Source organism: Acrocarpospora phusangensis (assembly GCF_016862995.1).
Taxonomy (GTDB): Bacteria; Actinomycetota; Actinomycetes; order Streptosporangiales; family Streptosporangiaceae; genus Acrocarpospora; species Acrocarpospora phusangensis.
Genome location: NZ_BOOA01000028.1, coordinates 56,895 through 103,409 on the forward strand (window position 1 = coordinate 56,895; position 46,515 = coordinate 103,409).

The 46,515-nt window shown below is 70.3% G+C and carries 45 protein-coding genes and 1 tRNA gene (1 of these 46 cut by a window edge); 26 read left to right on the plus strand and 20 right to left on the minus strand.

Annotated elements, in window-relative coordinates; all coding sequences use genetic code 11:
- Positions 1–444: the 5' portion of a two-component system response regulator CseB gene (gene cseB / locus Aph01nite_RS18320; RefSeq protein WP_204042120.1), read on the minus strand. Its footprint begins 234 nt before the window's first position; 444 of the gene's 678 nt are visible here — the first part of the coding sequence; the start codon lies at positions 442–444; the stop codon falls past the left edge of the window.
- Between the two features lie 187 nt (positions 445–631).
- Here cseB and Aph01nite_RS18325 point away from each other — a divergent pair, with 187 nt between their 5' ends.
- The 3 genes from Aph01nite_RS18325 (at position 632) to Aph01nite_RS18335 (ending at position 3,869) form a co-directional block, all read left to right on the plus strand.
- Entirely contained in the window at positions 632–1,690 is a 1,059-nt protein-coding gene (locus Aph01nite_RS18325; RefSeq protein ID WP_204042121.1) for an acyltransferase family protein, read from the plus strand.
- A gap of 183 nt (positions 1,691–1,873) precedes the next feature.
- On the plus strand, positions 1,874–3,199 hold the full coding sequence (locus Aph01nite_RS18330; RefSeq protein WP_204042122.1) for an NAD(P)/FAD-dependent oxidoreductase: 1,326 nt from the start codon (positions 1,874–1,876) through the stop codon (positions 3,197–3,199).
- Positions 3,200–3,796: 597 nt separating this feature from the next.
- Positions 3,797–3,869: transfer RNA gene (locus Aph01nite_RS18335), tRNA-Leu, on the plus strand.
- A 327-nt stretch (positions 3,870–4,196) separates the two neighbouring features.
- Here Aph01nite_RS18335 and Aph01nite_RS18340 read toward each other — a convergent pair.
- Positions 4,197–4,526, minus strand: coding sequence for a hypothetical protein (locus tag Aph01nite_RS18340; RefSeq protein ID WP_204042123.1), 330 nt, complete (start codon positions 4,524–4,526; stop codon positions 4,197–4,199).
- Positions 4,527–4,823: 297 nt separating this feature from the next.
- A complete protein-coding gene (gene soxR, locus Aph01nite_RS18345; protein ID WP_373872306.1) occupies positions 4,824–5,276 on the minus strand; it encodes a redox-sensitive transcriptional activator SoxR in 453 nt (150 codons plus the stop codon).
- Between the two features lie 57 nt (positions 5,277–5,333).
- Here soxR and Aph01nite_RS18350 point away from each other — a divergent pair, with 57 nt between their 5' ends.
- The 4 genes from Aph01nite_RS18350 (at position 5,334) to Aph01nite_RS18365 (ending at position 8,122) form a co-directional block, all read left to right on the plus strand.
- Positions 5,334–6,179 (plus strand): SgcJ/EcaC family oxidoreductase, encoded by an 846-nt coding sequence (locus Aph01nite_RS18350; protein ID WP_204042125.1) that lies wholly within the window; start codon positions 5,334–5,336, stop codon positions 6,177–6,179.
- A gap of 227 nt (positions 6,180–6,406) precedes the next feature.
- Positions 6,407–7,198 carry a Bax inhibitor-1/YccA family protein gene (locus Aph01nite_RS18355; protein WP_239161792.1) on the plus strand — a complete coding sequence of 264 codons (792 nt, stop codon included), beginning with the start codon at positions 6,407–6,409 and terminating at the stop codon, positions 7,196–7,198.
- 192 nt (positions 7,199–7,390) lie between these two features.
- Complete coding sequence (locus tag Aph01nite_RS18360) at positions 7,391–7,618, plus strand: DUF4287 domain-containing protein (RefSeq protein WP_155342170.1); 228 nt, start codon at positions 7,391–7,393, stop codon at positions 7,616–7,618.
- Positions 7,619–7,708: 90 nt separating this feature from the next.
- Positions 7,709–8,122: a PPOX class F420-dependent oxidoreductase gene (locus Aph01nite_RS18365; protein WP_204042126.1), complete on the plus strand. Its 414-nt coding sequence runs from the start codon at positions 7,709–7,711 to the stop codon at positions 8,120–8,122.
- Between the two features lie 15 nt (positions 8,123–8,137).
- Here Aph01nite_RS18365 and Aph01nite_RS18370 read toward each other — a convergent pair whose 3' ends face one another.
- From Aph01nite_RS18370 to Aph01nite_RS18380, 3 genes are all read right to left on the minus strand, one after another.
- Positions 8,138–9,358: an acetyl-CoA C-acetyltransferase gene (locus Aph01nite_RS18370; protein WP_204042127.1), complete on the minus strand. Its 1,221-nt coding sequence runs from the start codon at positions 9,356–9,358 to the stop codon at positions 8,138–8,140.
- 120 nt (positions 9,359–9,478) lie between these two features.
- The gene (locus tag Aph01nite_RS18375) at positions 9,479–10,822 is read right to left on the minus strand and encodes an outer membrane protein assembly factor BamB family protein (RefSeq protein ID WP_204042128.1); all 1,344 of its coding nucleotides are present in this window, start codon (positions 10,820–10,822) and stop codon (positions 9,479–9,481) included.
- Positions 10,823–10,867: 45 nt separating this feature from the next.
- Positions 10,868–11,848, minus strand: coding sequence for an SGNH/GDSL hydrolase family protein (locus tag Aph01nite_RS18380; protein WP_204042129.1), 981 nt, complete (start codon positions 11,846–11,848; stop codon positions 10,868–10,870).
- 128 nt (positions 11,849–11,976) lie between these two features.
- Here Aph01nite_RS18380 and Aph01nite_RS18385 point away from each other — a divergent pair, with 128 nt between their 5' ends.
- On the plus strand, positions 11,977–13,347 hold the full coding sequence (locus tag Aph01nite_RS18385) for a cystathionine beta-synthase (protein ID WP_204042130.1): 1,371 nt from the start codon (positions 11,977–11,979) through the stop codon (positions 13,345–13,347).
- An 11-nt stretch (positions 13,348–13,358) separates the two neighbouring features.
- Here Aph01nite_RS18385 and Aph01nite_RS18390 read toward each other — a convergent pair whose 3' ends face one another.
- Positions 13,359–14,516, minus strand: a complete 1,158-nt coding sequence (locus Aph01nite_RS18390; protein WP_239161793.1) for a sensor histidine kinase — start codon at positions 14,514–14,516, stop codon at positions 13,359–13,361.
- Positions 14,517–14,772: 256 nt separating this feature from the next.
- Between Aph01nite_RS18390 and Aph01nite_RS18395 the strand changes: the two genes are divergently transcribed.
- Entirely contained in the window at positions 14,773–15,912 is a 1,140-nt protein-coding gene (locus Aph01nite_RS18395) for a cystathionine gamma-synthase (RefSeq protein WP_204042132.1), read from the plus strand.
- Here the strand turns inward: Aph01nite_RS18395 and Aph01nite_RS18400 are convergent.
- The 3 genes from Aph01nite_RS18400 to Aph01nite_RS18410 all read right to left on the minus strand — a co-directional run bounded on the left by Aph01nite_RS18400 (position 15,909) and on the right by Aph01nite_RS18410 (position 17,016).
- Positions 15,909–16,346: a hypothetical protein gene (locus tag Aph01nite_RS18400; protein ID WP_204042133.1), complete on the minus strand. Its 438-nt coding sequence runs from the start codon at positions 16,344–16,346 to the stop codon at positions 15,909–15,911. The two genes, Aph01nite_RS18395 and Aph01nite_RS18400, sit on opposite strands and share 4 nt — an antisense overlap.
- 90 nt (positions 16,347–16,436) lie before the next feature.
- On the minus strand, positions 16,437–16,685 hold the full coding sequence (locus Aph01nite_RS18405; RefSeq protein ID WP_204042134.1) for a hypothetical protein: 249 nt from the start codon (positions 16,683–16,685) through the stop codon (positions 16,437–16,439).
- A gap of 157 nt (positions 16,686–16,842) precedes the next feature.
- Positions 16,843–17,016 carry a hypothetical protein gene (locus Aph01nite_RS18410; protein ID WP_204042135.1) on the minus strand — a complete coding sequence of 58 codons (174 nt, stop codon included), beginning with the start codon at positions 17,014–17,016 and terminating at the stop codon, positions 16,843–16,845.
- A gap of 151 nt (positions 17,017–17,167) precedes the next feature.
- Between Aph01nite_RS18410 and Aph01nite_RS18415 the strand changes: the two genes are divergently transcribed.
- The 3 genes from Aph01nite_RS18415 (at position 17,168) to Aph01nite_RS18425 (ending at position 19,076) form a co-directional block, all read left to right on the plus strand.
- Entirely contained in the window at positions 17,168–17,944 is a 777-nt protein-coding gene (locus Aph01nite_RS18415; RefSeq protein WP_204042136.1) for a GntR family transcriptional regulator, read from the plus strand.
- 24 nt (positions 17,945–17,968) lie between these two features.
- A complete protein-coding gene (locus Aph01nite_RS18420) occupies positions 17,969–18,619 on the plus strand; it encodes a GNAT family N-acetyltransferase (protein WP_204042137.1) in 651 nt (216 codons plus the stop codon).
- Between the two features lie 61 nt (positions 18,620–18,680).
- Entirely contained in the window at positions 18,681–19,076 is a 396-nt protein-coding gene (locus tag Aph01nite_RS18425) for a DUF6292 family protein (RefSeq protein ID WP_204042138.1), read from the plus strand.
- Here Aph01nite_RS18425 and Aph01nite_RS18430 read toward each other — a convergent pair.
- Both Aph01nite_RS18430 and Aph01nite_RS18435 read right to left on the minus strand, forming a co-directional pair.
- Positions 19,042–20,991, minus strand: coding sequence for a vWA domain-containing protein (locus Aph01nite_RS18430; RefSeq protein ID WP_204042139.1), 1,950 nt, complete (start codon positions 20,989–20,991; stop codon positions 19,042–19,044). The two genes, Aph01nite_RS18425 and Aph01nite_RS18430, sit on opposite strands and share 35 nt — an antisense overlap.
- The gene (locus Aph01nite_RS18435) at positions 20,988–22,427 is read right to left on the minus strand and encodes a sigma 54-interacting transcriptional regulator (protein ID WP_204042140.1); all 1,440 of its coding nucleotides are present in this window, start codon (positions 22,425–22,427) and stop codon (positions 20,988–20,990) included. Before Aph01nite_RS18435 ends, Aph01nite_RS18430 begins: the two co-directional genes overlap by 4 nt.
- Positions 22,428–22,576: 149 nt before the next feature.
- Between Aph01nite_RS18435 and Aph01nite_RS18440 the strand changes: the two genes are divergently transcribed.
- Genes Aph01nite_RS18440 through ilvA form a run of 3 tightly spaced genes read left to right on the plus strand, consistent with a single transcriptional unit; the run spans position 22,577 to position 26,179 of the window.
- Positions 22,577–23,752 carry an FIST signal transduction protein gene (locus tag Aph01nite_RS18440; protein ID WP_204042141.1) on the plus strand — a complete coding sequence of 392 codons (1,176 nt, stop codon included), beginning with the start codon at positions 22,577–22,579 and terminating at the stop codon, positions 23,750–23,752.
- A gap of 10 nt (positions 23,753–23,762) precedes the next feature.
- Entirely contained in the window at positions 23,763–24,929 is a 1,167-nt protein-coding gene (locus tag Aph01nite_RS18445; protein WP_204042142.1) for an ROK family protein, read from the plus strand.
- A 35-nt stretch (positions 24,930–24,964) separates the two neighbouring features.
- Positions 24,965–26,179 (plus strand): threonine ammonia-lyase, encoded by a 1,215-nt coding sequence (ilvA, locus tag Aph01nite_RS18450; RefSeq protein WP_204042143.1) that lies wholly within the window; start codon positions 24,965–24,967, stop codon positions 26,177–26,179.
- A gap of 9 nt (positions 26,180–26,188) precedes the next feature.
- Here ilvA and Aph01nite_RS18455 read toward each other — a convergent pair whose 3' ends face one another.
- Both Aph01nite_RS18455 and hppD read right to left on the minus strand, forming a co-directional pair.
- On the minus strand, positions 26,189–27,637 hold the full coding sequence (locus tag Aph01nite_RS18455) for a M1 family metallopeptidase (protein WP_239161794.1): 1,449 nt from the start codon (positions 27,635–27,637) through the stop codon (positions 26,189–26,191).
- Positions 27,638–27,769: 132 nt separating this feature from the next.
- Positions 27,770–28,864 (minus strand): 4-hydroxyphenylpyruvate dioxygenase, encoded by a 1,095-nt coding sequence (gene hppD / locus Aph01nite_RS18460; RefSeq protein ID WP_239161795.1) that lies wholly within the window; start codon positions 28,862–28,864, stop codon positions 27,770–27,772.
- A 96-nt stretch (positions 28,865–28,960) separates the two neighbouring features.
- On the opposite strand from hppD, the gene Aph01nite_RS18465 reads away from it, so the two are divergent.
- Both Aph01nite_RS18465 and Aph01nite_RS18470 read left to right on the plus strand, forming a co-directional pair.
- Positions 28,961–29,428 (plus strand): Lrp/AsnC family transcriptional regulator, encoded by a 468-nt coding sequence (locus Aph01nite_RS18465; RefSeq protein ID WP_204042145.1) that lies wholly within the window; start codon positions 28,961–28,963, stop codon positions 29,426–29,428.
- 89 nt (positions 29,429–29,517) lie between these two features.
- On the plus strand, positions 29,518–31,722 hold the full coding sequence (locus Aph01nite_RS18470; RefSeq protein WP_239161796.1) for a transglycosylase domain-containing protein: 2,205 nt from the start codon (positions 29,518–29,520) through the stop codon (positions 31,720–31,722).
- Here Aph01nite_RS18470 and Aph01nite_RS18475 read toward each other — a convergent pair.
- Entirely contained in the window at positions 31,719–33,683 is a 1,965-nt protein-coding gene (locus Aph01nite_RS18475; protein WP_204042147.1) for a thioredoxin domain-containing protein, read from the minus strand. The two genes, Aph01nite_RS18470 and Aph01nite_RS18475, sit on opposite strands and share 4 nt — an antisense overlap.
- Before the next feature lie 176 nt (positions 33,684–33,859).
- Here Aph01nite_RS18475 and Aph01nite_RS18480 point away from each other — a divergent pair, with 176 nt between their 5' ends.
- Positions 33,860–35,008, plus strand: a complete 1,149-nt coding sequence (locus Aph01nite_RS18480) for a hypothetical protein (protein WP_239161797.1) — start codon at positions 33,860–33,862, stop codon at positions 35,006–35,008.
- A gap of 26 nt (positions 35,009–35,034) precedes the next feature.
- Here Aph01nite_RS18480 and Aph01nite_RS18485 read toward each other — a convergent pair whose 3' ends face one another.
- Genes Aph01nite_RS18485 through mca form a run of 3 tightly spaced genes read right to left on the minus strand, consistent with a single transcriptional unit; the run spans position 35,035 to position 36,365 of the window.
- Positions 35,035–35,340 carry a GNAT family N-acetyltransferase gene (locus Aph01nite_RS18485; RefSeq protein WP_204042148.1) on the minus strand — a complete coding sequence of 102 codons (306 nt, stop codon included), beginning with the start codon at positions 35,338–35,340 and terminating at the stop codon, positions 35,035–35,037.
- Complete coding sequence (locus tag Aph01nite_RS18490) at positions 35,337–35,495, minus strand: hypothetical protein (protein ID WP_204042149.1); 159 nt, start codon at positions 35,493–35,495, stop codon at positions 35,337–35,339. The genes Aph01nite_RS18485 and Aph01nite_RS18490 overlap by 4 nt, the downstream gene beginning before the upstream one ends.
- Positions 35,496–35,504: 9 nt before the next feature.
- Complete coding sequence (gene mca, locus Aph01nite_RS18495) at positions 35,505–36,365, minus strand: mycothiol conjugate amidase Mca (RefSeq protein ID WP_204042175.1); 861 nt, start codon at positions 36,363–36,365, stop codon at positions 35,505–35,507.
- Between the two features lie 159 nt (positions 36,366–36,524).
- Between mca and Aph01nite_RS18500 the strand changes: the two genes are divergently transcribed.
- The 3 genes from Aph01nite_RS18500 (at position 36,525) to Aph01nite_RS18510 (ending at position 38,879) form a co-directional block, all read left to right on the plus strand.
- The gene (locus Aph01nite_RS18500; protein ID WP_204042150.1) at positions 36,525–36,941 is read left to right on the plus strand and encodes a DUF4307 domain-containing protein; all 417 of its coding nucleotides are present in this window, start codon (positions 36,525–36,527) and stop codon (positions 36,939–36,941) included.
- A gap of 77 nt (positions 36,942–37,018) precedes the next feature.
- Positions 37,019–37,519: a transcription elongation factor GreA gene (greA, locus tag Aph01nite_RS18505; RefSeq protein ID WP_204042151.1), complete on the plus strand. Its 501-nt coding sequence runs from the start codon at positions 37,019–37,021 to the stop codon at positions 37,517–37,519.
- A gap of 112 nt (positions 37,520–37,631) precedes the next feature.
- Positions 37,632–38,879, plus strand: a complete 1,248-nt coding sequence (locus Aph01nite_RS18510) for a C40 family peptidase (protein WP_204042152.1) — start codon at positions 37,632–37,634, stop codon at positions 38,877–38,879.
- Here Aph01nite_RS18510 and Aph01nite_RS18515 read toward each other — a convergent pair.
- Together Aph01nite_RS18515 and Aph01nite_RS18520 are read right to left on the minus strand one after the other, a co-directional pair.
- A complete protein-coding gene (locus tag Aph01nite_RS18515) occupies positions 38,876–39,463 on the minus strand; it encodes an acyl-CoA-like ligand-binding transcription factor (protein WP_204042153.1) in 588 nt (195 codons plus the stop codon). The genes Aph01nite_RS18510 and Aph01nite_RS18515 overlap by 4 nt on opposite strands.
- Positions 39,441–40,916 (minus strand): DHA2 family efflux MFS transporter permease subunit, encoded by a 1,476-nt coding sequence (locus tag Aph01nite_RS18520; protein ID WP_204042154.1) that lies wholly within the window; start codon positions 40,914–40,916, stop codon positions 39,441–39,443. The genes Aph01nite_RS18515 and Aph01nite_RS18520 overlap by 23 nt, the downstream gene beginning before the upstream one ends.
- Before the next feature lie 76 nt (positions 40,917–40,992).
- On the opposite strand from Aph01nite_RS18520, the gene abmR reads away from it, so the two are divergent.
- The 5 genes from abmR (at position 40,993) to Aph01nite_RS18545 (ending at position 46,508) form a co-directional block, all read left to right on the plus strand.
- Entirely contained in the window at positions 40,993–41,511 is a 519-nt protein-coding gene (gene abmR, locus Aph01nite_RS18525; RefSeq protein ID WP_204042155.1) for an ATP-binding transcription factor AbmR, read from the plus strand.
- A gap of 266 nt (positions 41,512–41,777) precedes the next feature.
- Entirely contained in the window at positions 41,778–43,643 is a 1,866-nt protein-coding gene (locus tag Aph01nite_RS18530) for a phosphoenolpyruvate carboxykinase (GTP) (protein WP_204042156.1), read from the plus strand.
- Positions 43,644–43,835: 192 nt separating this feature from the next.
- Entirely contained in the window at positions 43,836–44,876 is a 1,041-nt protein-coding gene (locus tag Aph01nite_RS18535) for a TIGR04222 domain-containing membrane protein (RefSeq protein ID WP_204042157.1), read from the plus strand.
- A gap of 118 nt (positions 44,877–44,994) precedes the next feature.
- Positions 44,995–45,834, plus strand: coding sequence for an MbnB/TglH/ChrH family RiPP precursor modification enzyme (locus Aph01nite_RS18540; protein ID WP_204042158.1), 840 nt, complete (start codon positions 44,995–44,997; stop codon positions 45,832–45,834).
- A gap of 53 nt (positions 45,835–45,887) precedes the next feature.
- Positions 45,888–46,508 (plus strand): SCO6045 C-terminal-like domain-containing protein, encoded by a 621-nt coding sequence (locus tag Aph01nite_RS18545; RefSeq protein WP_204042159.1) that lies wholly within the window; start codon positions 45,888–45,890, stop codon positions 46,506–46,508.
- Positions 46,509–46,515 lie beyond the last annotated feature (7 nt).

Consider the following 46,515-nt stretch of genomic DNA (forward strand, 5'->3'; position numbering starts at 1 on the left):
TACCTCCAGGGCTTGGGGGTCGATGGACAGGTCACCGAAGATCAGCGCGCTGGGCTGAGGCGTCGGCGTGAAGGAGGCACGGCGCAGGAGGGAGCGCATTCTGGCCACGAGGATGGCGGTGTCGACCGGTTTGACGATGTAGTCGTCGGCGCCGGCCTCCAGACCGGAGACGACGTCCAGCGCGTCCCCCCGGGCGGACATCATCAGGATCGGCACCTGGCTGAACTCCCTGATCCTGCGGCACAGGCCGATGCCGTCGAGGAGGGGCAGCATCACGTCCAGCAGGAGCAGGCCGGGCGGGCGGGATCGGAAGAGCTCCAGGCCGGTGAGGCCGTCCGCGGCGGTGGAGATCGTGTAGCCGTAGCGCTCCAGCGCCATGGCGAGCGCCCTGCGGATCACCTCGTCGTCCTCGACGAGCAGCACCGACGCGTGGTTATCCGACATTCATCCTCAAACGGTGTATTTGGTCCACTGGCGAAGATATCCGGACTCCTCTGGTGGGCGGTCGCTGATACAGGGCTGATACAGGACCGAGCGGGCGTGGATACACGGTCACCGCGGAACGGACATCCGCGCGGCGCAGGGTGGCGGGGCGCGCCGACGTGGCGTGCCGAACCCTGGAGGTGCTGCCGTGAGTCCAGCCCGGCTTCCCTGGGCCGACACCGCCAAAGGCGGGTGCATCCTGCTCGTCGTGCTCTGGCATGTGGTCGTGAAGCACTATTTGCTGATCGACTGGCCGTCGCCGGTTCCCGGGGTCTGGGGAACGCTGACCGAGCAGCTGGTGCCTCTGCGCATGCCGCTGTTCTTCACCATCTCCGGCATGTTCGCGGCCGGTGCGGTGGGGCGTCCCTGGCGGGTGCTGACCCGCTCGAAAATCGCGAAATTCTTCTATCTGTACGCACTGTGGTTGCTGATCCACACGGCTCTGCTGGCGCTGGTTCCCGGGTTCGACACGGCTCGGGCGGATGATCTCGGGGAGCTCCTGGCGCAGCTGACGGTCACGCCGAGCAATCTCTGGTATCTGCAGGCGCTCGCCCTGTACTTCGCCGTCGCGAAGGCGGTCCGGCGGGTGCCGGTGGGGCTGGTCCTGGGGGTGGCCTTCGTGTTGTCGGCGATCGCGTCCGCGGGGTTGCTGGAGGTGCCGGGTAACCGGGGCGGTGTGTACCAGAATCTGTTCTTCTTCCTGGCCGGGCTGTACTTCCGGCCGTGGATCGAGCGGATGGCGGCGAGCGCGACCTGGGCGCGGCTGGGTGTCGTCGGTGCCGGGTACGCCGGGGTTCTCGCGGTGACGGCGGTCACGGGCGCGCGGGATCTGTTCGGGGTGTGGCCGGCGGTCTGCGTCGTCGCGACGGCTCTGGGGGTGACGGCAGCCGCGCTGATCAGCCGATGGGGTGCCGTGGGAGGTGCGCTGGCGAGGCTCGGGCGGGCCACGTTGCCGGTCTACATCATGCACATGCCGTTGCTGGCGTTGTCGCATCTGGCGTTGGTCGGGCCGCTCTCGGCCGACCTGGACGGCAGGCTGCGGGTGGTGCTCGCCGTCGCGGAACCGGTGGTGCTGAGCGCCCTTCTGGTGTGGGTCTGCCTGAGGTCGCACCGAGCGCTGCCGGCGGCCGGGGGAGGGTGGCTGTTCGATCTGCCCGCGTGGAGATCGGCCAGGCGGGCCCGGACGGGCGTGCCGGACCGCTTGTGAATCGTTTCACGAGTGTGAAGTCCGTCACGCCACGAAAAATCAGTCGATCTTCGCCCAAGAAACCGCAGGCTGGCGTGCTGCTTCCGGAAATGTCGCCTATGTTGCGAGGAGGGCGATTGGTGTGGATCGCCGGGATGACATAAGCTTGTGAATGCTTTCACAAGCAAGCGAAGGGCACCTGTGGTGAACCTCAAGTCGAAGCACATCCTCATCGTCGGCGGCGGATATGTCGGCATGTACACCGCCCTGCGCCTCCAGCGCACGCTCCGCCGCGAACTCCGTTCCGGCCAGGTCCGCATCACCGTCATCAACCCGCAGTCGTACATGACCTACCAGCCGTTCCTGCCGGAGGCCGCGGCCGGCAACATCTCCCCGCGTCACGTGGTCGTCCCGCTGCGCCGGGTGCTGCCGAAGGCCCGCATCCTCAACGGCCGGGTCTCCAAGGTGCACCACGGCCACAAGTCGGTCACCTTCGAACCGCTGGTGGGCAGCCCCCGCGAGATCGAGTACGACATCCTCGTGATGGCCGCGGGCTCGGTCTCCCGTACGCTCCCGATCCCCGGCCTGGCCGACGCCGCCATCGGCTTCAAGACCATCGCCGAGTCGATCACCCTGCGCAACCGCGTCCTGGGCCTGCTCGACCGCGCCGAGTCCAGCGACGACCCCGAGGTGCGGCGCCGCGCGCTCACCTTCGTGGTGGTCGGCGGCGGTTACGCCGGCATCGAGGCGCTCGCCGAGCTGGAGGACATGACCGAGGACTCGATCAAGTACTACCCGACGATCAAGCGTGAGGACCTGCGCTGGGTGCTGATCGAGGCCAGCGGCCGCATCCTGCCCGAGGTCGGGCCCGAGATGGGCGAGTGGACGGTGGAGGAACTCCGCCGGCGCGGCATCGAACTGAAGATGAACACCTTCCTGGAGTCCTGCGTCGGTGGCCTGGTCAAGACCTCCGACGGCGACGAGTTCGAGTCCGCCACCATCGTCTGGACGGCCGGCGTCAAGCCGTCCCAGATCGTCAACTCCGGCGACCTGCCGCTGGACGAGCGCGGCCGCATCAAGACCACCACCCGCCTGACCATCACGGGCGTCAAGGACGCCTTCGCCGCGGGCGACGTGGCCGGCGTCCCCGACGTCACCAAGGCCGGCGAATACTGCGCCCCCAACGCCCAGCACGCCGTACGGCAGGCCAAGGTCCTGGCCGACAACATCACCGCCCACCTCCACGGCCGTCCCCTGCGGGACTACCGCCACCGGTACGCGGGCTCGGTCGCCGGTCTCGGTCTCTACCAGGGCGTCGCCAACGTTTACGGGGTAAAGCTTCGCGGTTTCCCTGCGTGGTTCATGCACCGCACGTACCATCTGTCCAGGGTGCCGACGACGAACCGCAAGGTCCGCGTGGTCGCCGACTGGACACTGTCGCTGTTCTTCAAGCGGGAGACCATCTCCCTGGGTTCCATCGAGAACCCGCGCCAGGAGTTCAAGGCCGCGGCCGCCGGCCAGAAGCGCTGACCCGGCACCCTCAGGGCACGACCGACGGATCCCCCTCCTCGGGCGTCGTGCATGGATTCCGCATGCACGCACGCGAGGGGAAACAGCCATGGGTCACCACGAATCACCCACACCCCCCACCCTGCGACACCCGGCCTCCGCCGGGGCGAGGCGCCCAAGCGCCGTCCCCAGCCACCTGGGGAACAACCAACGAGTTTCCCGGGGGGCGGCTGCTCCGCGGCGCGCCAGTTTTCGATACGTTTTGACCGTGCATCGCCCTGGCCGACCTGAGATCGCCCCGTGAACCTGTCCCCCGCCCCTCAGCCCCCCGCTCCCTCGCCCGGCACCCCCCATCGAGCGAGCCCCCGTCCGCATGCCCACCCCTTCCCAGCGGCCACCCTGCCCCAGGGGCTTTCATCCCTTTCATGGCGGTTACGCACAGTTCACGAAGACTAGTGAGAAATCACCTCACGCCGACCCCTTCCCATGCCCCTCCAAGACGGCATATTTCTCGACAGGGCAGCCGATTCGCGTGCCCGAGATGCTGTCTAGAGGGAGTACTTGCGGCGTAAAGTCTCACCAGTTACAGATGTGCGCTCCGTGACGTATGATCGCGGCGCCCCCGTAGCCCAATGGCAGAGGCAAGCCCCTTAAAAGGGCTGTGTTGCGGGTTCGACTCCCGCCGGGGGCACTCTCCGTGACCACCCAAAAACAGCCTGTGACCTGGCATTGTTCCGGTCACAGGCTTCTTGCTGTCGCATCCGGTTGTGTACGGCGAAGAGCGCCGTTCTGCGGCTGCGAGGCACTTCGCGTAGAGCTTGTCGACGACTGGCAGTCTGCGATCCCTGAAAGGGCTGTGCGTGCGGGTTCGACTGCCTTGGGCGCTGTCCGTGACCACATAAACAGCCTGTGACCCGGTGTTTCCTGGTCACAGGCTGCTCGGTCTCATCCGGTTGGGTGCGGTGCCAGGCGACCCTCTACGGCCGGACGGGCCCGATAGGGGCCGAGTTCGCGGTGGCTAGCACTTGGCCTTGCCCGCTTCGTACCCGGCGTCGTAGCCGTGGACGTAGGCCGCATCCTCAATCGTGGGGGCCATCATGCTCACGCCGGGTTTACACGAGGCTTTCCCTGCCGCGTATCCTTCGTTGAAGCCGCTCGCGCACGTCTTCTTGTTTTTGCCCTTGAAGTTCTTCTTGCACGTGGGCGGTACCCTCTTCGAGGTTTTCGTGAAGTGATTTTCGCCGGTGCTCGCGGAGGTCGGAGCGGCCGAGGCTGATGCGATGTCGATCGTCCCGAACGCTAGGGCGGCGATCAGGGGACTAGCGAAGAGTAGACGTTTTCCGCGCAACTGCGTCTCCTTCCGGCGCCGTTTCGGCCAAGCTGATCCAGCCGAGGACACAGCGCCTGGGAATGGCTCGAAAGAGCCGATCTCATGAAGGCAAGGTAAGCGGCTGAGGTCGCTACTCACTCCTTTCTGGTCTTTCGTTCTCTCCTATCGTGCGAGTCGATTTCTGCGCCTGTCTAGACACATGACCTCGATCTAGTCCCGATTTTCACTGTTGGCTGCGAATTTTCGACTCCATGGCTGAACACAAGGGGGCCATTCGCGTTTAGCCGGGCAGATCTTCGCGGTGCGTCGGGTGGGTCACTCGTTTGGCGTCGTCAGCCGCCGGGCGCCCGGACCCTCGCGGCCGAGCCGGTCGGCGGGGTTCGTGTACGGGCACGCCGTCAGCGAGAGGCAGCCGCAGCCGATGCAGTTCGCGAGGTTGTCGCGCAGCGCGGTGAGCCGTTCGATGCGCGCCGAGAGGTCCTCCCGCCACTCACGTGCGAGTCGGGCCCAGTCGCGTTTGGTGGGCGGGGTGTCCCTGGGCAGCTGGTCGAGCGCGTCCTTGATCTGTTTGAGCGAGATTCCCAGGGTCTGTGACGCGCGGATGAACGCCACGAGGCGCAGGGTGTCGCGGCGGTACTCGCGTCGTCCGCCCGCGGTGCGCCGGCTGCGGATGAGTCCGAGGCTCTCGTAGTAGTGCAGGGTCGACACGGCCACGCCTGCCCGTTCGGCGACCTGACCGGGTTTGAGCCAGACGGCTTCCGGGCTCAACGCGTCCACACCATCACCTGTTGACGTCAAGTGCACTTGATGAAGTTGACTCTAGCCATGCACACCATCGCACCTGAAGGGGCGTCGTCTCACGACGTCGAGCGGCTCGTCGAACTCGTCGCCGTGATCGAGCGCACGCAACGGGAGGAGGACGTCGAAGGCTTCCTCGCGCTCTTCGACGCGGACGCGGTCTGGGTCACGGGCGGCGGTCGCCGCCTCGTCGGTCTGGACACCATCGCCGCGTTCACCCGATCGGTGCTCCCCGGGGCGATGGCCGACGCGAGCGTACGGTACGACGTCGAGCACATCCGGTTCGTCACCCCCGAGGTCGCGCTGACGGCCGTACGGCAGGAGTACCTCGACGCCGAGGGGAAGCCCCTCACCCCGCGATCGCTTGGCCTGCCGAGTTATCTGTGGCAGCGCGGCGCCGAGGGCGACTGGTCCATCGTCGCGGGGCAGAACACGGGGGTGCCCGCGGAGGCGACATCCTTCGGCCCCGAGGACGCCGCGGCCCTGCGCTCGATCGTCCGTGACGTACAGGACGGATTCAATGCCAACGACGCCGAACTCATGACCGCGCATTTCGCCTCGGACGCGATCGTGGTGAACGCCCTCGGCACGGTGCTCCGTGGCCGCGACGCGATCGTCGAGGCGAGCCGTGCCGGGCTGGCCTCGGGATTCCTCCGTGACTCAACCGCGTACTACCGGCTCGCCGACGTCTCGCCTCTCACGGACGACGTGGTCACCGCGACGAAGGACGCGTGGTCGGACGAAACGGCGGCCCGTGCGGGAGAGAGGCCGGAGATGACGGCGCTGTACGTGTTCGAACGCCGTGACGGCCGCTGGCTCATCGCGCGCCGGTCGAGCACGCTCCTGGCCGGCGGCCGGGGGGACCAGCCCTGATCGACGGTCTGGAAGGGGGCGCGCGCCAGGCTTTCGGCCGGGGGCTAGGGGTGCGGCGAGCTTGATGGAGCGGCCGGTGAGCAGTGGATATGAGAAATTCGCGGGCGCGGGAACTACGGCGGGGGTTGGCTCGTTGGGTCGGATGGTGTAGTGGCTGCTCTTGCGGGAGTCCCACGCACAAGGGAGCATGGCCTAAGCGCTGATCATGTAGTCCGCATCGTGGAGGAATGGTGGAGAGCAGGAACCCGATATTCAGTCGGCGGGGAAGCGTCGGCCAGCAGGGCTGGTCGGGGGCCGCGCCGAGCCCGCAGCAGTTGAACGAGATGTACAACGCGCCGTCCTACGCGCCGCCGACGACCACGCGCACCATGACGATGGACGACGTCGTCATGAAGGGCTTCATCGTTCTGGCGGTGATCCTCGCCTCCGCCGGCACCGCGTGGTACCTGGGCTGGGGGATCGGGATCGGCATCGGGGCCGCGCTGGTGGCGCTGGTGCTCGGTCTGATCGTGTCGTTCACCCAGCGGCCGAACCCGGCGCTGGTGCTGGGCTACGCGCTCTTCGAGGGTGTCTTCCTCGGCGTGATCAGCAGCTACTTCAACGCGCGCTTCCCCGGGATCGTGCTGCAGGCCGTGCTCGGCACGATGATGGCCTTCCTGGGCACCCTCGCGGTGTACTCGCTGAAGATCTTCCGTCCGACGCCGAAGTTCACCAAGTTCGTCATCGGCGCGGCGTTCGCGGCGCTCGGTCTCATCCTGGTCAACTTCATCGCGAGCTTCTTCGTGGACGGCGGGCTCGGCCTGCGTTCCGGCGGCCCGCTGGCGATCGCCTTCAGCGTGGGCATGATCCTGCTCGGCTGCTTCTTCCTGCTGCTCGACTTCGACCAGATCAACGAGGGCGTGCGGGCCGGGGTGCCGGAGAAGTTCTCCTGGCTGATGGCCTTCGGCCTCGCGCTCAGCCTGGTCTGGATCTACCTTGAGGTCCTGCGCCTGCTGAGCTACTTCAGCGGCGACGACTGATCGTCACGGCTTGGCCGTACCAGGACAGGACGCCTTCCGGGAGACCGGGGGGCGTCTTGTTTTTTGGTCAAGAGACACCCAGGGCAACGAATGATCAACATCTCGTAACGAATGGATGCCTAATGGGGTCTTGTCAAGCCCCGGTGAGTGAGGCAGTGTCAACCAAAAGGAGCCTTACCCGTGGAGGTGCCCATGTCGTTGAACCACTCACCGGAGACACAGACAAAGCTGATCGCGCGCGTCCCGTCCATTACCGGTCGCGAACTCCCAGAGTGGTTCCAAGCCATCGACAACGGCCCGGCTTTCCTGCGCTGCGACGAACGCGCCAACTGGCTCGCGGACGAGCACGGGCTGACCCACGGCTACGCTGCCGCCATCGTGCTGGAGCACGAGCGCCGGCGCCGCGGCCACTTCTTCTAGACCCGAGAATCAAGGAAAGATCGCGCCCGTGCCGCCTGTCGGTGCGGGCGCGTGATCGTTCCCACGTGATGGGGCGGGCATGATGGGGGCATGGATCCAGCCAAAGCCATCGAATTCATCCGCGCCCGCAACCACCGTGCCGTCCTGATGACCTGGCACACCGCCGGCCGTCCCCAGATGTCCCCGATCACGGTGGGCGTCGACGCCGAGGGATATGTCGTGATCAGCAGCCGCGAGACCGCCGTCAAAACACGAAATATCCGGAAGAATCCGCAGGTGTTTCTGACGGTGTTGAACGACGGCTTCTACGGGGACTGGGTGCAGATCGAGGGCACCGCCGACGTCCTCGCCCTGCCCGACGCGATGGAGCCCCTGGTCGAGTACTACCGGGGCATCAGCGGCGAACACCCCGACTGGGACGACTACCGTGCCGCCATGGAGCGGGACCGGCGCGTCCTCATCCGCGTACGGATCGAGAAGGCCGGCCCCGACTTCCAGGGCTGACAGAAACTCAGCAGCTCAGCTGAGGCGCTCCAGGATCATCGCCATGCCCTGGCCGCCGCCCACGCACATGGTCTCCAGGCCGATCGCCTTGTCGTGGAACTGCAGGCTGTTGATCAGCGTCGAGGTGATCCGCGCCCCGGTCATGCCGAACGGGTGCCCCACCGCGATGGCCCCGCCGTTCACGTTCAGCCGGTCCAGGTCGATCCCGAGCTCCTGGTAGGAGGGGATCACCTGGGCCGCGAACGCCTCGTTGATCTCCACAAGGTCGACGTCGCCGATCGCCATCCCGGCCCGCGCCAGCGCCTGCCGGGACGCCTCGACCGGCCCGAGGCCCATGATCTCGGGCGACAGACCGGTCACGCCGGTGGAGACCACCCGGGCCAGCGGCGTGATGCCCAGCTCGGCGGCCTTGGTGTCGCTCATCACGACCACCGCCGCCGCGCCGTCGTTGAGCGGGCAGCAGTTGCCCGCGGTGACCGTCCCGTCGGGGCGGAAGACCGGCTTCAGCTGGGAGACCGCCTCGTACGTGGTGCCGGCCCTGGGCCCGTCGTCCTTGCTGACCACGGTTCCGTCGGGCAGCGTCGCCGGGGTGATGTCGCGCTCCCAGAACCCGTTGGCCAGCGCCTTCTCGGCCAGGTTCTGGGACCGTACGCCGAACTCGTCCTGCTCCTGGCGCGAGACCGAGCGGAGCGAGGCCACGTTCTCGGCGGTCTGGCCCATGGCGATGTAGACATCGGGCAGGTGGCCGTCCTCGCGCGGGTCGTGCCAGACCCCGGCCCCGCCCGCGGCGGCCGCGTCGGTACGGCTCTTCGCGTCCAGGAACACGTCGTTGGTGGTCCCGGGCAGCGAGTCCGCCGCGCCCTTCGCGAACCGGGAGACGCACTCGACGCCCGCCGACACGAAGATGTCGCCTTCCCCGGCCTTGATCGCGTGGAACGCCATCCGGGTGGTCTGGAGCGAGGAGGAGCAGTACCGGTTGACCGTGGTGCCCGGCACCCCGTCCAGCCCGAGCAGCACCGACACCACCCGGGCCATGTTGAAGCCCTGCTCACCGCCCGGCTGGCCGCACCCGAGCATGATGTCGTCGATCGTGGCGGGGTCGAGCTGCGGGACCTTGTCCAGCGCGGCCTTGATCATCTGTACGGTCAGGTCGTCCGGACGGATGTCCTTGAGCGACCCCTTGAAGGCGCGGCCGATCGGCGAGCGCGCGGTGGCGACGATGACTGCCTCGGGCATTCTGGCTCTCCTGGGGTTGGTACGGCTGGCTCCTCTCGGAGGTTACCGCCTGGTACAGAAGAAGCCAGCACCGGCCTAGAACTTTGTACGGTTTCCCAAGTCAGGCCCATCCCGCGCTGGTCATCCGTACATGCCGGGGCTGGTCGCGGCCGCGTCCTTGATCGCGTGGAGGGCGCCCTTCTCGTCCCGCCACAGCCGCCAGCCGCCCTGGCTGCCGGTGAACCAGGAGGGCGGCGCCTCGGTGGTCTGCACCCGTTTGCCGGTCGCGAGGGAGTACTCGCAGAGCGCCGCGATCGAGTAGAAGCCGGGCGTGACGTCCCCGGCCAGTTTCAGGGGCTGCGGGTCGGTGACGCAGAACGACCAGCCCTTGAGGTCCTTGACGTCGGTCTTCTGGCCGTTGGCCAGGTCGTACGCGGCGCCCGGGCTGTTGTGCTTGAGGAAGCCCAGCTTGTCCATCTTGCGGGGGAACGCCAGCCACCAGCCGGAGCCGGGCACCTGGGTGGCGGTGATCTGCCCGAGCACCCGCCCGGTGTCGCCGTCCAGCCGGGCGAACCCGCCGTACTGGCCCTGCTGGTCGACCGGGCGCACGACCGGCGCGTACGCGGGGTTGCCGCTGGGGTAGACGCGCACCACCGACGGCCGCATCCAGTCGACCATGCCGTCCGACAGCCGCACCGAGAACAGCCCGAACGTGGAGGTCTTCTTACTCCGCTGGTTGGTGTAGGGCGCGACGTAACCGACCAGCTTCTCCCCAACGGTCCCGAACGCCCAGCCGCCGGACAGGTCGATGCCCTCGCCCAGGGCCTGCTCGATCGGCAGCTGCCACACCGCCTTGCCGGTCTTCAACTCGTACGCCTCCAGCACCGGGTTGGCCGCCAGGCGCAGCACCACGACCCGCTCGGCGTCGGACCACTCGACCTCGGCGATCCCGGGCAGCCGCCACAGCTGCTTGCCGGTCAGCGGGTCCAGCACCACCATGCGCGCGTTGGCCAGCGCCGTGTGCTCCGACAGGCACAGGTAGGCCCCGCACCGCTGCGGCCCGAACGTGGAGTGCACCGGCCTGGTCCACTTCTGCCGGCCGGTCCTGGCGTCCCGGACGGCCAGGGTGGCGTTCCACTTGCCCTTCCTGGCCGGATCGACGGCCGCCACCACCGCGCCCCCGCCGCCGGTCTCCACCATGGCGGGCGTCTGCACGCCCATCCCGGGCAGCCGCCCGGCCATCGTGGCCGGGAAGGCCCACAGTTTCCGGCCGCTGGCCAGGTCCAGCGCCACGGTCTCCAGGGCGCCGTCGGGGCGTATCGAGGTGGTCGCCGCCACCCCGGCCCCGGTCGTCACCCGGCTGACCGCGTTCACCTGCGTGTTCTGCCAGGACGGGAAGTTGGATGTGGCCGCGTCGCTGCCGGAGCACGCGACCAGCGCACCGTTGGCCAGCAGGGCGAGCGCGAGGGTATGGGGCCGGATCATCTCACTCCTCAGGGGGTGACGGTCCGGTCGCGGAGAGTGGTCGCCCTAGGCGCTGCGGGGCATCGGCCCATGTCTCCGGCGGAGCAGCATCGCCCACCGTCCGTGCGGGCCGACCGCTCGGCCGGCGACGCGGGTCGCCGTGACCTCGGTGCCGGGCTCCTCCACGGCCATCGCCGCCAGAAGGTATTGCGAGCCTTCGACGCGCTCGGGTTCCGGTTCTGGCCACAACCCCAACGCGGCGCATACAGACGGTAGCACCGTGTAAGCGGCCTGTAGGTAGCCTCGGTCAGATGGATGGAATCGATCGGGTCCGAACATCTCTGCGGGGTATGTCATGAATTCCGGCCCGAGCAGGTCGGCGAAGGCCACCGTACGGCCGCCCGCCTCGACCACGGCGACGGTCTGCGCGGCGGCGAGCTGCCGGCTCCACCGCCGGGTAACCCAGCGCAACGGCTGGGCGATCGGCCGGACCGTCCCCAGATCCGGACATGTCCCGACCACGACCTCGCAGCCCGCCTCCCGCAGCCGCCGCACCGCCTTCTGCAGATGCCGTACGGCCTGGGCCGGCGGCGTCTGCGTGGTCACGTCGTTGGCCCCGATGAAGATGACCGCGACCTCCGGATGGGTCGGCAGCACCCGGTCCACCTGACCGGCCAGATCGGCGGAGGCGGCGCCCGACTGCCCGGCCACCGTCAGCCGGACCGGGCGTTCGGCCACCGAGGCCAGGCCGTTGGCGATGTTCACGCCGGGCGTGTGGGCGATGGTCGTGGTGCCGAGACCCACCGAAGTGGAGTCACCCAGCATGGCCATCCGGATAGGCTGGCCAGGGAAGTCGACGCCGTACAGACCGTCGGCGGGTGGGACTTCGAGGCCGTGTGGCGTGCCGACGATCCGGCGGGCCAGCAGGGCCTCGGCGAACAGCAGGCCGTAGGCGGCCGCGCCCAGCGCGGTCAGGCCGCCGCCGCCGACCACCGCCGCGGTCGCGATACGGCGAGCGGCTCTGGCCGCCCCCGGAGTCCAGATCACACCAGCCTCCCCCAGATACGGTGTGAGACTGAAACTAGCCGAGTCCCGGCCACCCCCTCGGGACCAAGGCTCCAGGCAGGCTGACAAAGCTTAGGCAAAGACGCTTCGGCACAAAGGTGGTTCACGCGGTGCGCGTACACGATTCGCTGATCGAGCTGATGGGCAACACCCCGCTCGTACGGCTGCGCAAGGTCACGGCGGGCGCGCCCGCCCAGGTCCTGGCCAAGGTGGAGTATTTCAACCCCGGCGGCTCGGTGAAGGACCGCATCGCGCTGCGGATGATCGAGGCGGCCGAGAAGAGCGGCGCGCTCGTCCCGGGGGGCACGATCGTCGAGCCGACCTCCGGGAACACCGGCGTCGGCCTGGCCATCGTGGCGCAGGAGCGCGGCTACAAGTGCCTGTTCGTCTGCCCGGACAAGGTCGCCCAGGACAAGATCGCGGTGCTCCGCGCGTACGGGGCGGAGGTCGTGGTCTGCCCGACGGCGGTGTCGCCCGACCATCCGGACTCGTACTACTCGGTGTCGGACCGGCTGGCCCGGGACGTGCCGAACGCGTGGAAGCCCGACCAGTACTCCAACCCGGAGAACCCGGCCAGCCACTACCACTCCACCGGCCCCGAGATCTGGGACCAGACCGAGGGCCGCATCACGCACTTCGTGGCGGGCGTCGGGACCGGCGGCACGATCAGCGGCACCGGGCGCTTCCTGAAGGAGGTCTCCGGCGGGCGGGTGAAGGTGATCGGGGCCGACCCGGAGGGCTCGGTGTACTCCGGCGGGTCCGGCCGGCCGTACCTGGTGGAGGGGGTCGGGGAGGACATCTGGCCGGCCACCTACGACACCACGATCTGCGACGAGATCATCGCGGTCTCGGACAAGGACTCCTTCGGCATGACCCGGCGGCTGGCCCGCGAGGAGGCGCTGCTGGTGGGCGGCTCCTGCGGGATGGCCGTGGTGGCGGCGCTGCGGGTGGCCGAGCGGGCCGGGCCCGACGACGTGGTGGTGGTGCTGCTGCCGGACAGCGGGCGCGGCTACCTGTCCAAGATCTTCAACGACGAGTGGATGGCCGACTACGGCTTCCTGTCCACCGCCGACGACGAGGGCAGGGTCGGCGACGTGCTCGGCCGCAAGCCCGGCGGCCTGCCCGAGTTCGTCCACGTGCACCCGCACGAGTCGGTCGGCACGGCCATCGCCATCATGCGCGAGTACAGCGTCTCCCAGCTGCCGGTCATGAAGGAGGAGCCGCCGGTGATGGCGGCCGAGGTGGTCGGCTCGATCGTGGAGCGCGACCTGCTGGACGGCCTCTACCGCGGCCGGGTGCGCGCCGAGGACCCGCTGGGCGACCACATGTCGGCGCCGCTGCCCATGATCGGCTCCGGTGAGCCGGTGGCGCGGGCGGTGGACGCCCTGGAGAAGGCCGACGCGGCCGTGGTCCTGGACGACGGCAAGCCCGTCGGCCTGCTCACCCGCCAGGACCTGCTCGCCTTCCTGGCCAGCCACTAGCGCGCCGGCCCTCACTTTCCGCGGGCCGCGAGGGCGGCTGGGAACTCGGCCGTGACCTCCCAGCCGTTCTCCGGCGTGGGTCCGGCCGTCAGCCGCCCGCCCAGGGCCTCGACGCGCTCCACCATGCCGACCAGGCCGAAGCCGCCGCCCAGCCGGGTGATCCGGGGGTCGCCGGGGGAGCCGACGTTGCGCACGCGGAGCCGGACCAGGTTGGGGGGCGCGGTCAGGGCGGCCTCCACCCAGGCCGCGCCGGGCGCGTGCCTGCGCACGTTGGTGAGCGACTCCTGAAGGACGCGGTGGAGGGTCGTCAGCACCTCCGGGGGGAGCGCCAGGCTGGTGACGCCCTGGCCGATGTCGAAACTCGCCCGCGGGCCCTGCGCCGAGAAGCGCTCCACCATGACGCGCAGGTCGGCGAGGGCGACGCCGGGACTGCGGGAGGCCTGGTCGTCGGCGCGTAACACGCCGACCAGGCGGCGCATCGAGGTCAGCGCCTCGCTCCCGGCGGTGGCGATGGCGTCCAGCGCGGGCAGCACCGCCTCCGGGCGCTGCTCGCCCACGGCCTTGGCCGCCTGGGCCTGCACCACGATGCCGGTGATGTGGTGGGCCACCAGGTCGTGCAGTTCGCGGGCCAGGTCCAGCCGTTCCGACCGGCGCACCGCCTCCACGGCCGCCTCCCGCCGGTCCTGCTGGAGCCGCAGGTACGAGCCGATGACCGCGCCGACCGCCCAGCCGAAGAAGAAGAGGATCTCGAACGCGGTGGCGGCCATGTCGTCCGACCGCAGCCCGGCGGAGATCTGCAGGGCGATCAGGGCGGCGACGGCCAGCAGGATGCCCCGGCTCAGCGGGCGCACCCAGCGCAGCACGCTGATCGTGAGCACCATCAGCGCCCCGGCCTCGGCCAGGCCCGGCATCTGCACCGAGGCCAGCGGGACGGCGGCGAAGGAGAGGAGCAGCGAGATGCCGATCATCCACAGCATCGAGCCGGTCCGGAACCGGCTCCGCAGCAGCAGGGCGACCAGTCCGGCCGCGCCGCCCAGGGGGATCAGGACGCCGGACGTCGCCCCGCTCGACACCGAGAAGGCGAACTCGAGCAGCAGGATCAGCCCCAGCAGCCCCAGCAGGGCGAACTCGCTGAGCCGCTGCATCCAGTTGACGAAACCTTCACCCACGCTCGCCGAGCCTACGACCCCCGACTGACAAGTCGCATCGGCCATTCGGCCGACCCCCCACCGGTGAACCGTTCCTTCGGGCGAGATGGAACCAAGCTTCCGAGGTGTTCTATCTACTGAGGAGGTGGGGGCATGACCGTCCTCGGAATCGTTCTTGTGATCGTCGTGGCGCTGCTGGCGCTGGCCGATCCGCTGTTGCTGTCCCGGTTCGAGCGGCTGGGCGAGAGGAAGAAGGCGTCACGGTAGCCTCGATCGCATGACTGAGGGCTTTGAGACGCTGGCCATCCACGCGGGGCAGGAAGCCGACCCGCTCACGGGTGCCGTGGTTCCGCCTATTTACGCTGTTTCCACCTACAAGCAGGACGGCGTGGGCGGACTGCGGTCCGGCTACGAGTACAGCCGGTCGGCCAACCCGACCCGGACCGCGCTGGAGGAGTGCCTGGCCGCGGTGGAGGGCGGGGCACGCGGGCTGGCGTTCGCGTCCGGCCTCGCGGCGGAGGACACGCTGCTGCGCGCGGTCTGCCGTCCCGGCGACCACGTGATCATCCCGAACGACGCGTACGGCGGCACGTACCGCCTGTTCGCGAAGGTGCTGGAGGCGTGGGGGCTCTCCTACGACCCGGTTCCGCTGGGCGACGTGGACGCGGTCAGGGCCGCCGTCCGGCCGGAGACCAAGGTCGTGTGGGTGGAGACGCCCACCAACCCGCTGCTCGGGATCGCCGACATCGCGGCGCTGGCCTCGGTCGCGCACGACGCGGGGGCGCTGCTCGTGGTGGACAACACCTTCGCCTCGCCGTACCTGCAGCAGCCGCTGGGGCTGGGCGCCGACGTGGTCGTGCACTCCACCACGAAGTACGTCGGGGGGCACTCGGACGTGGTCGGCGGCGCGCTGGTGGCCGGGTCCGCGGAGCTGGGGGAACGTCTCGCGTACCACCAGAACGCGATGGGCGCGGTGGCCGGGCCGTTCGACGCGTGGCTGACGCTGCGCGGGCTCAAGACGCTCGGGGTGCGGATGGACCGGCACTGCGACAACGCCGAGCGGGTCGTGGAGCTGCTGCTGGCGCACCGGAACGTGACCGAGGTGCTCTACCCGGGCCTGCCCCGCCACCCCGGGCACGAGATCGCGGCCAAGCAGATGAAGCGCTTCGGCGGCATGGTGTCGTTCCGCGTCGCCGGCGGCGAGGCCGCCGCGGTGGAGGTCTGCAACCGGGCGCGCCTGTTCACGCTCGGCGAGTCCCTGGGCGGCGTCGAGTCCCTGATCGAGCACCCGGGCCGGATGACCCACGCCTCCGCCGCCGGTTCGCCCCTGGAGGTGCCCGCCGATCTGGTACGCCTGTCGGTCGGCATCGAGACCGTGGACGACCTGCTCGCCGACCTCTCCCAGGCCCTGGGCTAGCCGACGGGGTCGTTGAAGACCATCAGCACCAGGATGACCAGCCAGATCAGCGCGGTGACGCCGCCGAGCGCGGCGATCCTGCCGGTCTGCACCTTCGCGTCGTCGTCCGGGTTGTCGTTCTCGAGAACCCGGATGGCGGCGGTGATGTCCCGGTCGATGATGACCAGCAGCACCGCGGCCACGATGAACAGCGTCATCGAGACCGTCAGGTAGACCTTCGCCAGGGCGGACCCGCCGAGCAGGATCCCGAACAGGAAGACGCCCAGCGTCAGCGACCCGAACACCCGCTCGGCCCGCTTCAGGAAGCGCAGGACGTTGAGGTCCCGCGCCCTGATGTAGCGCGGCACGTAACTCGTGACGGCGGTGAGCGGACCGATCGCGAAGATCGCGAATGCGATGTGCAGCCACAGCAGCAGCTTGTCGAGGAACGACATGTGCCGAGGCTATCGCCTCAGTGATCAGTCCGGCAGTGCGATTCCGTACGGCTCCCGCAAGACATACGGAATCACGGCCGATCGAGACGATCAGACGCGGACTTCGGTGTCCAACTCCAGGCACGTGGGGCAGGCGTACTCGGGGTGGATGACGCAGGCGGTGTGGTCGACGCTGAGCCCGAGGATGCGGCGGGTGCCCGAGGACAGTGCCCCGCGCGGGCTGAGGGTCAGGGAGCGCCGCCGGTCCTCCCGGCGGATGCTGTGCACGACCAGGACGAAGGCGCTGAGCGCGGCCAGGCCGGCGGTGAGGCTGAGGGCGACGATGACGGTGTACAACACGAAGCGGCTCCCATCGTGGGATCTGTGTCGCCGCTGACTCCCCGATCGCCAGGGGTGACACGCTGTAGGCCGACCTTATGAGCGAGATACGACCCTGAGTTGTGAGGGTTTCGACAGGGTTGGCTACGCCGGGCGGATAGGGTCTCTGCCCTGAGGGTTAGCTGCGTCCGTGGCTGAAGCGGTGCTGGCAGATCGGGCAGGGCGGCACGCGGTAGTCGCAGACGTGGTGCGACCGCCGCCGGTCGGTCAGCACGATGTTGACCGCCAGCAGCACGAACGCGAAGGCCAGGCAGGCTCCGATCACCAGCGCGGCCACCAGGATGGTGTCCATGGGCTTCACCTCCTCCCACTCATTGGTATGAGTCCTAGTGGAGTTGTTCCAATGAGTGGTGTCGGTCTAACCTGGTCCCTTCGTGAGCCGGGCCCGGGGAGTAAAGGCCTAACCGGCCGGTTACCCCCTCAATGGGGAGGGAGTTGACGAAGTGGCGGAAGCGCTCTATCGGCAGGTCGCGGCCGACCTGCGGGCGAAGATCAACAAAGGCGAATGGCCGCCCGGCACCCAACTGCCCTCCGAACCCGCGCTGGAGCGGCTGTACGGGCACCTGGTCGGGCCGGACGCCAGGTTGTCGCGCAACACCGTCCGCCTGGCCATCGCGGTCCTGCAGAACGAGGGCCTGGTCGAGGCCCGCCAGGGCCGGGGCACCTTCGTCCGCGAGCGGGTCACCTTCACCGTGCTCGCCTCCGCCGAGGAGGGCGGCCGCAGCGGACCCGACCGGGACGCGTTCGTCGCCGCGGTGACCGTGCAGGGCCGTCACCCGGAGCAGCTGGACTTCCGGATGGAGCTCAGGACGGCCTCGCCCGAGGTGGCGGAGCGGCTGCGCATCGAGGAGGGCGACGCCGTCGTGGTGCGGAGCCTGCACCGGCTCATCGACGGCCGGCCGTGGTCCATCCAGGAGTCCTTCTATCCGATGGACATCGCCGAGGGCACCCAGCTCATGTCGCCCCAGAACATCGAGCACGGCACGGTCGCCGAGTTGCGCCGGCACGGGCACGACCAGATCGGCTACCGCGACGAGATCGTCTGCCGGATGCCGAGCCACGAAGAGGCGATATTCCTCGCCTTGGGCACCGGCGTTCCCGTTTTGGAAATGTTCCGCACGGCGCGCTCGGCCGCGCGTCCGATCCGCTTGACGATCAATGTGTACGCGGGGGACAGCACGCAGCTGGCGTACGAGATCGGCACCCCCATCGGCGAATGATCGCTATTCACAGTGGAGCTTGTCGTGGCACACCCAATTCCGATCTCCTTCGGCCGCGGCCTGAATATCAGGACCGCCAACAAGGCCGACCTCAGGAGCATTCTGCGAATGCGCGGAAAGATCGCGATCTGGCTGCGTAGCAAGGACACCGACCAGTGGCAGAGCGCGTGGCCGGACGAGAGGGAGCAGGCCGCCCGCATCAGGGCCGCCATCAAGGCGAACGCCACCTGGATCATCTGCCGGGGCAAACGCAGGGTGGCCACGCTCACCATCCACGATTACGACCAGGGCCTCCTCTGGTCGAAGACCGAAGGGGCCGGGGTTCCCGCCCTTTATCTGTCCCGGATGATGGTGGACCGGGAGTACGCGGGGCGGGGCATCGGCGCGGAGATGCTCGTCTGGGCGGAGAATTACGCGGCCACCCTCGGACTGCGCTATCTCCGGCTGGACGCCTGGACCACCAACGAGAAACTCCATCGGTACTACGAGGAGCGGGGATTCGAGACCGCCGGCGAGATTCCGGCCGCGTTGATCGAGGAGCGGAAGGATCTGGTGGGGTATCCGTCGATGCGGCTCTTTCAGCGGCCGGTGCGAGCGACGGAGCGGGCGGTCACGGGACGTACGGTGTTCTCACCGCTCAAGCGGCGAGGTTTTGAGTGGGTCAATACTGGTTAATACCCCGGTATGACAATGTGGTCTATTTCGCCCTGTCTGATGGCAGCACGGGAGGCCGCTCATGAATCATTCGCCACAGCCGTACAGTGACGCCTGGCTGGCGCTGCCGGCCGCCTACATCGCGCGTGTGGCCCGGGTGCTGAACGCGGATCGCTGGTGGGACGATCCGTGCGATCCCCGGGACGGCACGATCCTGCTCCCCGGGGGGTTCGCGCTCGTCTGGGACGAGGAGAGCGGCTGGCGGCACGGGGTCTTCCTGTCGGGACGGCAGGGCGTGCGCACCGAACTGGCCGGGGTGCGCTACCTGGGCGGCGGGGTGCTGCCGGAGCCCGGCAGCGTGGCCGGGCTGCTGCCGGGTGACGTCGAACGGCCGGTCTACCGGTCGTACCGGGATTTCGGGGACGGGCTGGACGGGGAACTGCTCAGCTATGCCGGCGGGCTCGTAGGAAGTCGTTGACGACGTACTCGCCGAGGCGGTCGGCGCTGGGGGCGAACACCCGCCCGCCGTTGCGGCGGGCCACCTCGTCCACGAACTCGCGCAGCCGCTCGTCGGCGGCGAGCATGAAGACGTTCATGGTCGCGCGGCGGCGGGTCATCTTGTCGACCTCGGCCAGCGTGAGTTCGAGGGTCTCCCGGGAGGGCGGCCATTCGAAGCGCGGCACCCCGTTGCGCATCAGGTGGGCGGTCGGCTCGCCGTCGGTGACGACCAGCACGACGGGTTCGAAGTCGGGGTGCCGGTCGAGGTGGCGGCCCGCGATGAGCAGCGCGTGGTGCAGGTTGGTGCCCTGCACCATGTCCCATTCCAGCCCGGCCAGCTCGTCCGGGGCCAGCACCCTGGCGTAGTTGGAGAAGCCGACGATCTGCACGGAGTCCTGCGGGAACTTGGAGGACACCAGGGCCTGCAGGGCCAGCGCGGTCTGCTTGGCCGCCGCCCAGGTGCCGCGCAGCGCCATCGAGTACGACAGGTCCACCAGCAGGCAGACGGCGGCGGCCGAGCGGCGCTCGGTCTCGGACACCTCGAAGTCGTCCACCGAGAGCCGGATCCGCCCGTCGGACCCGCCGCGCCGCACCCCGTTGATGACGGTGCGGACCACGTCGATGGGCTGCTCGTCGCCGAACCGCCACGGCCGGGTGGAGCCGGTGAGCTCGCCGGCCGCGCCCGCGTCCCGCTGGTCGTGGTCGCCGCGCCGGCTGGAGTCCAGGGAGGCGAAGACGCGCCGCAGCGCGGTCTCTCCCAGGCGGCGTACGGCCTTCGGCGTGAGCTCCAGCTTGCCGCGGTGGCGGCGCAGGTAACCCTGGCTCTCCAGCTCGCGCTCGATCCGGCGCAGCGCCTCCAGGTCGTCCACGCCGGAGCGGCCGAGCGCACGGCGTACGGCGGCCTCGTCGATGTCGTCCAGCCGGGCGCCCGGATAGTCCTGGCGCAGGGCGGTCTCCAGCTCGCTCAGGTCGGCCAGCTCCTGGAGGGCGCCGACCGCGTCGCCCATGCCCATCGGGTCGTCGCCGCTGACCCGCTCGGGGGAGCTCCAGGACAGGTCGGGGCGGCGGCTGTACAGGGAGTCGCCGAGACGGCGCATCTGCTCGGCCAGGCCGGCCCGCTCCAGGGTCTGGGCCATCAGCCCGGCCAGTTCCTCGCGCTGCTGCGGGGTGAGCGAGGCCAGCAGCCGCTGCGCGGCCGCGGCCCGCCGGGCCAGCTGGTCGACGAGCTCCTCCAGGTTCCGCGGATTCTCCGGGAACATGTCCCCATATTTCCGCATGAAGTCGTCGAAGTCGTCTTGGGTGTGCCGGCCCTGGGCGTCCCTGTCCAGCATGTCGTTCAGGTCGGACATCATCTGCCGGACGCGTTCCATCGCCTCCGGGTCCGGGTTGGCCAGGGCCTGCTTCATGCCGCGGAACTGGCTGTCCAGGATCTCCCTGCGGAGCAGGTCGCGCAGCTCGTCGAAGGTCCGGCGGGCCGCCGCCGAGCGCCAGTCGTACTCGTCCAGCTCCTGGACGGCGCGGGCGGTGTCGGACGGCAGCGCGTCCAGGGCGGCCTCGCGGAAGCGCGCGTCGTCGGAGGGGTCGGGGAACAGCTCCGCGCGCTCCTGGCCGATCGCCTTGTCCAGCAGGGCCCTGGCCCGCTCCAGGGTGCCGTCCAGCCGGGTGTTCTCGCGCAGCTGGCGGCGGCGTTGCCGTACCTGGCGGAGGAGCTCTTCCAGGCCGCGGCGGTCCTGCGCGTCGGGCAGGCCGCGCTTGAGCAGGTCGCGCAGGGCGTCCAGCGGGGTGGAGCCGGACAGGATGGCGTCGCCCATCTCGTCCAGGGCCGCGCGCACGTCGTAGGGCGGGGCGAGCGGATCCGGCCCGTCCTGGTATTCGCCGTACCGGTAGGCGGTCATGTCCGGTAGACCGCGCCGCCCGCGACGTCGTCCTTGGAGAGGCGGCGCATGAGGTACAGGCCCTCCAGCGCGAACTCCAGCGCGGCTGCGGCGTGGCCGGGGGACTCGTCGCCCTCGCCCATGCCGAGCCGGGACATGATCTTGGACAGGCCGTCCACCCGGCCGATGCGGCGCAGCAGCTCGGTGGCGGGCACCAGCTCGCCGGACTCGATCTGGGCGCCTTCGGCGAACTTGTCCAGCAGCGGGGCCAGCTCCAGGCCGCCGAGGGTGTTGCGGAAGGTCTCGGCGGTGGCCCGGCGGAGCAGGTGGGCCAGCACCTCGACCTCGCGGCCCTCCTCGCTGACCTCGAACTCCACCTTGCCGCGCAGGGTGTGCACGATGCCGGGCAGGTCGCAGACGCGGGTCACCGCGTTCTCCTCGCCGGTCAGCGCGGCCCGGCGGACCGCGGAGGCGGCGGCGGTCTCGGTGGCCGCGATGGAGAAGCGGGCCGACACGCCGGAGCGGGTGTCCACCGCGGTCGACTCCCGGACCAGGCGGGTGAACCTGGCGACGATCTCGACCAGGTGCTCGGGCACGTCCGCGCCGATGTCGGGGATGACCTCCTGGCGGATCAGGACCAGCTCGTCCTCGATCGACTTCGGATAGTGGGTACGGACCTCCGCCCCGAACCGGTCCTTGAGCGGCGTGATGATCCGCCCCCGGTTGGTGTAGTCCTCCGGGTTGGCGCTGGCGATCAGCAGCAGGTCCAGCGGCAGCCGCAGGTTGTAGCCGCGCACCTGGATGTCCCGCTCCTCCAGCACGTTCAGCAGCGACACCTGGATGCGCTCGGCCAGGTCGGGCAGCTCGTTGACGGAGAACACGCCCCGGTTGGTCCGGGGCACCAGGCCGTAGTGCACGGTCTCCGGGTCGCCCAGCGTACGCCCTTCGGCGATCTTGATGGGGTCCACGTCGCCGATCAGGTCGCCCACCGAGGTGTCGGGGGTGGCCAGCTTCTCGCCGTACCGCTCGTCGCGGTGTTTCCAGGCCACCGTGATCTCGTCCTCGGCGAGCCCCCGGCAGCGCGCGCAGACCGGCGCGTACGGATGGTCGTTGATCTCGCACCCGGCCACCACGGGCGTCCACTCGTCGAGCAGTCCGACGACGGTGCGGATCAGGCGCGTCTTGCCCTGTCCGCGTTCGCCGAGCAGGACGAGGTCGTGGCCTGCGATCAGGGCGCGTTCGAGATGCGGGAGCACGCTCTCGTCGAAGCCCACGATGCCCGGGAACCTGGTCTCGCCGGCGCGCAGGCGGGCCAGCAGGTTCTCCCGGATCTCGGCTTTCACCGATCGGTGGACGTGTCCACTCTCGCGCAGTTCACGCAGAGTGCTCAGTGACGGAGCAGGTGCGGGCGATTTGTGCACGGGATCGAGCCTACGTCGCGGATGCAACACCCGCATCCGATTGTGCTGCGGATCTTGACCATTCAGTGACGAATCGGGTGAGTTCTGGAACGGTGTTGTGGGGAGAATCGGGCATGAGAGCTATGAGGCAGATCGATACGAGATAGACGAGATGACGGACTTGTCCTGATGAGAGGGGGCGCGCGATGGCGGTTTTGACGAGCCGGTTCGCTGACGGACTAGCCGTCGGGCCCGACCTGGTGGAAGGCGCGGAGACCGCGATCCGGCGGGCTCTCGCGGGGCTGACCGGTCGGGCCGACCTGGTGTGCTTCTTCATCTGCGGCGACGATCCCGAGGACGTGGCCAGGGCGGGACGGCGGGCGATGGAACTGGCCGGCGACGCCGCAGTGATCGGCTGCAGCGCCACCGGCGTGATCGGCGACACCCGGGGCATCGAGCTGACCCCCTCGGTGAGCGCCTGGGCGGCCACGCTGGGCGAGGCCAGGGTGAAGACCTTCGCCCTGGAGTCACTGCGGGCCGACGACAGGTTCGTGGTGGTCGGGCTGCCGGAGCGCCAGCTGGACGACCGGGTGGCGATCATGCTGGCCGATCCGTACTCGTTTCCGACCGACGCGTTCGTGGAGCACTCCGGCGAGGTGCTCGGGAACCTGCCGCTCATCGGCGGCCTGGCCAACGGCCTCCAGGGCCGGGGATCCGTACGGCTGTTCGCCGACGGCGAGGTCTACTCCGACGGCGCCATCGGCGTCATCCTGAGCGGCCCGGTCCAGGTGAGCACGGTGGTCAGCCAGGGCTGCCGCCCGATCGGGCCGACCATGGTGGTCACCCGCGCCGAGGACAACGTGCTGCTCGAACTCGCCGGCCAGCCCGCGCTGGCCCGGCTGGAGGACATCGTCAGCGCCCTGGACGAGGACGACCGCGAACTCGTCGCCTCCGGCCTGCAGATCGGCATCGCCATGAACGAGTACGCCGAACGCCACGAGCGCGGCGACTTCCTCATCCGCGGCGTGCTCGGCATCGACCCCGAACGGGAGGCCGTCGCCATCGGCGACATCGTGGAGGTCGGCCGCACCGTACGCTTCCAGGTCAGAGACGCCGAGACCGCCGACGAGGACCTGTACGAGCTGCTCGACGCCCACGTGGCCGAGGGCGGCCGGGTGGACGGCGCCCTGCTGTTCTGCTGCAACGGCCGGGGCTCGGCCATGTTCGGCACCGCCGACCACGACGCGCTCGCCATCCGCGACACGCTGGGCCCGATCGGCGTGGCCGGCTTCTTCGCCGCCGGGGAGGTCGGCCCGGTGGCCGGCCACAACCACGTGCACGGTTTCACCGCGTCCGTCCTGGTCTTCTCCACGGCGAGCTGAGGGCCCGGTCATGGTCGTGCTCGCGATCGACGTCGGCGGCACCAAGTTCGCGGCCGGCCTGGTGGACACCGACGGCGAGCTGCTGTTCTCGGAGCGGGTCCCCACGCCGCAGGGCGGGGACGCCGACGCCTTATGGAAGACGCTGATCCGCCTGACCGACAGCGTGACCGCGCACGCCCCGCACGGCACGTCCGGCCTGCTCGGCGTCGGGGTCGGCGTCGGCGGCCCGATGACCTGGCCGGACGGCGTGGTCTCGCCGCTCAACATGCCCGGCTGGCGCGACTTCCCGCTGGTCGACCGCCTGGCCGAACGGTTCCCCGCCGGCCCGGTACGGATCCACAACGACGCCGTGGCCCTCGCGGTGGCCGAACACTGGCGGGGCGCCGGGCACGGCAGCGCCAACATGCTCGGCATGGTCGTCTCCACCGGCGTCGGCGGCGGCCTCATCCTGGGCGGCCACCTGATCGACGGCGGCACCGGCAACGCCGGGCACGTCGGCCACATCATCGTGGAGCCGGACGGGCCGCCGTGCGGCTGCGGCGGCCGGGGCTGCCTGGAGGCGGTCGCCCGCGGCCCCGCGCTGGCGAGCTGGGCCCAGTCCCAGGGCTGGCAGCCCGGCTCGGTCACGGCTGACCGGGAAGCCCCGCCAGACACGGCGGACCCCCAAGCTCGGCGGGACTCGCCAACTTCGCGGGACCCGCAGGACTCGCGGGGTTCGCAGGGGTCGCGGGGTTCGCAGGGGTCGCGGGAATCGCTTGGTTCGCAGGGCCTGCGGGACTCGCGGCATTCGCCGGAATCGGTGAGTGCGCCGGGTCCGCTGGTCATGCCCGAGCCGCTCTACGTGGAGGCCACGGTCGCCTCGGCCCGCCAGCTGGCCCTCGACGCCGCCGCCGGGGACCCGGTGGCGCTGACCGCGATGCGCAGGGCGGGCCGCGCGATCGGGCTCGCCCTGGCCTCGGCCACCCACCTCTGCGACCTCGACCTGGTCACCATCGGCGGCGGCCTCTCCCAGGCGGGCAGGCTGATCTTCGATCCGCTGGAGGAGACGCTCCGCGCGCACGCCCGGATGGACTTCGCCCGGCGGGTCCGGGTGCTGCCCGCCGCGCTCGGCCAGGACGCCGGGCTCATCGGCGCGGCGGCCCTCGTCCTGGCGGCCGACCGCTACTGGGGCGGATGACCTTCCCGTGACGACGACCCTGCGAGGATGACTCCATGGCCGTTCCCCAGGTGACGTACGACGACGTCGTCGCCGCACGCAAGCTGCTCTCCGACGTGGTCGTGACCACCCCGGTCACGCACTCCCGCGTGCTGTCCGACATCGTCGGCGGCCCGGTCTACCTCAAATGCGAGAACCTCCAGCGCGCGGGCTCGTTCAAGGTCCGCGGCGCGTACGTGCGGATCGCCCGCCTGAGCGAGGAGGAGCGGTCCCGCGGTGTGGTCGCGGCCAGTGCCGGCAACCACGCCCAGGGCGTCGCGCTGGCCGCCGGGCTGGTCGGCGCCAAGTCCACGGTCTACATGCCGGAGGGCGCCCCGCTCCCCAAGGTCGAGGCCACCCGTGGGTACGGCGCCGAGGTGATCTTCGCCGGTCACACCGTGGACGTAGCCCTGCAGGCCGCCAGGGCGCACGCCGCCGAGACCGGCGCGGTCTTCATCCACCCCTTCGACCACCCGGACGTGGTCGCCGGGCAGGGCACGGTCGGCCTGGAGATCCTCGACCAGCTGCCGGAGACCGGCACGATCGTGCTGGCCATCGGCGGCGGCGGCCTCGCGGCGGGGGTGGCCCTGGCGGTCAAGCAGCTGCGCCCCGGCGTGCGGATCGTCGGCGTGCAGGCCGAACGCGCCGCCGCCTACCCGGAGTCGCTGGCGGCCGGGCATCCGGTGATGGTCGAACCGGCCACCACCATGGCCGACGGCATCGCGGTCGGCCGCCCCGGCGAGCTGCCGTTCGAACTGATCCACTACCTGGTGGACCAGGTGGTCACCGTGTCGGAGGAGTCGCTGTCGCGGGCGCTGCTGCTCTGCCTGGAGCGGGCGAAGCTGGTGGTGGAGCCGGCCGGGGTGGCCGGGGTGGCCGCGCTGCTGGACCAGCCGCACTCCTTCGACACGCCGGTGGTGGCCGTGCTGTCCGGCGGCAACATCGATCCGCTGCTGCTGGCCAAGCTGCTGCGGCACGGCCTGGCGGCGGCCGGGCGGTACCTGGCGTTCCGGATCCGGCTGCAGGACCGCCCGGGGGCGCTGGCGGCCCTGCTCGGTCGCCTGGCCGAGCTGCGGGCCAACGTGCTGGAGATCGTGCACGAGCGGGTGGGCGCGCGGCTGCACCTGGACGAGGCCGAGGTGCTGCTCCAGCTGGAGACCCGCGGGCCCGCGCACTGCGACGAGGTGCTGGGCTCGCTCCGGCGGGACGGCTACAAGCTCACCTTCTCGTGAGCGGCCGGCTCAGCCCGCCGACGGCTTGCTCGGCTTCGCCGGCTTGAACAGCCAGGCGTCGAACAGGCCGTCCAGCTGCTTGCCGGAGATCTTCTCGGCGAGCGCGATGAACTGGTCGGTGGTGACGTTGCCGTAGCGGTTGTCGGCGGCCCACTTCTTGATCAGCGCGAAGAAGTCGGCGTCGCCGATGGCCAGGCGCAGCGCGTGCAGCGTCATGCCGCCGCGCACGTAGACCGAGGCGTTGAACAGGTCGTTGGGCCGGGTCTCGCCGGGCGGGTACTTCCAGATCTCGTCCGTGGCCCCCGCGTACGCGTCGTTGAACGACTGCTGGGCGGTGCCGTGGCCGCTGTGCTCGCTCCACAGCCACTCCGCGTAGGTGGCGAAGCCCTCGTTGAGCCAGAGGTCGCGCCAGCGTCTGATGCTCAGGCTGTTGCCGAACCACTGGTGGGCCAGTTCGTGCGCGATGATGCCGGGGTCGGGCTCGAAGCCGCCGTAGATCGGCTTGGTCTGGTTCTCCAGCGCGTAGCCGGCCGCGTAGTCGTCCACCACGCCGCCGGTCGACTTGAACGGGTACGGCCCGAACACGGTCGCCCAGTAGTCGGTGATCTTGCTGGACTGCTCGTACAGGTTGTTCAGGATGCCGTTGAAGCGGGGGTCGGTGGCGGCGTAGACCGGGATGCCGCTCTTGGAGACGCCCGTGCGCACCGCGAACTTGCCCGTGGTCATCGTGGCCAGGTAGGTCGTCATGGGGTTGGTCTCCCGCCACACGAAGGTGGTCTTGCCGTCCTTCGTCTGCGGGGCCCCGGCCAGCTCGCCGTTGGCGATCGCGGTCACGCCCGCGGGCACGGTCAGCCGGAAGTCGAAGGTGGCCTTGTCGGCCGGGTGGTCGTTGCCGGGGAACCAGGTCTTCGCGCCGTTCGGCTCGGAGGTCACGAAGGAGCCGTCCGCGGTCGGGATGAAGCCGTAGCTGCCCAGGTTGGGCGACTCGCGCACCGGGTCGGGCGTGCCGGCGTAGGCGACCGCGACCTTGAACGCCGCCTTGTCCTTGAGGTTGGTGAAGACGGTCAGCTCGTCGCCCTTGCGCTGGAACCGGGCCGGGGCCCCGTTCACGTTCACCGAGCTGACCGTGAACCCGTGCAGGTCCAGGTTGAACTGCGACAGGTCCTGGACGGCCTTCGCGTCGATGGCCGCCGTCCCGCTCAGGTGCTTGCTCTTCGGCTCGTACGCCAGCGTCAGCGAGTAGTGCCCGACGTCGTACCCGCCGTTCCCGTCGCCGGGAAAGTAGGGGTCGCCGATGCCGGTGGTCCCGGCGGTGGCGGCCGCCGCCCGGGTCACGGGCGTGCCGGCCGGCGGCGCGTCCTTGGCCGGAGGCGCGCCGCCCTCGGTGGCGCTGTTGGACGCCGAGCAGGCGACCGTGAGGCCCGCCGCGAGCATGCTGACAACCTGGCGTCCACGCATGTGTGACGGCCCCCTCCACGACCCCGATCCCTGAGGAGCAACCCTACGCGAGGGGGGCGACACGTTCAGGCGGCCAGATCAGAGCTTTGGGCGGCCATGTCAGGCCATGCGGGTATTCGCGACGGAAAAGATTTACAGGTTCCCGCGCAGTTCCTGTTCCCGCTCGATCGCCTCGAACAGCGCCTTGAAGTTGCCTTTGCCGAAGCCCAGCGAACCGTGCCGCTCGATGAACTCGAAGAACACGGTGGGGCGGTCCTGCACCGGCTTGGTGAAGATCTGCAGCAGGTAGCCGTCCTCGTCCCGGTCCACCAGGATGCGGCGCTTCTTGAGCTCCTCCACGGGCGCCCGCACCTGGCCGATCCTGGCCCGCAGCTCCGGGTCGTCGTAGTAGGAGTCCGGCGTCTCCAGGAACTCCACGCCCGCCGCGCGCATGCGGTCGACCGTGCCGAGGATGTCGTTGGTGGCCAGCGCGATGTGCTGCACGCCCGGACCGCCGTAGAACTCCAGGTACTCGTCGATCTGGGACTTCCGCTTCCCGGCGGCCGGCTCGTTGAGCGGGAACTTCACCTTCCTGGTGCCGTTCGCGACGACCTTGGACATCAGCGCCGAGTACTCGGTGGCGATGTCGTCGCCGATGAACTCCGCCATCCGGGTGAAGCCCATGACCCGCTCGTAGAACTCCACCCACTCGTCCATGTGCACCACGTTGCCCACACAGTGGTCGATGGCCTGGAACATGCGCTGCCCCGGCGCCACGATCGGCTCCGCCGCCACATACCCCGGCAGGTACGGCCCGGCGTAGTTGGCCCGGTCGACCAGCGTGTGCCGGGTCTCCCCGTACGTGGCGATCGCGGCCAGCACGACCTTCCCGTGCTCGTCCTCCACCACGTACGGCTCCACGAGCCCGCGCGCGCCCTGGGCCAGCGCGTGCCGGTAGGCGGCCTCCACGTCGGGTACATCCAGGGCCAGGTCGACGACGCCGTCGCCGTGCTCGGCGACGTGCCTGGCCAGGTCCGTGCCGGGCCGGACCGAGCCGCGCAGCTCGAACCTGGCGCCGCCGGAGGCCAGCACGTACGCCACCTCGTCGCGGCTGCCGGTCTCCGGGCCGCGGTAGGCGATCAGCCGCATCCCGAAGGCGGTCGAGTAGTAGTGGGCGGCCTGCTTGGCGTTGCCGACGGCGAACACGACGGCGTCCATCCCGTGGACCGGAAACACGTCATCAGTCATGGCGCCACTCTCGGACGACATGGCCAACCTGCGCAACACTCACCAAAAATGGTGGACAATATGCTCAGGAAAAGCGGCGATCATCGGAGCATTGTTGTGACCGTTGACCAGTTGGATGTCCGGCTTGTCGCGCTGCTCGAGGAAGAGCCGCGCATCGGGGTGCTGGAGTGCTCGCGGCGGCTGAACGTGGCGCGCGGGACCGTGCAGGCCCGCCTCGACCGCCTCGCCGCGCGCGGCGTGATCACCGGGTACGGCCCGCAGATCGACCCGGCCGCGCTCGGCTACGACGTGACCGCCTTCGTGACGCTGCAGATCCGCCAGGTCAGCGGGCACGATCCGGTGGCCGACCGGCTGGCCCTCATCCCCGAGGTGCTGGAGGTGCACACGATCACCGGCGCGCACGACATGCTCTGCCGGGTCGTCGCGCGCAGCAACGCCGATCTTCAGCGGGTGATCGACCAGATCGTGGACGTGCACGGGGTGGTCAGGACCGAGTCCGTGATCGCGCTGGACTCTCCCGTGCCGTATCGAACCCTGCCATTGGTCAAGGCCGCGCAACGGTAGACGACGATAGCCGCAAGGTAGCTGCAATGGCCCAAGCACCGTTATCTATCGTCTACCGTGAACGCCTGCGAGAGGGTCTGGGGGATCGCGTGCGAAGCGCCGAGACGAGTGACGAGACGAGCGAGAAGAGCGACGGGACGGATGACGGGGCCGAGCACGCGGCGGCCGGGGAGAGCACTCAGGAAACCGACCGCGCGCAGCGGCGGCGCAGGAGGCTGCGGCGTCTCCTGATCATCGGCGGAGCCGGGGTCGCCGGTCTGGTCGGCCTGTTCGGCGTGGTCTGGGCGATGACCCCGATCCCGGACACCACGCAGGCGCTGGCCACCGCGCAGGGCTCGATGATCTATTACAGGGACGGCAAGACCGTCCTCGCCACCCAAGGCGTCAACCGCAAGAACGTGCCGCTCAGCGCGGTCCCGGCCGCCGTCAGGAACGCCGTCATCGCCGCCGAGAACCGCACGTTCTACCAGGACACGGGCGTCTCCCTCACCGGTACGGCCCGCGCCATGTGGTCCACCGTCACCGGCCAGCAGATCCAGGGCGGCTCGACCATCACCCAGCAGATGGTGCGCAACTACTACAGCGGGCTGAGCCAGGAACGCTCCGTGGTGCGCAAACTCAAAGAGATCATGATCGCGCTGAAGGTGGATCGCTCCAAGTCCAAGGACTGGGTCCTGGAGCAGTACCTCAACACGATCTACTTCGGCCGCGGCGCGTACGGCGTGCAGGCGGCCTCCCTGGCGTACTTCGGCAAGGACGTGGGCAAGCTGGGCCCGGCCGAGGGCGCCTACCTGGCCGCGGTGATCCAGCAGCCGACCCGGTTCGCCGACCCGAAGGGCGCCGACCTGGAGGCGGTCAAGGCGCGCTGGCAGGGGGTCGTGTCCGGCATGACGAAGATCAACGCGCTCACCTCCGCGCAGGCCGCCGCGCTGCGCTTCCCCGAGCTGGTCAAGCAGAAGTCGCCGCTCTCGCTGGGCGGGCAGAAGGGCTACATGCTGGCCCAGGTGCGGGCCGAGCTGAACCGGCTGGGCTACAGCGACGAGGACATCAACCAGGGCGGCCTGAAGATCACCACGACCTTCGACAGGAAGCTGATGGCGCTGGCCGAGGAGGCGGTCGAGTCCGTGCTGCCGGCCGGCACGCCGAAGAAGGTGCGGACCGGGCTCGCGGCGGTGGACCCGGTCACCGGGGAGGTCGTGGCGTTCTACGGCGGGCGCGACTACAACAAGACCGAGTGGAACAACGCCTTCGACGCGAAGGTGCAGGCGGGGTCCACGTTCAAGGCGTACACGCTGGCGGCGGCGCTGGAGAACGGGTTCCACCTGTGGTCGCGGGTGGACGGCAACTCGCCGATGCGGATCGCCTCAGCGACCATCCCGAACTCCAACGACACCTCTTACGGCTCGGTCGACCTGGTGCAGGCCACCCGCAGCTCGGTCAACACGGCCTTCGTGGACCTCGGGCAGCAGGTCGGCCTGGCCAAGGTGGCGAAGGCGGCCGAGGCGGCCGGCATCCCCGCCGCGCAGCTCGTCCAGCACCAGGCCGCGCCGACCTTCCCGCTGGGCGTGGCCTCGGTCAGCGCCGTCCAGCAGGCCTCCGCGTACGGCACGTTCGCCGCGGACGGCACCCACCACGAGGCCCACGTGATCCGTTCCGTCACCGACGCCCGCGGCCAGACCCGGCGCATCGACGCCATCGGCAAGCGCGTCTTCAGCGAGGAGACCGCCGCCGACACCACGTACGCGCTGGAGCAGGTCGTCCGGGGCGGCACCGGCACCGCGGCCCGCCTGTACGACCGCCCGGCCGCCGGCAAGACCGGCACCACCGACGAGTCGGCCGCCGTCTGGTTCACCGGCTACGTGCCGCAGCTGTCGGTGGCCGTGAACATGTTCCGCGACGACAACAAGGCCGTCACCGTCCCCGGCTACGGCGCCCTGTACGGCGGCACGCTGCCCGCGCAGATCTGGAAGTACTTCATGGCCGCGGCGATGGACGGCAAGCCGGTCGAGGAGTTCCCGCCGCCCGCCGACTACGGATCGGTGTGGGACCAGCCGGACTACCGCTCCGACCAGGGCCGCGACGAGGACGAGGGCGGCCCCTGGGACAGCCCGACGCCGACGCCCACCGGCACGCCCGAGGACCCGTCGTCGCCGCCCCCGACCGAGGGCGGCGAGCAGGGCGGCGGCGAGGACAATCCGGGCGACGGCGGCGAGTCCGGCGACCCGCAGACGCCGAACCCGGACCAGCCCGACTCGCCTGATCCGACCACGGAACCCACCGAGGTCGGCTTCTAGATCCGGCCGAGTTCCTCCTGGAGCGCGGCCGGGGTGGTGACGGGCAGCCGGCACGCGAACTGACGGCACACGTACGCGGCCGGCTCGCCGTCGATCGTCCCGCGTCCGCGCAGGAGCGGGACGGTCTCGTCGCCGTTCCCGCCCAGGGCGACGACCAGGCCGGGCGCGGTGGACATCAGCGCCGTGCGGTGCAGCCGTCGTGTCCGCGGGTCGTCGGCGGGCCCGAGCACGGCCACCTCGGCGGGGCCGTGCAGCGCGGCCTGCGCCACCGCCAGCCCCCAGCCGGCGAACCTGGCGTACTTCTCGGCCAGCACCGAGACCGCGCCCAGGGCCGCCTCGGCCGCCTCCCGGTGCCGGCCGGACCCGGTCAGCGCCGCGTACGACAGCAGCGCGCCCGCGGCCGCGAACTGGCCCGAGGGTGTCGCGTTGTCGGTCGGGTCCTGCGGGCGCTGGAAGAGCCGTTCGCCGTCGTCGGCCGTGTCGAAGAATCCACCGCCGCCGTCTCCGAAGCGGTCGAGCACGGTGTCCAGGAGGTCTCCGGCGGCGGTGAACCACCGGGTCCCGCCGGTGACGCCGTACAGGGCCAGGAGACCTTCGGCCAGGTCGGCGTAGTCCTCCAGGACGCCGGCGTTGCGTCCCGCCTCGCCGCCCAGTGAGGTGCGGAGCAGGCGGCCGTCCGTGACGTGCAGGTCCAGCAGGAGCGCGGCGGCGCCGCTCGCGGCCTCGACCAGGTCGGGGCGGTCGAAGAGGGCTCCGGTCTCGGCGAGGGCGGCGATCGCGAGGCCGTTCCAGCCGGCCACCACCTTGTCGTCCCTGCCGGGCCGGACCCGCGTCTCCCGGGCCGCGAGCAGGCTGTTCCGTACGCGCGCGAAACGGTCGGGGTCGTCGGGGTCGGCGAGCAGCTGGAGGACCGAGGTGCCGTGCTCGAAGGTGCCGGTGACCTCGAACAGGGCCTCCGCCCAGGAGCCGTCCTCCTCGCCCAGCGCCTCGCGGAGCTGGCCGGGGGTCCAGACGTAGAACCTGCCCTCCTCGCCCTCGCTGTCGGCGTCCAGGGCCGAGGCGAAGCCGCCCTCCGGGGTGCGCATCTCGCGCAGCAGCCAGTCGGCCGTCTCCAGGGCGATCCTGCGGGCCTGCGGGGAGCCGGTGGCGCGCCACCAGTGCGTGTAGACGCGCAGCAGCAGGGCGTTGTCGTACAGCATCTTCTCGAAGTGGGGGACGACCCAGCCGGCGTCCACGCTGTAGCGGGCGAAGCCGCCGCCGAGCTGGTCGTAGAGGCCGCCCCTGGCCATGGCGTCGAGGGTCTTCCCGGCCATCGCCATGGCGTCGGCCGTACCGGCCCTGAGCAGGAACTCCAGGACCATGGACGGCGGGAACTTGGGGGCGCCGCCGAAGCCGCCGCGGACGGCGTCGAAGGTGGCGGCCAGGTTGCCGACGGCGGCCGTCAGCGTCTCCCGGGACGGCAGCGGGCCCGCGGGCAGGCCGGCCCGCTCGTTGAGCGCGTCCACCACGTTCGTGCCCTGCGCCAGCACCGCGGGACGGTCGTTCGCCCACGCCTGCGAGATCCCGTGCAGCAGCCGCTGGAACTGGGGCCTCGGGAAGTACGTGCCCGCGTAGAACGGGTGCCCGTCCGGCGTGGCGAAGACGGTCATCGGCCAGCCGCCCTGGCCGGTCATCGCCTGGGTGGCGCCCATGTACACGGCGTCCACGTCCGGGCGCTCCTCCCGGTCCACCTTCACGTTCACGAAGCGCTCGTTCATCATCCCGGCCGTGGCCTCGTGCTCGAACGACTCGTGCGCCATCACATGACACCAGTGGCAGGCCGAGTACCCCACCGAGATGAGCAGGGGCACGTCCCGCTCCCGGGCCGCCGCGAACGCCTCCTCCCCCCACTCCCACCAGTCCACCGGATTCCCGGCATGCTGCAGCAGATAGGGACTTGTCGCACTCGCCAAGCGATTCATCTCGACCTCCGATAGCCGCTCCACCCATCTTCCCCGAGCCCGGTACGGCGCCGCCCAACCGGGAATGGGGTCTGGGGATGTATTCGGATGGCGGCGGGCGTAGGCTCACGGGACGTGAGCGAGGGAGCCGTCAGGCGGCGCGATGGAGTGTGGGCGTGGCCGGCGGAGGAGGCTGCGTGAGCGTGGATTTGGAGTTTGCGGTCCGGCATTCCGGGCGGCCGGGGAAGGATCTCACCCGGCGGGACGTGGCACGCGTGCTGCTCGCGGTGCCGACCGGGCAGGCGCTGGTGTCGATGCCCGACCTGAAGCGGGAGCTCCTGGCGGTGGGCAATCCCCTCTCGCCGGTCTTCTGGGAGTCGGCCAAGACCACCCTGGCCAGGATCGAGTCGGGCGTGGCCACGGTGGGCGACGTGCAGCGCTGGCTGGAGTCCACCGGCACCGAGCCCATCCTGCTGACCCGCAGCTACTTCGTCTGGCCGGACGAGGGCGAGCGCGGCCCGGTCGCCACCGAGATGTACGCGCGCCTCGTCGACCACCTGGAAGGGCTGCTGGCCATCGGCGTCATCGACCCCGACCTGCTGGCGACCGGCGACCAGGCCGCGCGGGAGGCGTACGAGGAGCTGCAGGAGCGCTGGCTGGCCACCTCGCTGCCCGACGGGCGGGTGCCCAGCGCGGTGGTCAGCGACGAGCAGGACGAGGAGCTGTTCGCGGCCTGGGACGAGGAGGAGGCCTTCGCCCTCGGCGAGCTGCGCCGCAGCATGGCCGACCTGCCCACGCCGCCGTGCCCGACCGGGGACCTGCGGGCCGCCGCGGCGCGGCTGCGGCGCACCCTGGTGACGCCGGGATTCCCCGGGAACGTGCTACGCGCCTGCGCGGGCCTGGACGAGGCGGGGCTGCCGGTCGAGGACGAGGACCTGTGGCTCGCGGTCGCCGCCGGGGTCACCGCGCCCATCTCCGACCTGCCCGACGAGGAGGACGCGGCCCGCTTCTTCGACATGGACGGCGAGCTCAGCCACGAGGACTCCGTGCTCGCCTCGCTGTGCGCGATCAACCACGCCGACTGGCTGGCCGCGGTGACCGCGCTGGCCCGCTACGGGCCCGGCGTGCTGGCCTCGCCCGAGCGCATCGCCCGGTTCATCGCGGACTCCGAGGAGAGCGACGGCGAGCCCGACGCCCTGGAGGACCTGGAGGCGACCGAGATGCTGTTCACCGCGGTCACGCCGCTCTGGGCGCATCTCGGCATCGTCGACAAGGCGGAGGTGCTCACGCCGCTGGGCTGGTGGGGGCTGCCGAAGGCGCTGGAACGCGCCTGGTCGCCGGAGTAGCCGGTCCCAGACGACCCTAGGCGACCTTAGGCGATGTCGTCCTGGTAGTCGGCCGCTACCAGGTCGGCATACTCCGGATGGCGCTTGATGTAGCCCGCGAAGAACGGGCAGACGGGCGCGACCGCGAGGCCGCGTTCGCGGACAGCCTCCAGCGCGGCCCGGGCGAGACTGCTGCCCAGGCCCTTTCCCTCGTACGCCGCGTCGATCTCGGTGTGGGTGAAGACGATCTTCCCGGGCCGGAGCCGGTACTGCGCGAACCCGGCGACACCGCCGTCGACGAGGATCTCGTAGCGCTGGGCGCCGGGATTGTCGGCGACGGTGGCGCGGGTCACTTCTTCTTGTCCTTCTCCGAGGGGACCTCGATCTTCGAGATCTGCTTGTTCATGGACTTCACCAGGAAGAACAGGGCGACGCCCAGGCCGAACACGATGAGGAAGCCGAGCAGCCCCGGACCGTACTCAGGAGCGGCGGCGGCGATGACGTTCATACCTCAAGTCTACGAGCAGGCGGTGGGGGCCTCCGCGTGGACTCCCGCGAACAGATCGTCCTCCGGGGTGGCGGTGTCCACCAGCGAGCGGGCCAGGTGGAAGTCCTCGGTCGGCCAGACCTCCATCTGGATCTCCCGGGGGCAGACGAACCAGAAGCCGTCGGGGTCCACCTGGGTGGCGTGCGCGATCAGCGCCCGGTCCCTGGTCTCGAAGAAGTCGGCGCACGGCACCCGGGTGGTGACGTCCCACTTCTCCGGCCGGTCCTCCCAGCGGGCGATCCAGTCCGCATACGGCGAGCCGATGCCGCGGGCGGTCATCGCCTCGTGCAGGGCCTCGAACCGCTGCTTGGAGAAGCTCATGTGGTAGTAGAGCTTGAGCGGCGTCCACGGCTCCCCGGCCTCCGGGTAGCGGTCGGGGTCGCCGGCCGCCTCGAACGCCTCCACCGAGACCCGGTTGGTCATGATGTGGTCGGGGTGCGGGTAACCGCCGTTGTCGTCGTACGTCAAGATCACGTGCGGGCGGAACTCGCGCACGGCCGCCACCAGCGGCGCCGAGGCGGTCTCCAGCGGCTGGAGCGCGAAGCAGCCCTCCGGCAGCGGCTCGGTCTCGTCCTCGGGCAGCCCCGAGTCCACGAAACCGAGGAAACGCTGGCGCACGCCGAGGATCTCGCGGGCCCGGTCCATCTCCAGGCGGCGCACCTCGGCGATGTTCTCGAGGATGTCGGGGCGGTCCATCTTCGGGTTCAGGATCGACCCGCGCTCGCCGCCGGTGCAGGTGACCACCAGCACGTCCACGCCCTCGGAGGCGTAACGGGCCATGGTGGCGGCGCCCTTGCTCGACTCGTCGTCGGGGTGCGCGTGGACGGCCATCAGCCTCAACGGCGCGATCTCGGCAGCACTCACGGGTCTCCTCGGATGTTCAGACAGCTGTGCAAAGAGGCTAGCTTCAGGGTGCGACAGTTTTCGCCCCGCCCCGCCCGTCCACAATTGTTTCCCAGAACGCCGAGAGACCGCAGGGAGATTCCGCGCATGTCCCCAGAGCCAGTCACCCGCCCGGTTCTCGGCACGCCCGCGGACTTCCCCGAGCGCCCCCCGGCGGGCCGCAGCCGCTTCCTGGTGTACGCGCTGATCGGCGTCGTGGTGGCCGTGCTGGCCTCGGGATGGGGCTACGTGATCCTCAGCGCGCGCGGGAATCCCGAGGTCAGGGCCGAGGTGGTCGCCTTCGACGCGAGCGCGCCCGACTCGGCGGCGATAACCTTCCTGGTGCACAAGCCCGCCGACCGCGAGGCGAGGTGCCTGGTGCGCGCCCTGGACACACACCACGTCGAGGTGGGCACCCGCGAGGTCGCGATTCCCCGGGGGGAGTCCGACACCTCGTTCACCGAGCGCGTGAAGACCAGCGCGCAAGCCACAGCCGTGCACGTTCAGTATTGCAATCTCGTATAGTGGAATCTTTGGGGAAGCGTTCGAAGGCGTTAACTTGTACGCCTTTCGACTCACCTAGGGAAGCAAGGAGAACCCGAGTGGCCGTCTCCCAGAACGATTCCGTCACCTGGCTGACGCAGGAGGCGTACGACCGCCTCAAGGAGGAGTACGACCGCCTTTCTGGCCCGGGTCGGATCGAGATCGCCAAGAAGATCGAGGCCGCCCGCGAGGAGGGTGACCTGAAGGAGAACGGCGGCTACCACGCCGCCAAGGACGAGCAGGGCAAGATGGAGGCCCGCATCTTCCACCTCCGTCAGATCCTCGACAGCGCGAAGGTCGGCGAGGCCCCGCGCACCGAGGGCGTGGTCGGCCCCGGCATGACGGTGACGATCCGCTTCGTCGGCGATGAGGACGAGGTCACCTTCCTGCTGGCCTCCCGCGAGGAGAGCGGCGCCCCGATCGACGTGTACTCGCCCAAGTCCCCGCTCGGGGCCGCCATCAACGGCAAGAAGATCGGCGACAAGGCGACCTACACGATGCCCAACGGCCGGTCCATCACCGTCGAGGTGCTCGAAGCGGTGCCGTACATCGGCAACTGAGGCAACTGACGTTTGGTTAAGAATCCGCCGGGGAGACGCGCTCCGGCGGATTTCTGCGTTTTCCATCGGATAGTGTCGTGGGTCGGGCCGGGGCGAGAGGGGTGAGCGACGCGTGATCCGCAGGGCGCTCGCGGAAGCCCGCAGGGATCTCGCCTACCGGCCCCGGCTGCCGGGCCGCCGCCGCCCGTTACAGGCGCCGTGGTTGTGGCGCCGGCTGATCCCCTTCATCGTGGTGCTGCTCGTCTCGGTCATCTCCGCCGACCTGCTGGTCCTGGCCGAGCTGTACGGCCGCGACGACCGTTCCACCGCCGCTCCGCGCGAGAAACGCGCCCGCGGCGACTTCGTGGCCTCCGCCGGGGAGTCGGGCGCGTCGGAGGAGCCCGCGCCCCCGGTCGCCCCGCTGGCCGAGCTGCACCAGCCGCACCTGTTCGTGGTCAGCAACCGCCCGCTGGCTCCGTCGCTGGTGGCCAGGATCAGGCGCGCGAGCGGCGTCGCCGCGGTGGAGGTCACCGACGCCGCCGCCGCGACCATGGACGGCAAACGGGTGCCCACCATGGGCGTGGACCCGTCCACGTTCCGGGCCTACACCCCGGCGACCACCGCCGGGTCCGACGCGCTCTGGGCTGGCGTCGCCAGGGGCGAGGTGGCCGTCTCCTTCGAACTGGGCAACGACGGCGGGCTGACACTCGGCTCGGAGGTGACCAGCGGCGGGCACAAGCTCAGGATCGGCGCGTACGCGACGGTGGGCATGGGCTCGATCGCGGCCGTGGTCTCCCGGCCGACGGCCAGGAAGCTCGGGCTGCCCGAGGGGAACGCGCTGGTGGTGAGCGCGCCCAAGGTCGACTCCGGGAAGCTGCGCCGCGCGCTGCTGCGGGTGCTGCCGAAGGGCAGCCAGGTGGCCACCATCAACCCGGTGCTGGTCACGCCGCGGCGGCAGACGGTCTGGCCGGCGTCGGCGTTCCTGTCGGCGGAGCAGACCGAGGCGATGCTGCGGGCGGCGGTGGGCAAGCTGGGCCGGCCGTACGAGTGGGGGGCCGAGGGGCCGGACACCTTCGACTGCTCGGGCCTGGTGCAGTGGGCCTTCCGGCAGGCGGGGGTGCGCATGCCGCGGGTGGCGGCGCAGCAGTGGGCGGCGGGGCCGCAGATCCCGCTGGCGCAGGCCCAGCCGGGTGACCTGCTGTTCTGGCGGAACGACCCGACCAACCCGGCGTACATCTCGCATGTGGCGATCTACTGGGGCGGCGACCAGATGCTGCACGCGCCCAGGACCGGCGACGTGGTCAAACTGGCCAAGATCTACACCAAGAACCTCGCGGGCGTGGTGCGGGTCAGCCCGGGCGTGGCCGCCCAGGTCCGTTAGACCGGCAGGCCCTCCTCCAGCAGGGCGAGCGCCTCGTCGACCAGTTCGGACAGCGGGCGCGCGCCGTCCTCGGCCACCCAGCGCTGCAGGGTCGGGATGAGGGCGCCGATGACCGCGCCGGTGAGCGTCACCACCTCCAGGTCGGCCGGGTCGCGGCCCGCCCGCTGGGCGATCACGCTGCTCAGCTGGTCGAGGGTGTCCAGCATGTTCTGCATCACCCGCGAGCGGATGGCCGGGATGGTCAGCTGGAGCCGGGCCCGGGCGAGGATCTCGCGCTGCTCCTCGGGCGGGATGAGGGCCATCGACTCGCGGAAGGCGTCCCGCAGCGCCCGCAGCGGCGGTTTGTCCTTCGGCTGTTCGGCCAGCACGCGGGCCAGCAGGGGGTCGTAGTCGTCCTGGACGACGATGTCCTCTTTCGTCGGGAAGTAGCGGAAGATCGTGCTGGGGGAGATCTCGGCGGCCTCGGCGATCTGCTCGATCGTGGTCGCGTCGTAGCCGTGCTCGGCGAACAATCGCAGCGCCTGCTCCTGGATCGTCCGCCGAGTCCTGGCCTTCTTCCGTTCACGCAGTCCCGGCGAGTTCATGGACTGATTCTCCCGCCTCCTCCGGGCTCGTGCCACGCATGAACAGCGCCACCAGGGCCGCGCTGAGCAGGACGGCCGCGCCGCACGTCCACAGCACCGCGTCCATCGCCGCCGCGAACGCCTGCCGGCCCGCCGCGGCGAACTCGGGCACGTGCACGGCCGCCGCCACCGACTCGCGCACCGTCGCGGGGGCGCCGGCCGGCAGGCCCCCGGCGTACACGGCGGAGAGCAGGCTGCCCAGGCCGGCGACCCCGAAGGCGCCGCCCGTCTGGCGCAGGGTCTGGAGCACGCCGGTGCCCATGCCGGTGCGGTCCTCGGGCAGCCGGGCCAGTACGCCGTCCATGGCGGGGACCATGGTCAGGCCGACGCCAGCCCCGGCGACGGTGAGCCAGGCGGCCGTGTACGCGTACGCGCCCGGCAGGACCGCGCCGAGCGTCAGACCGGCGGTGAGCAGCAGCAGTCCCGCGGTCATGACCGGCCGCAGGGCGATCCGCTTGAGCAGGCGCTCCCCGGCGAGCCCGCCGAGCATCAGGCCCACGATCATCGGAATGATCCGCAACCCGGTGCCCATCGCGTCGAATCCCTGGACGGCCTGCAGCGAGAGCGGCACCACGAACAGCACGCCCATCATGGCCAGCGAGACCACCGAGGCCGCGATCGACCCCCACAGGAAGACCCGGTCCCGGAACAGGCTGAGATCCATCATCGGCGTACGGCTGCGCGTCTCCACCCGGACGAACACCGCCAGCAGCACGACGCCGGCCGCCAGCGGGACGAGCACGGCGGCCGAGCCCCAGCCGTCCACGGGGGCCTGGATCACGCCGTAGACCAGCGCCGCGAGGCCGGTCACCGACAGGAGTGTGCCGGGCGGGTCCAGCCGGGGCGAGGCGGGGTCGCGCGACTCCGGCACCAGCAGGACCACGGCGACCAGCGCGATCGCCACCGCCGGCAGGTTGATCAGGAAGATCGACCCCCACCAGAAATGGTCGAGCAGGTAGCCGCCCACGATCGGGCCGAGCGGCAGGCCGACGGCCATGCCCGCCGTCCACACCGCGATCGCCCTGGCCCGCTCGCCGGCGGGGAAGAGGCTCGGCAGGATCGACGTGGACAGCGGCATGATCAGCGCCGCCCCCGCGCCCATCAGCGCCCGCCCGGCGATCAGCCAGCCCGTCGTCTCGGCCAGCATCGCCATCGCCGAGGCCACCCCGAAGGCGGCCAGACCGGCCACCAGCAGGCGCTTGCGTCCGAACCTGTCGCCGAACACGCCCGCGGGCAGCAGCAACGCCGCGAACGTCACCAGGTACGCGTCGACGATCCACTGGAGTTCGCCGGTGGAGGCGCCCAGGGCCACGGCGAGCGTGGGGAGCGCCACGTTGAGCACGGTCGCGTCCAGGCCGATGACCAGGACGCTGAGAACCAGGGCTGACAGAGCCCACCATCTGGAAGTAGCCATGAATTGACAGTAACTCTCAAAATCTAGTCTATGTCAATCCATTGCTTCGTAGGCCAAGCGATGTAATGTTGATTACATGGATGCAGAAGAACAGCTGAAAGGCTGGTTCACCGGGCGCATGCCCGACGGCTGGTTCGCCGGGCGGCCCGAGATCGTGCTGGACCGGGAAGAGATCACCGTGCTCGGCGCGCTTCCCCCGCTGACCGTGGCCGACGACCTGCCCGACGTGGAGAAGGCGGCGGCCCTGGAGGGCTACGTCGAGCGCTTCCGCGAGGAGACCAGGGAGCGCCGGATCGACATCGCCCGCGAGGCCGAGCACCGGTTCCGCCGGAAGGTCTCCTGGGGCGTCACGGTGGGCGGCGAGACAGTGATGTTCACCACTCTCTCGGTCCCGGTCATGACCCGGCTCCGGCAGCCCGAACGGCAGGTGCTGGACACACTCGTCGCCGCCGGGGTCGCGCGCAGCCGCTCCGACGCCCTCGCCTGGTGCGTCCGCCTGGTCGGCAGGCACACCGACACCTGGCTCGCTGACCTGCGCGATGCCCTCCAGCACGTCGATCGCGTCCGCGCGGCCGGGCCCGACGTAGTGGACTAAACCAATTCAGAAATAGGTCTGGACCAATGCGATTGGCCTATACCAATGTGTGGGCCGGAAAATTCGGGTAAGAAGGTGATGCGATTTCTTTGAACCGGGCCTTCGTGGGTAGGGTCCCACAGAGCATCATGGCCGCCACCTGGGCATAGGTGGCGGGATATCGCCTGATTAACGGCGTGGAAACATACTGGTCTACGCCAATTGGATTAGGTGCGTATTCATCGTCAATGATGATTTGGCCCCGCCAGACAAAGGAGCCGACGCCGATGTCCGTCACAGAGAAACGCAATCTCACGCCGACTTCTGAGATCGCTAGGACTCGCAATCTCACGCCGACTTCTGAGATCGCCGATCAATTCGTTCACCCGACCGCTCACCGCGAACTCGCCGCCTGGGTCAGCGAGATCGCGGAACTCACCGAGCCGGACCGGATCGAATGGTGTGACGGCTCCGAGGCCGAATGGACCCGGTTGAGCAACCAGCTCGTCGAGCAGGGCACCTTCACCCGGCTGCGCAAGCGGGTCAACAGTTTCCACGCGGCCTCCGACCCGAGCGACGTGGCCAGGGTGGAGGACCGGACCTTCATCTGCTCCGAGCGGGAGGAGGACGCCGGGCCCACCAACAACTGGATCGCGCCCGCCGAGATGCGTGCCACCTTCGGCAAGCTCTTCAAGGGCTGCATGCGCGGGCGCACCATGTACGTGGTGCCGTTCTGCATGGGCCCGCTCGGCGGATCCATCTCCCAGCTGGGCGTGGAACTGACCGACTCGCCGTACGTGGTGGTCTCCATGCGGGTGATGACCCGGATGGGGGAGGACGCGCTGCGCCTCATCGAGGAGCGCGGTGACTTCGTCAAGGCCGTGCACTCCGTCGGCGCTCCGCTCGCCCCCGGCCAGCGGGACGTGCCCTGGCCGTGCAACCAGACCAAGTACATCAGCCACTTCCCGGAGACCCGCGAGATCTGGTCGTACGGCTCCGGCTACGGCGGCAACGCCCTCCTGGGCAAGAAGTGCTACGCGCTCCGCATCGCCGGCACGATGGCCCGCGACGAGGGCTGGCTGGCCGAGCACATGCTGATCCTCAAGCTCACCCCGCCGGACGGCGAGGCCCGCTACGTGGCCGCGGCCTTCCCCTCCGCCTGCGGCAAGACCAACCTGGCCATGCTCCAGCCGACCATCCCCGGCTGGAAGGTGGAGACCATCGGCGACGACATCGCCTGGATGCGCTTCGGCCCGGACGGCCGGCTGCACGCGATCAACCCCGAGGCCGGGTTCTTCGGCGTCGCGCCCGGCACCGGCGAGATCACCAACGCCAACGCGGTCAAGACGCTCTGGGGCAACAGCATCTTCACCAACGTCGCGCTCACCGACGACGGGGACGTCTGGTGGGAGGGCCTGACCGACGAGCCGCCGGCCCACCTGACCGACTGGAAGGGCCGCTCCTGGACGCCCGGCTCGCCGGAGCCCGCCGCCCACCCGAACGCGCGCTTCACCACTCCCGCCGAGCAGTGCCCCACGATCGCCAAGGAGTGGCAGGACCCGGACGGCGTGCCCATCTCCGCCATCCTGTTCGGCGGACGCCGCGCCACTGCCGTGCCGCTGGTCACCGAGTCCTTCAGCTGGGAGCAGGGCGTCTTCCTCGGCGCCAACGTGGCCTCGGAGAAGACCGCCGCCGCCGAGGGCAAGGTCGGCGAGCTGCGCCGCGACCCGTTCGCGATGCTGCCGTTCTGCGGCTACAACATGGGCGACTACTTCGCCCACTGGATCTCCATCGGCCGTACGGCGGGGGCTCGGTTGCCCGCGATCTACTACGTCAACTGGTTCAGGAAGGACGCGGAGGGCACGTTCGTCTGGCCGGGCTTCGGCGAGAACAGCCGGGTGCTCAAGTGGATCGTCGAGCGTCTCAACGGCCAGGCCGACGCCGTGGACACCCCCATCGGCCGGCTGCCGGTGGAGCTCGACACCGAGGGCCTGGACATCTCGGCCGAGGACCTGTCCCTGCTGCTCAGCGTCGACCCGGAGATCTGGCGCGAGGAGGCCGCCCTGATCCCGGCGCACTTCGAGACCTTCGGCGACCGCCTGCCGAAGGAGCTGTGGGACGAGTACCACGCCCTGGTCGCCCGGCTGAGCTGAGCGGTCTCCCCCCGAGCAGGAACGCCCGCCAGCGTCGCCGGGTGTTCCGGACGTCGAACGGCCCACTCCTTCCTAGGTGTGGGCCGTTCATTCCTCCGGTGGATGCGAAACTTCGGCGCGCGTGCGATCGTCTATCCGTAAGACGGGGTGAACGGGAGCGCAAGCACTCCGTCATCCCCCCACGGAGGCGACATGGAGCTGGTGCTTCTCGTCCCCGCGATCGTCATCGCGGTGCTCATCTTCTCGGTCTCGTCGGCCATCGGACGGGAACACCGGCGGGTCCGATCCGCCCATCCGCTCGGCGGGCCGGCCCTCGACACGTACGAGCTCGCCTACCTGGCCGGGGGGCCGAGACGGGCGGTCAACACGGCGATCGCCATGCTCAGCGTGCAGGGCAGGCTGCGGGTGGCCCGCGGCGGCCGGCTGACCACCGTGGCCGGGGCGGGCGGCTCCCGGGAGGCGATCGAGCAGGAGGTCCTGGACCTGGCCTCCGCGCCCGGCGGCCGGTCGGCCGGCGAGGTGCGCCGCGCGATGGCCGAGGGTCCCGGGGTGATCGGGCTCATGCACCGGCTGACCGGCCGCGGCTACCTGATCCCCGACTCCGCCCTCACCCACGGCAGGGACCTCAACCGCGGCCTCGGCTGGTGCCTCGTGGTGGCCGGCCTCGGCTGGGCGGTCTCGGTGGCGCTGGTGGCGACCCTGATCGTGCCGATCAGCGTGCCGAACATCCTGGGCCTGGTGTTCCTGACGATCGTCGGCGTGGTCGGGCTGGTCAGGTACAACTCCACCCAGCTGCGCCTCCGGAACCAGCTGACCAACGCGGGGTACGAGGCCCTGAATGCGGCCCGGGTCACCCACCGCAGAGGCTCCGGCTACTCGCCCGCGTACGCGCCTGTGTACGAAGGACACCCGGGTCATTCCGGCCATTCCGGTCATGACAACGCCTTCGCGTACGCGGCGGTCGGCGGCGCGGTGGCGCTGTACGGCCTGGGCGAGCTGAACACCCCGGACGCCGAGGAGATCGGCCGCGAGGACCAGCCGCCCGGCTACTCCGGCGGTGGATGCGCGGCCGGCTCCTGCGGCGGCGGGGGCGGCGGTACGAGTGACTCCAGCAGCTGGGGCTCCGACCCGGGCGGCTACGGCGGCGGCGACTTCAGCAGCGGCGGCTCCGACTCCGGCGGCGGTTCCAGCTGCGGCGGGGGCTGCGGCGGAGGTTGCGGTGGCGGCGGCTGACCGGGTGCCTGGGCACACGGCTCGGCCGGGCGGGCGGGCTGCGGCGGCGGCGGAGGTGGCTGACCGGGCGTCTGGGCACACGGCTCGGCCGGGCGGGCGGGTTGCGGCGGAGGTTGCGGTGGCGGCCGGCCCGAACCGGACGCGGGTCGAGTTGGGGGTCGGGATCGGCTGGCGGGCGGAGATCGATCTGACCGTGGAGCGGCTGCCGGGCGTGGAGTTCGTCGAGGTGATCGCCGAGAGCCTGCGGCCGGAGCGACTGCCGGAGTCGCTGCGGGTGCTGCGGGAGCGCGGTGTTCCGGTGATCCCGCACGGGGTGGCGCTGGGGATCGGCGGAGCCGACCGGCCCGATATCGCCCGGCTCGAACATCTGGCGGCGTGCGCGGAGGCGCTGCGGGCGCCGCTGGTCAGCGAGCACCTGGCGTTCGTCCGGGGCGACGGCATGGAGGCGGGCCACCTGCTGCCGGTGCCGCGCACCCGGGACGCGCTGGCAGTCGTGACGGCCAACATCAAGATCGCTCAGGCCGAGCTGCCGGTGCCGTTCGCGCTGGAGAACGTGGCCGCGCTGTTCGGCTGGCCGGACGACGAGCTCACCGAGGCCGAGTTCCTCGGCGAGCTGGTCGAACGCACCGGCGTGAAGCTGCTGATCGACGTCGCCAACCTGTACACGAACGAGGTCAACCTGGGTTCCGGCGCCCGCGAGGCGCTCGACCGGCTCCCACTCAGCGAACTGGCCTACGTGCACGTCGCCGGCGGCCACTCCCACGACGGCGTCTGGCACGACACCCACACCGCCGCCGTCCCCGAACCCATCCTGGACGTCCTCACCGAACTCTGCGCCCGCGTCGACCCGCCCGGCGTCCTCCTCGAATGGGACGACGACTACCCGAGCGACGCCGCCCTCGCGGCCGAACTCACCCGCATCCGCGCCGCCATGAACCGAGCCTCCGCACACCCATGACCGACGACGTGCTTCGGCATCATCCGTATCCAGACGCGCCTGAACAGCCGCCCATGGCGGCTGGATCCCTCGCCGGTTTCTCGCCGTTATCCGGCGCCGTCAACGCAGGTGACGCTACTCGCCGCACCGGCGCCAAGCCCGGTCCCATCACCGAGGGATCCACCGAGATCGACGTCACCGGGGGATCCCCTGAGGTCGATGTCACCGGGGGATCCATCGAGATCGACGTCACCGGGGGATCCCCTGAGGTCGACGTCAGCGGGGGATCCATCGAGATCGACGTCAGCGGGGGATCTACCGGGATTGAGGAAGCCCGGCGGCGGTTGGCGGAGGCGGAGGGCCGCCTGCTCGCGGCCCTGGTCGCCGGTGGCACGGAACCGCCCGGCTTCGACGGCGCCCGCCTGAAGATCCAGGCGCACAGCCTGATCGCCAAACGCCGGGGACTGGTGGCCGCCGCCGTGCCCGGCCTGGTCGCCGCCCTCGGCAAGGACTTCCCCCGGGAGTTCTTCACCTACGCCGACGGCCGCCCCAAACCCCCGGGCGGCTCCCGAGCCGACGCGCACACCTTCATCGAATGGCTCCGCGCCGAAGGCCGCCTGCCCGAACCGTCCGAACCGCGTAAAACTCCTCGCCGGAGATGGTGGCACCGAAAGAAGGAGCCCCAAAGCCCCTGACACCCCA

What these genes read in the sequence shown, in the direction of transcription:
- Aph01nite_RS18350 (WP_204042125.1), top strand. Translation starts at nt 5,334, where the DNA reads ATGCACACCATCGCACCTGAAGGGGCGTCGTCTCACGACGTCGAGCGG.
- Aph01nite_RS18355 (WP_239161792.1), top strand. Translation starts at nt 6,407, where the DNA reads ATGGTGGAGAGCAGGAACCCGATATTCAGTCGGCGGGGAAGCGTCGGC.
- Aph01nite_RS18360 (WP_155342170.1), top strand. Translation starts at nt 7,391, where the DNA reads ATGTCGTTGAACCACTCACCGGAGACACAGACAAAGCTGATCGCGCGC.
- Aph01nite_RS18365 (WP_204042126.1), top strand. Translation starts at nt 7,709, where the DNA reads ATGGATCCAGCCAAAGCCATCGAATTCATCCGCGCCCGCAACCACCGT.
- Aph01nite_RS18370 (WP_204042127.1), bottom strand. Translation starts at nt 9,358, where the DNA reads ATGCCCGAGGCAGTCATCGTCGCCACCGCGCGCTCGCCGATCGGCCGC.
- Aph01nite_RS18375 (WP_204042128.1), bottom strand. Translation starts at nt 10,822, where the DNA reads ATGATCCGGCCCCATACCCTCGCGCTCGCCCTGCTGGCCAACGGTGCG.
- Aph01nite_RS18395 (WP_204042132.1), top strand. Translation starts at nt 14,773, where the DNA reads ATGACTGAGGGCTTTGAGACGCTGGCCATCCACGCGGGGCAGGAAGCC.
- Aph01nite_RS18400 (WP_204042133.1), bottom strand. Translation starts at nt 16,346, where the DNA reads ATGTCGTTCCTCGACAAGCTGCTGCTGTGGCTGCACATCGCATTCGCG.
- Aph01nite_RS18410 (WP_204042135.1), bottom strand. Translation starts at nt 17,016, where the DNA reads ATGGACACCATCCTGGTGGCCGCGCTGGTGATCGGAGCCTGCCTGGCC.
- Aph01nite_RS18425 (WP_204042138.1), top strand. Translation starts at nt 18,681, where the DNA reads ATGAATCATTCGCCACAGCCGTACAGTGACGCCTGGCTGGCGCTGCCG.
- Aph01nite_RS18430 (WP_204042139.1), bottom strand. Translation starts at nt 20,991, where the DNA reads ATGACCGCCTACCGGTACGGCGAATACCAGGACGGGCCGGATCCGCTC.
- Aph01nite_RS18435 (WP_204042140.1), bottom strand. Translation starts at nt 22,427, where the DNA reads ATGCGGGTGTTGCATCCGCGACGTAGGCTCGATCCCGTGCACAAATCG.
- Aph01nite_RS18440 (WP_204042141.1), top strand. Translation starts at nt 22,577, where the DNA reads ATGGCGGTTTTGACGAGCCGGTTCGCTGACGGACTAGCCGTCGGGCCC.
- Aph01nite_RS18445 (WP_204042142.1), top strand. Translation starts at nt 23,763, where the DNA reads ATGGTCGTGCTCGCGATCGACGTCGGCGGCACCAAGTTCGCGGCCGGC.
- ilvA (WP_204042143.1), top strand. Translation starts at nt 24,965, where the DNA reads ATGGCCGTTCCCCAGGTGACGTACGACGACGTCGTCGCCGCACGCAAG.
- Aph01nite_RS18455 (WP_239161794.1), bottom strand. Translation starts at nt 27,637, where the DNA reads ATGCGTGGACGCCAGGTTGTCAGCATGCTCGCGGCGGGCCTCACGGTC.
- hppD (WP_239161795.1), bottom strand. Translation starts at nt 28,864, where the DNA reads ATGACTGATGACGTGTTTCCGGTCCACGGGATGGACGCCGTCGTGTTC.
- Aph01nite_RS18475 (WP_204042147.1), bottom strand. Translation starts at nt 33,683, where the DNA reads ATGAATCGCTTGGCGAGTGCGACAAGTCCCTATCTGCTGCAGCATGCC.
- Aph01nite_RS18490 (WP_204042149.1), bottom strand. Translation starts at nt 35,495, where the DNA reads ATGAACGTCATCGCCGCCGCCGCTCCTGAGTACGGTCCGGGGCTGCTC.
- mca (WP_204042175.1), bottom strand. Translation starts at nt 36,365, where the DNA reads ATGGCCGTCCACGCGCACCCCGACGACGAGTCGAGCAAGGGCGCCGCC.
- Aph01nite_RS18500 (WP_204042150.1), top strand. Translation starts at nt 36,525, where the DNA reads ATGTCCCCAGAGCCAGTCACCCGCCCGGTTCTCGGCACGCCCGCGGAC.
- Aph01nite_RS18515 (WP_204042153.1), bottom strand. Translation starts at nt 39,463, where the DNA reads ATGAACTCGCCGGGACTGCGTGAACGGAAGAAGGCCAGGACTCGGCGG.
- Aph01nite_RS18520 (WP_204042154.1), bottom strand. Translation starts at nt 40,916, where the DNA reads ATGGCTACTTCCAGATGGTGGGCTCTGTCAGCCCTGGTTCTCAGCGTC.
- abmR (WP_204042155.1), top strand. Translation starts at nt 40,993, where the DNA reads ATGGATGCAGAAGAACAGCTGAAAGGCTGGTTCACCGGGCGCATGCCC.
- Aph01nite_RS18530 (WP_204042156.1), top strand. Translation starts at nt 41,778, where the DNA reads ATGTCCGTCACAGAGAAACGCAATCTCACGCCGACTTCTGAGATCGCT.
- Aph01nite_RS18535 (WP_204042157.1), top strand. Translation starts at nt 43,836, where the DNA reads ATGGAGCTGGTGCTTCTCGTCCCCGCGATCGTCATCGCGGTGCTCATC.
- Aph01nite_RS18545 (WP_204042159.1), top strand. Translation starts at nt 45,888, where the DNA reads ATGGCGGCTGGATCCCTCGCCGGTTTCTCGCCGTTATCCGGCGCCGTC.